Source organism: Streptomyces sp. NPDC005803, assembly GCF_040630435.1.
GTDB lineage: Bacteria > Actinomycetota > Actinomycetes > Streptomycetales > Streptomycetaceae > Streptomyces.
The window spans coordinates 113,142-170,812 of the sequence record NZ_JBEXXO010000010.1 but is presented as its reverse complement, the minus strand read 5'-3'; the positions used below and the strand labels follow the sequence as shown (position 1 = coordinate 170,812).

43 protein-coding genes and 2 pseudogenes (1 of these 45 only partly in view) are annotated in these 57,671 nt (G+C 70.8%); 21 read left to right on the top strand and 24 right to left on the bottom strand.

From position 1 onward, the window contains the following. Positions 1 to 403 carry the 5' portion of a PAS domain-containing protein gene (locus tag ABZ454_RS16670; RefSeq protein WP_359538601.1) on the bottom strand. It extends 752 nt beyond the left edge of the window, so the window shows 403 of its 1,155 coding nt (coding positions 1–403); the start codon lies at positions 401 to 403; its stop codon lies off the left edge, out of view. Between the two features lie 82 nt (positions 404 to 485). Between ABZ454_RS16670 and ABZ454_RS16665 the strand changes: the two genes are divergently transcribed. From ABZ454_RS16665 to ABZ454_RS16655, 3 genes are all read left to right on the top strand, one after another. Next, complete coding sequence (locus ABZ454_RS16665; RefSeq protein WP_359538598.1) at positions 486 to 1,193, top strand: ANTAR domain-containing protein; 708 nt, start codon at positions 486 to 488, stop codon at positions 1,191 to 1,193. A 232-nt stretch (positions 1,194 to 1,425) separates the two neighbouring features. Next, complete coding sequence (locus tag ABZ454_RS16660) at positions 1,426 to 2,313, top strand: glucose 1-dehydrogenase (RefSeq protein WP_359538597.1); 888 nt, start codon at positions 1,426 to 1,428, stop codon at positions 2,311 to 2,313. Between the two features lie 73 nt (positions 2,314 to 2,386). Continuing rightward, the gene (locus ABZ454_RS16655) at positions 2,387 to 3,868 is read left to right on the top strand and encodes an aminotransferase class I/II-fold pyridoxal phosphate-dependent enzyme (RefSeq protein ID WP_359538596.1); all 1,482 of its coding nucleotides are present in this window, start codon (positions 2,387 to 2,389) and stop codon (positions 3,866 to 3,868) included. A 112-nt stretch (positions 3,869 to 3,980) separates the two neighbouring features. On the opposite strand, the gene ABZ454_RS16650 is transcribed toward ABZ454_RS16655, so the two are convergent. After that, a complete protein-coding gene (locus ABZ454_RS16650) occupies positions 3,981 to 4,943 on the bottom strand; it encodes an iron-containing redox enzyme family protein (protein ID WP_359538595.1) in 963 nt (320 codons plus the stop codon). A gap of 305 nt (positions 4,944 to 5,248) precedes the next feature. Here ABZ454_RS16650 and ABZ454_RS16645 point away from each other — a divergent pair, with 305 nt between their 5' ends. Beyond that, positions 5,249 to 6,430, top strand: coding sequence for a PP2C family protein-serine/threonine phosphatase (locus ABZ454_RS16645; protein ID WP_359538591.1), 1,182 nt, complete (start codon positions 5,249 to 5,251; stop codon positions 6,428 to 6,430). Between the two features lie 78 nt (positions 6,431 to 6,508). Here ABZ454_RS16645 and ABZ454_RS16640 read toward each other — a convergent pair whose 3' ends face one another. Both ABZ454_RS16640 and ABZ454_RS16635 read right to left on the bottom strand, forming a co-directional pair. Then, the gene (locus tag ABZ454_RS16640; protein ID WP_356320398.1) at positions 6,509 to 6,664 is read right to left on the bottom strand and encodes a DUF6131 family protein; all 156 of its coding nucleotides are present in this window, start codon (positions 6,662 to 6,664) and stop codon (positions 6,509 to 6,511) included. Between the two features lie 143 nt (positions 6,665 to 6,807). Then, the gene (locus tag ABZ454_RS16635) at positions 6,808 to 7,773 is read right to left on the bottom strand and encodes an LLM class F420-dependent oxidoreductase (RefSeq protein ID WP_359538589.1); all 966 of its coding nucleotides are present in this window, start codon (positions 7,771 to 7,773) and stop codon (positions 6,808 to 6,810) included. A gap of 534 nt (positions 7,774 to 8,307) precedes the next feature. Here ABZ454_RS16635 and ABZ454_RS16630 point away from each other — a divergent pair. Further along, positions 8,308 to 8,679, top strand: a complete 372-nt coding sequence (locus tag ABZ454_RS16630) for a VOC family protein (RefSeq protein ID WP_356320394.1) — start codon at positions 8,308 to 8,310, stop codon at positions 8,677 to 8,679. 96 nt (positions 8,680 to 8,775) lie between these two features. Next, the gene (locus ABZ454_RS16625; RefSeq protein ID WP_359538587.1) at positions 8,776 to 9,336 is read left to right on the top strand and encodes a type 1 glutamine amidotransferase domain-containing protein; all 561 of its coding nucleotides are present in this window, start codon (positions 8,776 to 8,778) and stop codon (positions 9,334 to 9,336) included. 98 nt (positions 9,337 to 9,434) lie between these two features. On the opposite strand, the gene ABZ454_RS16620 is transcribed toward ABZ454_RS16625, so the two are convergent. The 5 genes from ABZ454_RS16620 to ABZ454_RS16600 all read right to left on the bottom strand — a co-directional run bounded on the left by ABZ454_RS16620 (position 9,435) and on the right by ABZ454_RS16600 (position 15,070). Next, positions 9,435 to 10,268: a class II glutamine amidotransferase gene (locus ABZ454_RS16620; protein ID WP_359538584.1), complete on the bottom strand. Its 834-nt coding sequence runs from the start codon at positions 10,266 to 10,268 to the stop codon at positions 9,435 to 9,437. Positions 10,269 to 10,476: 208 nt separating this feature from the next. Then, the gene (locus tag ABZ454_RS16615; RefSeq protein ID WP_359538582.1) at positions 10,477 to 11,832 is read right to left on the bottom strand and encodes a GH1 family beta-glucosidase; all 1,356 of its coding nucleotides are present in this window, start codon (positions 11,830 to 11,832) and stop codon (positions 10,477 to 10,479) included. 43 nt (positions 11,833 to 11,875) lie between these two features. Further along, positions 11,876 to 12,715, bottom strand: a complete 840-nt coding sequence (locus tag ABZ454_RS16610; RefSeq protein WP_359538745.1) for a carbohydrate ABC transporter permease — start codon at positions 12,713 to 12,715, stop codon at positions 11,876 to 11,878. Positions 12,716 to 12,743: 28 nt separating this feature from the next. Beyond that, positions 12,744 to 13,739 (bottom strand): sugar ABC transporter permease, encoded by a 996-nt coding sequence (locus ABZ454_RS16605; protein ID WP_359538579.1) that lies wholly within the window; start codon positions 13,737 to 13,739, stop codon positions 12,744 to 12,746. A 14-nt stretch (positions 13,740 to 13,753) separates the two neighbouring features. Continuing rightward, positions 13,754 to 15,070 (bottom strand): sugar ABC transporter substrate-binding protein, encoded by a 1,317-nt coding sequence (locus ABZ454_RS16600; RefSeq protein WP_356320384.1) that lies wholly within the window; start codon positions 15,068 to 15,070, stop codon positions 13,754 to 13,756. A gap of 171 nt (positions 15,071 to 15,241) precedes the next feature. Here ABZ454_RS16600 and ABZ454_RS16595 point away from each other — a divergent pair, with 171 nt between their 5' ends. After that, a complete protein-coding gene (locus tag ABZ454_RS16595; protein WP_359538576.1) occupies positions 15,242 to 16,567 on the top strand; it encodes an ROK family transcriptional regulator in 1,326 nt (441 codons plus the stop codon). A gap of 195 nt (positions 16,568 to 16,762) precedes the next feature. Here the strand turns inward: ABZ454_RS16595 and ABZ454_RS16590 are convergent, their stop codons facing one another. The 4 genes from ABZ454_RS16590 to ABZ454_RS16575 form a co-directional block, all read right to left on the bottom strand. Then, positions 16,763 to 17,833: a DUF1996 domain-containing protein gene (locus ABZ454_RS16590; RefSeq protein WP_356320380.1), complete on the bottom strand. Its 1,071-nt coding sequence runs from the start codon at positions 17,831 to 17,833 to the stop codon at positions 16,763 to 16,765. 101 nt (positions 17,834 to 17,934) lie between these two features. After that, on the bottom strand, positions 17,935 to 20,049 hold the full coding sequence (locus tag ABZ454_RS16585; RefSeq protein WP_359538742.1) for a discoidin domain-containing protein: 2,115 nt from the start codon (positions 20,047 to 20,049) through the stop codon (positions 17,935 to 17,937). A gap of 266 nt (positions 20,050 to 20,315) precedes the next feature. Continuing rightward, positions 20,316 to 22,448: a discoidin domain-containing protein gene (locus ABZ454_RS16580; RefSeq protein WP_359538739.1), complete on the bottom strand. Its 2,133-nt coding sequence runs from the start codon at positions 22,446 to 22,448 to the stop codon at positions 20,316 to 20,318. Between the two features lie 404 nt (positions 22,449 to 22,852). After that, positions 22,853 to 23,482, bottom strand: a complete 630-nt coding sequence (locus ABZ454_RS16575) for a DUF6328 family protein (RefSeq protein WP_359538574.1) — start codon at positions 23,480 to 23,482, stop codon at positions 22,853 to 22,855. A gap of 297 nt (positions 23,483 to 23,779) precedes the next feature. On the opposite strand from ABZ454_RS16575, the gene ABZ454_RS16570 reads away from it, so the two are divergent. Beyond that, positions 23,780 to 24,613 carry a class I SAM-dependent methyltransferase gene (locus ABZ454_RS16570; RefSeq protein ID WP_359538572.1) on the top strand — a complete coding sequence of 278 codons (834 nt, stop codon included), beginning with the start codon at positions 23,780 to 23,782 and terminating at the stop codon, positions 24,611 to 24,613. Positions 24,614 to 24,780: 167 nt separating this feature from the next. On the opposite strand, the gene ABZ454_RS16565 is transcribed toward ABZ454_RS16570, so the two are convergent. Further along, positions 24,781 to 24,972 (bottom strand): TspO/MBR family protein, encoded by a 192-nt coding sequence (locus ABZ454_RS16565; RefSeq protein WP_359538737.1) that lies wholly within the window; start codon positions 24,970 to 24,972, stop codon positions 24,781 to 24,783. Positions 24,973 to 25,067: 95 nt separating this feature from the next. Between ABZ454_RS16565 and ABZ454_RS16560 the strand changes: the two genes are divergently transcribed. The 10 genes from ABZ454_RS16560 (at position 25,068) to ABZ454_RS16515 (ending at position 37,632) form a co-directional block, all read left to right on the top strand. Continuing rightward, on the top strand, positions 25,068 to 26,072 hold the full coding sequence (locus tag ABZ454_RS16560) for a YdcF family protein (RefSeq protein WP_359538571.1): 1,005 nt from the start codon (positions 25,068 to 25,070) through the stop codon (positions 26,070 to 26,072). Positions 26,073 to 26,450: 378 nt separating this feature from the next. Then, positions 26,451 to 28,217, top strand: coding sequence for a diacylglycerol kinase family protein (locus ABZ454_RS16555; protein ID WP_359538569.1), 1,767 nt, complete (start codon positions 26,451 to 26,453; stop codon positions 28,215 to 28,217). After that, on the top strand, positions 28,218 to 29,171 hold the full coding sequence (locus ABZ454_RS16550) for a YihY/virulence factor BrkB family protein (protein ID WP_359538567.1): 954 nt from the start codon (positions 28,218 to 28,220) through the stop codon (positions 29,169 to 29,171). Position 29,172: 1 nt separating this feature from the next. Then, positions 29,173 to 29,943: a phosphatase PAP2 family protein gene (locus tag ABZ454_RS16545; RefSeq protein ID WP_359538564.1), complete on the top strand. Its 771-nt coding sequence runs from the start codon at positions 29,173 to 29,175 to the stop codon at positions 29,941 to 29,943. A gap of 132 nt (positions 29,944 to 30,075) precedes the next feature. Continuing rightward, a complete protein-coding gene (locus ABZ454_RS16540; protein WP_359538561.1) occupies positions 30,076 to 30,660 on the top strand; it encodes a DoxX family protein in 585 nt (194 codons plus the stop codon). A gap of 183 nt (positions 30,661 to 30,843) precedes the next feature. After that, positions 30,844 to 31,356: a hypothetical protein gene (locus ABZ454_RS16535; protein WP_359538558.1), complete on the top strand. Its 513-nt coding sequence runs from the start codon at positions 30,844 to 30,846 to the stop codon at positions 31,354 to 31,356. 332 nt (positions 31,357 to 31,688) lie between these two features. Then, the gene (locus ABZ454_RS16530; RefSeq protein ID WP_359538555.1) at positions 31,689 to 31,823 is read left to right on the top strand and encodes a hypothetical protein; all 135 of its coding nucleotides are present in this window, start codon (positions 31,689 to 31,691) and stop codon (positions 31,821 to 31,823) included. A gap of 148 nt (positions 31,824 to 31,971) precedes the next feature. Beyond that, on the top strand, positions 31,972 to 34,857 hold the full coding sequence (locus ABZ454_RS16525) for a BTAD domain-containing putative transcriptional regulator (RefSeq protein ID WP_359538552.1): 2,886 nt from the start codon (positions 31,972 to 31,974) through the stop codon (positions 34,855 to 34,857). Between the two features lie 346 nt (positions 34,858 to 35,203). After that, a complete protein-coding gene (locus ABZ454_RS16520; RefSeq protein ID WP_359538549.1) occupies positions 35,204 to 36,181 on the top strand; it encodes an alpha/beta hydrolase in 978 nt (325 codons plus the stop codon). Between the two features lie 470 nt (positions 36,182 to 36,651). Continuing rightward, a complete protein-coding gene (locus tag ABZ454_RS16515) occupies positions 36,652 to 37,632 on the top strand; it encodes a helix-turn-helix domain-containing protein (RefSeq protein ID WP_359538546.1) in 981 nt (326 codons plus the stop codon). A gap of 88 nt (positions 37,633 to 37,720) precedes the next feature. Here the strand turns inward: ABZ454_RS16515 and ABZ454_RS16510 are convergent, their stop codons facing one another. The 7 genes and pseudogenes from ABZ454_RS16510 to ABZ454_RS16480 all read right to left on the bottom strand — a co-directional run. Further along, on the bottom strand, positions 37,721 to 38,458 hold the full coding sequence (locus ABZ454_RS16510; RefSeq protein WP_359538543.1) for a YoaK family protein: 738 nt from the start codon (positions 38,456 to 38,458) through the stop codon (positions 37,721 to 37,723). Further along, complete coding sequence (locus tag ABZ454_RS16505) at positions 38,439 to 38,963, bottom strand: DoxX family protein (RefSeq protein ID WP_356320357.1); 525 nt, start codon at positions 38,961 to 38,963, stop codon at positions 38,439 to 38,441. Before ABZ454_RS16505 ends, ABZ454_RS16510 begins: the two co-directional genes overlap by 20 nt. Positions 38,964 to 39,011: 48 nt before the next feature. Then, entirely contained in the window at positions 39,012 to 39,674 is a 663-nt protein-coding gene (locus ABZ454_RS16500; RefSeq protein WP_356320462.1) for a hydrolase, read from the bottom strand. 125 nt (positions 39,675 to 39,799) lie between these two features. Then, positions 39,800 to 41,680 (bottom strand): amidohydrolase, encoded by a 1,881-nt coding sequence (locus ABZ454_RS16495; protein ID WP_359538540.1) that lies wholly within the window; start codon positions 41,678 to 41,680, stop codon positions 39,800 to 39,802. Positions 41,681 to 42,101: 421 nt separating this feature from the next. Continuing rightward, the gene (locus ABZ454_RS16490) at positions 42,102 to 43,241 is read right to left on the bottom strand and encodes an MFS transporter (protein WP_359538537.1); all 1,140 of its coding nucleotides are present in this window, start codon (positions 43,239 to 43,241) and stop codon (positions 42,102 to 42,104) included. Between the two features lie 339 nt (positions 43,242 to 43,580). Continuing rightward, a complete protein-coding gene (locus tag ABZ454_RS16485) occupies positions 43,581 to 44,546 on the bottom strand; it encodes a hypothetical protein (RefSeq protein WP_359538534.1) in 966 nt (321 codons plus the stop codon). 412 nt (positions 44,547 to 44,958) lie between these two features. Next, positions 44,959 to 45,146: pseudogene (locus ABZ454_RS16480) on the bottom strand (IS630 family transposase); the annotation flags it as partial. A 475-nt stretch (positions 45,147 to 45,621) separates the two neighbouring features. On the opposite strand from ABZ454_RS16480, the gene ABZ454_RS16475 reads away from it, so the two are divergent. Genes ABZ454_RS16475 through ABZ454_RS16465 form a run of 3 tightly spaced genes read left to right on the top strand, consistent with a single transcriptional unit; the run spans position 45,622 to position 51,793 of the window. Further along, positions 45,622 to 48,654, top strand: a complete 3,033-nt coding sequence (locus ABZ454_RS16475) for a LodA/GoxA family CTQ-dependent oxidase (RefSeq protein ID WP_359538533.1) — start codon at positions 45,622 to 45,624, stop codon at positions 48,652 to 48,654. After that, positions 48,651 to 49,820 (top strand): FAD-dependent monooxygenase, encoded by a 1,170-nt coding sequence (locus ABZ454_RS16470; RefSeq protein WP_359538530.1) that lies wholly within the window; start codon positions 48,651 to 48,653, stop codon positions 49,818 to 49,820. The genes ABZ454_RS16475 and ABZ454_RS16470 overlap by 4 nt, the downstream gene beginning before the upstream one ends. 32 nt (positions 49,821 to 49,852) lie before the next feature. Continuing rightward, on the top strand, positions 49,853 to 51,793 hold the full coding sequence (locus ABZ454_RS16465; RefSeq protein WP_359538528.1) for a hypothetical protein: 1,941 nt from the start codon (positions 49,853 to 49,855) through the stop codon (positions 51,791 to 51,793). Between the two features lie 222 nt (positions 51,794 to 52,015). Here the strand turns inward: ABZ454_RS16465 and ABZ454_RS16460 are convergent. The 3 genes and pseudogenes from ABZ454_RS16460 to ABZ454_RS16450 form a co-directional block, all read right to left on the bottom strand. Continuing rightward, positions 52,016 to 52,208, bottom strand: a pseudogene (locus ABZ454_RS16460) (LysE family translocator); the annotation flags it as partial. Positions 52,209 to 52,565: 357 nt separating this feature from the next. Further along, complete coding sequence (locus ABZ454_RS16455) at positions 52,566 to 56,186, bottom strand: S8 family serine peptidase (protein ID WP_359538526.1); 3,621 nt, start codon at positions 56,184 to 56,186, stop codon at positions 52,566 to 52,568. 317 nt (positions 56,187 to 56,503) lie between these two features. Beyond that, positions 56,504 to 57,487 (bottom strand): helix-turn-helix domain-containing protein, encoded by a 984-nt coding sequence (locus tag ABZ454_RS16450; protein ID WP_359538524.1) that lies wholly within the window; start codon positions 57,485 to 57,487, stop codon positions 56,504 to 56,506. Positions 57,488 to 57,671: the final 184 nt, after the last annotated feature.

Here is a 57,671-nt window from a genome sequence, read left to right as displayed (position 1 = left end):
CACTCTGGCTGCGCAGGACGGGCCTGTCGCCGGGGCGAAGGAACGCACTCAGCGGCCGGCCCGCCGCGTACCCCGCTGTCAGACCGGTCAGATCGGCAGCGGCCGTGTTGACCCGGCGGACCACCGTCTCACCGTCCACGAGCGCCACGGGCACCGGAAGGTTTTCGAAGATAGCCTTGAAGAGACGCTGCTCGGCCCGGGCACCGGAAGGAACGTCGTCCCCCGGCGCGTGGGCCGCTCCGTATGCGGGGCGCATGAACTCCACCGCACGCTCCAGTTCGACCAGAGCGGCATCCAGCAGGAGGGCGGGATCGGACCCCCGGTCCGCGTGAGCCGCTCTCAGCTCCTCCACCCGGAGGGCGAAGTCCTCGAATCCACGGCCGGAGACCTGCGACTGGCTCATGAGGCGAACGTATCGGATCCGACGGGTTCGGCTCCTGATGCCCGCCCCAGGGAAGGCGTGCCGCGTGAAGCAGGGCTCGGAAGTGTCTCGTGCGGCCGGCCTGAGCGCCGAATCCGCGTCCACGGCGCGGCGGATCACCCAGCTGGGTGTGCGGGCGAGGGACTGCGCACCGGCGTGCTGCGCGACCACCGTGTCCCTGCGCCTCACCGACGGCCGGTCCAGGACCGCCGGAACCCACCCTGACATCGACGCGCTGGCGAGCTTCGAGCAGGACACCGGCGAGGGCCCCGGTATCGACGCGCTGACCTCTCCCACCGCTGTCTCGTCCGGCGACCTGGTATCCGAAACCCGGTGGCCGCGCTTCCGGTACCACGCGCTGGGAATGGGCTTGCGTACCTTTCGCGCTCTTCCCGTCCGCGGGGACGGCATGGTGGTGGTGGTCGGCCTGGGCGGCTACCGGGCGGGTTCGCTGCCTCCCTCGGCCGAACCACCCGTACGGGCGCTCGCCGAGGAGTTTCTGGACGGACTCGTACGTGATCATGACCTCGCGACCCTGACGGTCGAGGTCGGCCAACTGCGGGGGGCCCTCGCGACGAGGGCCCTGGTGGACCGGGCCACCGGCATGGTGATGCGTGCCCTGGACTGCGACGCGGACCAGGCTTTCGAGGTACTGCGCGGCATCTCCCAGGGGACGAACCGGAAGCTGCGCCGGATCGCCCAGGAGATCGTGGAGACCGACAGCCGGCTCCTGGCGCGCCGCCTGCGCGGCCACCGGCCCACGTCCCGTTGAACCCAGGGCGGCGACCCGCCTTGCCCATGGGGTCCCGGAGTCTCCGGCACCGGCCTTTCCCTGAGGGGGCGCGCCCCTTCAGGGGATAACCGCCGGGGCGTGTACCGCCGAGGCCACCACGCCCGCGGAACGTTTGGCTTCCGCTCCGGGGGAACCCTCCAAACCGTCGCCCGGCCGCTGATCCGGCCGCCCCCTGAACCCTCAGCCGGCCATCCAAGGAAGAAGTCGGACCATGACCGAGAGCGAGCGTTCCCAGGACCCCACCGAGCGTTACCCTCAGCCGGATCTTCCGCAGCAGGAGCAGGAGCACCCGGGCCGGACCGGTTCCATGGACCCCCCGCCCGACCACGGCGAGGACTCCTACCGCGGCCACGGGCTCCTCACGGACCGCAAGGCGGTCGTCACCGGGGGCGACTCCGGCATCGGACGGGCGGTCGCCCTCGCCTTCGCCCGCGAGGGAGCCGACGTCATGGTCACCCATCTCGACGCGGAGGAGGGCGAGGCGCGGACGACCTCGGAGCTGATCGAGAAGGCAGGCCGTCGGGCCGTGGCCGTGCCGTGCGACATCCGGGACGAGAAGCAGTGCCGCACGCTGATCGAAGGCGCGGTGAGGCAGTTCGGGCGGATCGACGTCCTCGTCAACAACGCCGGTTACCAGATGGCGCAGCCGGACGGCATCGCGGCCATCTCGACCGAGCAGTTCGACCGGGTGGTGCGCACCAACCTGTACGGGATGTTCTGGCTCTGCAAGATGGCCCTCCCCCATATCCCGGCCGGAGGTTCCATCATCAACACCACGTCCGTACAGGCCTACCGACCGAGTCCGCCGCTGCTCGACTACGCCATGACGAAGGGCGCCATCGTCACGTTCACGCAGGGCCTGGCGCAGATGCTGGCAGCCGGTGGAATCCGGGTGAACGCCGTGGCGCCCGGTCCCGTGTGGACCCCCCTGATCCCCGCCACCCTGCCGGACACCAAGGAATTCGGGAAGCAGAGCCCCCTGGGGCGTCCGGCGCAGCCTGCGGAAATGGCGCCGGCCTACGTCTTCCTGGCATCCGAGAACGCCGGCTACATCACCGGCGAAATCCTCAACGCGACCGGCGGAACGCCCCTCCCGTGACAGGCCGGAAGGCCTGTGCACGCCGGCGAGGCCCGGCTGATTGCCCGGTGCCGGTCCCGGGAAGGCGTCACGCATGCAGATGAACCATGAGGAAGCACCCGTTCTCGATGCCCTGGCCGCCTACCGGAAGGGGGACTCGCTCGGCTTCTCGCCTCCGGGACACAAGCAGGCACGGGGTGCGGCGCCGGAAGTCAGGGCCGTGCTCGGGGACGCCGTGTTCCTCGGAGACCTGCTGGCCAGCGGCGGCCTCGACGACCGGAGGATGAAGTCGCGTGTGCTGCAGCGCGCGGAGAACCTGATGGCAGACGCCGTGCACGCCGACTTCACCTTCTTCTCCACCTGCGGCAGTTCCCTCTCCGTCAAGGCCGCCATGCTGAGCGTCGCCGCACACGGGGAGAAGATCCTGGTGGGACGGGACGCGCACAAGTCCGTGATCTCGGGCCTCATCCTGTCCGGTGTCAGGCCGGTGTGGATCGAACCGCAGTGGGACAGGGAGCGCCATCTCGCCCACCCGCCGTCGGCTCACGACTACGAGAAGGCCTTCGCGGAGCACCCGGATGCCAAGGGTGCGCTCGTGACCAGCCCCACGCCGTACGGCACGTCCGCCGACCTGCGGGCCATCGCCGACGTGTGCCACGAACGCTCCCGTCCCCTGGTGGTCGACGAGGCCTGGGGGGCGCACCTCCCCTTCCACCCCGACCTCCCGACGTGGGCCATGGACGCCGGCGCCGACGTCTGCGTCACCAGCATCCACAAGATGGGCAGCGGGCTGGAACAGGGCTCCGTCTTCCACCTGCGGGGAGACCTGATCGACCACGACACCCTGGCGTCCCGCGCCGATCTGCTGGGCACGACGAGCCCCTCCGTCCTGCTGTACGCGGGCATCGACGGCTGGCGGCGGCAGATGATGCTGGACGGCCACGCACTGATGTCCCATGCGCTCAGCCTGGCGGCCACGGTGCGCCAGGAGATCGAGGACATCGACGGCATGCACGTCAACGACCACGCCGACTTCTGCGGGACGGGGGCCGGGTCCGAGTTCGATCCCCTGCCCGTCATCATCGACATCCGCGAACTCGGTGTCTCCGGATACCGCGCGGCCGACTGGCTGCGCGAACACCATCATGTCGACACCCACCTGATGGACCACCGCCGCATCAGCGCCCAGATCACTCACGCCGACGATGTCGAGACGACGGAGCGGCTGCTGACGGCCCTGCGCGATCTCGCCCGCCGGGCCCCCTCGCTCCCCCGGGGCCCCGAGGTCGCGATCCCCGAGCCGTCGGAACTGCGCATGGCGCAGGTACGTCTGCCGCGCGACGCGTACTTCGCGGCCACGGAGGACATTCCCGTCGAGGAGGCGGTCGGGCGCATCTCCGCGGAGATGATGACCCCCTATCCCCCGGGCATCCCGGCGGTGCTGCCCGGTGAGCGGTTGACGGAGCCCGTGCTGCGCTACCTCACGTCGGGCCTCGCCGCGGGAATGAATCTGCCCGATCCGGCGGACCCCGAGCTGAAGACCGTCCGGGTCTGCGTGGAGGACGGGGAGGGCTGAAGGGGTGCCGGGCGCCTGCCCGCCTGCGTGGGCATCACGCGGACGCCCGCACGGCGGCCGGCCGCCTGGCCCGGGCAGGGGGCGCCCCGCCTGCCCGGGCCGGGCCGCCGGGTCAGCTCCGCCAGTCCGCCATCATCCGTTCCCCGAGGCGGTCCTCCAGGAACCCGGTCGTGTTGATGCCGAACACCACGTCCGCCTCCAGGTCCGGCTCGTCGTCCAGCAGGCCCCGGATGACGTCGTGGCGCACCACCTGCTCGTGCACGGCGTCGGCCTCCACGTGTTCGGTGTAGAAGTACTCGGCCGCGGGCCCCGCCCCGGCGCGCTTCATCGCCTCGGCCAGACGCCGTGAGGCCGGCGACGAGGTGATCTCCACGGCGGCGAAGTGCCCGACCAGAGCGCCGCGCAGGCGGCGGTGCAGACCGAAGAGCGACATCAGGTTGACCAGCGCCAGCATCTCGGCGTGCCCGTCGTCCAGGTAGTGGCCGTACGCCGTCTCCAGCCCCAGGTCGGTCATGAGATCGGCGAACAGCTGGGCATGCACCTGATCGTGCCGTCCGGCACCGAACTCGTCGTACTCGACCGCCGCCATGCCGGCCTTGGCGCGGCCGCTGAGACGGGGCAGCACCCAGGCGTGCGGATCTGCTTCCTTGAGGTGGTACAGCGATCGCTGCACCCCGTAGGACCGGAGCGCGCTCAGATCGCCCCGCTCCTGGAGGAAGTACGACACTCCCGTCCCCTGGACCGGTTCCACCAGGAGGCCGTCCAGCACGTCGTCCAGGCCCGCCGTGTGCGCTACGTCGTCCCTCAGCGCCGACTCGAAGCGCCGCTCCAGAGCCGCACGGACCTCCAGCAGCGCCGGGTCCCACTCGCTCGCCGGATCCACACCCGCGAAACCGCGGTAGTGCAGCTCGTAGCAGGTGTACAACGCCAGGTGGAGGTCATCTCCGTAAGGATCGGCGGCGGCCGCCGCCCGCACGGGAGGCAGAGGCCCGTCTCCGCGCAGATGGGCGAGGACACCCGCGGAGAGCTCGCCCCGGCTCCGCGGAAGCCTGGGGCCGTCCTTCGCACCGCTCATGAGTTCCCTCCTCGGTAGTCCGTGAGGAGCGCCGCCCTGCCCGTTCCGCAGGGCCCTGTTCCTTCACGGCTGTCCCGTACCCGGGAGTGATCGCGCCACGCCCCCGCCGGCCTGTGCGCAGGACCGTGAGTCCGCGATCACAGGTCTGCCAGGCCCACCGCTCGGCCGCCCCGGCCCGCTCCACGCTACCGAGCAGGCGGGCCCCCCGCCCGGCGGAGGGCGGCCCCGCCCGCCGCGCGTCAGGCGGGCGCCGGGGCGAGACTGCTCACTGGGACAGGCGGACGAGGAGACGAGAGGGCGGCGGGATGACGGCGTGGACGACCGGCGACGGCCTGTTGGGTGACTTCCTCGCCGACCCCGACAACGCGACCCTCGACATGACCACGGCGGTGGAGCGCTGCTCCAAGGCCCTCGGACTGAAACAGTCGGTGGTCTACCTGGCCGACATCCAGCAACGCCTGCTGCTGCCCCTGACCGGGCACGGCCAGCCCCTCGACATCGACGCCTCGCTCGCCGGCTGGGCCTATCGCACCCAGTCGCTGCGGGTGGAGGAAGAGGACGTGAGCTGCCTGACGGCGTGGCTGCCTCTGCTGGACGGGGCGGAACGCCTGGGTGTGGTCGCTGTGCTGGCCCCGACCCTGGACGCCGTGCTGCTGCGCCGCGCCCGGGCCCTCGCCTCCCTGCTGGCGATGATGATCACCTCGAAGCGGGCCTACAAGGAATCCTTCGTACGCCGGACCCGCACGGACACGATGCAGTTGCCCGCCGAGCTGCTCCGGGCCTTCCTGCCTCCCCGCACGATCGGTACGGCGCACGTCGTGTCGACGGCTGTTCTCGAACCGGCCTACGAGATCGCCGGAGACGGATTCGACCACGCCCTGACCCCTACGACTCTGCACGCGTCGATCCTCGACTCCATGGGGCACGACCTGGCGTCCGGCCTCGCCACCTCGGTCACCCTGGCCGCCTGCCGCAACGCGCGCCGCACGGGGGCGGATCTCCCCCATCTCGCCGAGAGCGTCGACGCGGCCCTGACCCGGTGGCTGCCCGAGCAGTTCTGCACCGGCGTCCTGGCGCAACTGGACCTGGCTTCCGGCGTCCTGCGCTGGATCAACTGCGGCCATCCGGCCCCCCTGCTCATCCGGGCACAGGCCTTGGTACCCCGGGCGCTGGAGAAGGAGGCGGACCCGCCCCTCGGCTTCCCGTCCGCCTTCACTTCCGACCCCCGCGAGGTGCACCAGATCGCCCTGGAGCCGGGGGACCGTGTGCTGATGTACACGGACGGCACCACGGAATCCCGCATGCGCAACGGGACCGAATTCGGTCTCGAGCGTTTCGTCGATTACGTCGTGCGCGCCGCCGCCAGCGGAGAACTGGCACCGGAGACACTGCGCCGGCTCATCCATTCCCTCCTGGAATCGGAAAGCACAGGGCTCCGCGACGACGCGACCATTCTGCTGTTCGAATGGAAACGCCCGCAGCCGTGAAGGGGGTGTCTCGTATTTCTTCGCGGGTTTCTCGTACCTCTCCTCCTCCCGGGTGGGGGCTGCGTCCTCGCGCTGCGACTACCAGTAGTGCCGACGGCCGCCAACGGCGTGACCTGCGGCTCCGAGAATCCAGAGAATGGCCCCGATGACGAGCAGGACGATCCCGATGGTCCACAGGATCGAAATGCTCGTGACGAATCCGATGACGAGCAAAATGACGCCTATAACGATCATGACGCCCTCCGTTCGGCTCTGCCGCACACATTCATGCTAGTTGCCATCCGAGCCGGAGGCGTGGCGGAGACGTCATCATTTTCCCGCCCTGCCCCGCGCGCACGCCCCTCCCCCGGACCGGGCGCGGCCGCGACACGGGGCCGTCACAGTTCGCGCAGCGCCGGCAGGAGCTCCCGCTGCGCCCACTCCAGATACGGCTCCTGGTGGTCGCCGCCGATCTGGACGAGGGCGACCTCGGTGAATCCGGCCTCCGTGTAGGCCCGTACGGCCTCGACGACGGCCCCCACGTCGTCCCCGCAAGGAATGGAGTCGGCGACGTCCTGCGGCCGGACGAACTGCGTGGCGGAGGCGAAGCCCGCCGGTCCCGGCAGCTCCGCATTGACCTTCCAGCCTCCCGCGAACCACCGGAACTGGTCGTGGGCCCGCGTGATCGCCGCCTTGCGGTCGGTGTCGTAGCAGATGGGCAGCTGGCCGACCTTCGGTTTCCCGCCGCCGCCGTGACGGTCGAAGGCGGTGATCAGGCCGGCTTCTGGTTCCGTGGCGATCAGCAGGTCGGCGAGCTGTCCGGCGAGCTTGCAGGAGACGTCGCCGGACGCGGCCAGGCCGATCGGGACGGGCACCTCGGGCAGGTCCCACAACCGCGCGTTCTCGACGTCGAAATGAGCGCCGTGGTGATTGACGCTCTCGCCGGAGAACAGCGCCCGGATGATCTCGACGGCCTCCTCCAGCATCTCCAGCCGGACATGCGCCGCGGGCCAGCCGCCGCCCACCACGTGCTCGTTGAGGTTCTCGCCGGATCCGAGCCCGAGACGGAAGCGCCCCCGCGACAGCAGTTGCATCGTGGCGGCCTTCTGGGCCACGACGACCGGGTGGTAGCGGGTGGTCGGGCACGTCACGTACGTCATCAGCGGGATGCGGTCCGTCGCCTGGGCCGCGGCGCCCAGGACACTCCAGGCGTACGGCGCGTGTCCCTGCGACTCCAGCCAGGGGAAGTAGTGGTCGGAGGTGACGGAGAAGTCGAATCCCGCACGCTCCGCGCCCACCACCTGGTCGACGAGAGCGGTCGGGCCGGCCTGCTCGGTCATCATGGTGAAACCGATCTGAACCATGTCGCTCACTTCCTCGTTCCGGTCGCGCCCGCGATCCGCCGCACCGTGGCAGCCCGGGCGATACCTCGTCCGCATCGGGGACGTTCTCCCCGATGGCCTCCCCCTGTCATGGGGCCGTGGGCGCGCCCCTTCGCTCCTCGGCGGCGGCAGCGACGTCCGGTCTCGAAGACACCGGAGGAGGCGCGGCCCCGCCGGTGTGCCCAGGGTCTTCGTGGCGATGGTCGGTCACAGGGCTCTCGCCTCCTCGGTGGTGTGGCGCGCGGACACCGGGTACCCGGTGGGCGGACGGTGATGCCGTCTTCTCCGTGGCCTGCTTCGCCGCTCACGGACAGGCCCCCGTCCTCGGTCGACACCGTGGCGCCGGGCCCCCCGCCGCGGTCCCTCCGAGCCGGCTTCTCCCTCGTTTCCACTATGCACGGGGATGGCCCGGCCCCCCACCGGGGCATCCGACGGGGGCCCCTGGACGGTCCGGCGTTTCGACGGACGTATATGTGGAACCCGGGGCATGAACGGCGGATACGAATCGAGGAGAACATGGCTGTCGCTACCTACTGCCTCGTCGCCCTGGACTGCCCCGACCCCGAGGCGCTCGCCCGCTTCTACCAGGGGGTCCTGGGTGGCGAGGTCAAGCGCTATGCGGACAACTGGTACGACCTGTACGCGCCCGGGGGAGCTCGGATCGCCTTCCAGCGGGCTCCGGACCACCAGCCGCCGGAGTGGCCCCGCGGAGACCGGAACTCCCAGCAGGAGCACCTCGATTTCGAGGTGACGGACATGGAGCAGGCACACCGGGAGGTCCTGGCGCTCGGTGCGACGCCGCTGGACGTGGACGACCGGGACGGGGAGCGCGGCTTCCGCGTCTTCGCGGATCCGGCCGGACACCCGTTCTGCCTGTGCCGTCAGTGAGGACGGCTTCGGCCCCACCCCGGGTGTGGGGCCCCGCAAGGGCTGCTGCCGTGGAGAAGACCCGGACGCGGCAAGAACAGGGAAGGGCGGAAGCTCATGACTGACAACGACGTGAGCAGGCGCAAGGTACTGGCCATCGTCACCAACTACGGCGTCGAACAGGACGAACTCATCGTTCCCGTCGATCATCTGCACGGTTGGGGGGCGCAGGTCGATGTCGCCGCGGTGTCGACGGACGAGATCCAGACGCTCGTCGGGGACAAGGACCCCGGCAAGTCACTGCGTCCCGACCTCACGCTGAGCGACGTCGATCCGACGGGATACGACCTGCTTCTCGTACCGGGCGGCACGTTGAACGCCGACACGCTCCGCCAGCAGGAGCCGGCCACCCGCATCGTGCGTGCCTTCACGGATTCCGGCCGCCCGGTCGCGGCGATCTGCCACGGCCCCTGGGCCCTGGTGGAGGCGGGAGTGGTCGCCGGCAAGCGGCTCACGTCGTACGCCTCGTTGCGGACCGACATCCGCAACGCGGGCGGCGACTGGACCGACGAGCCCGTCGTCACCGACGACGCGGGCGGCTGGAGGCTCATCACCTCGCGCAACCCCGGTGACCTGGACGCCTTCGTCCGCGAGATCGACGAGGCGATCGCCGCCTGAAGCAGCTGCGGGAGGTCCGGTCGGGGTGCCGGGCGATCCGGGGGGCGGGCGCGGGCCTGTCCCCCCGGATCGTCACGTGGACGCGCGCCCCGGGTGGTTCACACCGGCTCGGGCGCGAAGGGGAGGAAGTCGTAGTGGCCGGGCTGGACGACGGCGTAACTGCTCTCCGGTACCTCGTTCCACACACCGGGCAGGTCCCCCAGGGGCTCCGACACCACCAGGCGGGTCTCGTCGGAGACTCCCCTCATGAAATCCAGATCGGGGTGCAGCGCCCGTATCGTGTCGACACGGTTGCTGCAGAACAGCGATCTCGACGCGTGTCCGCTGGAGTAGCGGAAAGTCCACATCCGTTCGCCGTCGGCCACCGCTATGGTCATCTGCAGCGGCAGCTCCACGCCCTCCTCGCGGCCCAGCCGCTCCACCAGTCCGGCCATCTTCGCCACGGCCCCCGGAACGTCCTGGTCGAGGCCGAAGGTGATGGCCAGGTAGAACATCACCTCGGAGTCCGTCGACCCCTCCAGGGACGCGTACAGGGCCGGGTCGACGGCCAGGGAGAGATCCCGCCGCAGACGCTGGAACTCCGCCACTGCCCCGTTGTGCATCCACATCCACCGGCCGTGCCGGAACGGGTGGCAGTTGGTCTGCTGCACTGCCGTCCCGGTGGAGGCCCGGACGTGCGCGAAGAACAGGGGGGAGCGTACGTGGGCCGCGATCTCCCGCAGATTCCGGTTGTTCCAGGCGGGACCGGTGTCGCGGATGATCGCGGGCGTATCCCCGTCGGAGCCGTACCAGCCGACGCCGAAGCCGTCGCCGTTGGTCGTCTCGACGCCCATGTGCGAGTGCAGGCTCTGGTCGATGATCGAGTGCTTCGGCTTGTAGAGGAGCTCGCTGAGTACGACGCTCGTGCCCGCGTAGGCGAGCCATCGGCACATGAGACTCCACCCCTCTGGGAGGAGGCAGCCGCGAAGCAGGTGCCTCGGTCCCCGACCGTCCGGGTTCTTCGCCCCTTCCACGCTACCGAGTCCGCAGGCCGGCCGCCCGGTCGCCGGCAGTGAGCCGATATCCCTTCCGTGGCGCCGCCCGCGCTCCGCGCCCTGGCCCGCGTGCCACGGAATCGTCCAGGGGCGGAGCGCGTCGGCGTCAGCGCGTCCCGGCCCGGTGGCGGCGGATGATCTCCGCGTATCGGTAGCCGCTCGTCTTGACCGTGCGCGTCTGCGTCGCGTAGTCGACGTGGACGAGGCCGAACCGCTTGTCGTAGCCGTACGCCCACTCGAAGTTGTCGAGGAGGGACCAGGCGTAGTACCCGGCGAGCGGAACCCCCTTGCGGACGGCACGGGCGCAGGCCGCGAGGTGTTGTTCCAGGTAGCGGGTGCGGTCCGGGTCGTCGATCCCCCCGTCGGGGCCGGCGGTGTCGGGGAACGCCGAGCCGTTCTCGGTGACGTACAGCTTTTGCGCGCCGTAGTCCTCGGTCAGGCGCAGCAGCAGGGCCTCCAGACCGCCCGCGTCGATCTGCCAGTCCATGCCGGTGCGGGGCACGTCGGGGAGGCGGACCTCGGTGGCGTGCGGGACGGGGCCGGCCGGGTCGTCGGTGACGGTGACCGGGAAGTAGTAGTTGAGTCCGTGCCAGTCGAGGGGGGCCGCGATCGTCTCCAGGTCGCCGGGGCGTTCGGGCAGTTCCACGCCGTAGAGCTCGCGCATGTCGGCGGGGAAGCCGCGGCCGTAGACCGGGTCGAGCCACCAGCAATTGGTGTGGCCGTCCATGCGGGCAGCCGCCGCGACGTCCTCGGGGCGGGTGGTCGCGGCCTCGACGGTGGAGTGGTTGGTGACCAGGCCGATCTCCGCGCCGGGGGCCGCCGCGCGCAGCGCCTGCGTGGCCAGTCCATGGCCGAGCAGGAGGTGGTAGGAGGCGCGGACCGCGGCGGTCAGGTCGGTGAGACCCGGGGCCATGCGGCCCTCCAGGTGACCGATCCACCCGGAGCAGAGCGGCTCGTTCAGGGTGGCCCACCGGGTGACGCGGTCGCCGAGCCGTCCGGCGACGACGGAGGCGTAGGCGGCCAGGCGCTCGGCGGTGTCGCGCTCGGTCCAGCCGCCGGTGTCCTGCAGGGCCTGGGGAAGGTCCCAGTGGTAGAGGGTGACGGAGGGCGTGATGCCCGCGTCGAGGAGGGCGTCGACGAGGCGGTCGTAGAAGTCCAGGCCCGCGGCGTTCACCTCCCCGTCCCCCCGCGGCGTGATCCTGGGCCAGGCAAGGGACATGCGGTAGCCGTCGGTGCCGAGGGTGCGCATGAGGGCGATGTCCTCGGGCCAGCGGTTGTAGTGGTCGCAGGCTTCGTCGCCGTGGTCGTCGTTGTCGATTTTGCCGGGGGTGTGGGAGAAGGTGTCCCAGATGCTCGGGCCTCGGCCGTCCTGGGCGACGGCGCCCTCGATCTGGTAGGCGGACGTGGCGGTCCCCCAGGTGAAGTCAGGGGGAAAGGCGGCGAGGTCTAGCGGTTCGGACATGGAAACCTCTCGGAGAATCGATGAGACGCGGGGAGGGCGGCTGCTACTTGACCGCGCCCGCGGTCAGCCCGGTGACCAGGTAGCGCTGGAGGAGCAGGAAGCCCGCGACGACGGGCACGCTCACCACGAGTGAGGCGGCCATGACCTGGTTCCAGTACACGTCGTTCTGGGTGGCGTAGCCCTGGAGGCCGACGGCGAGGGTGCGGGTGGTGTCGTTGGTCATCACGGAGGCGAAGAGGACCTCGCCCCACGCGGTCATGAACGCGTAGACCCCGACGGCGACGATGCCGGGGATGGCGGCCGGCACGATGACCCGGAAGAGCGCTCCGAGCGGCCCGCAGCCGTCCACCTTGGCCGCCTCGTCCAGATCGCGCGGCACCGAGTCGAAGTAGCCGATCAGCATCCAGATCGAGAACGGCAGGGAGAACGTCATGTAGGTGAGGATCAGGCCCGCCCGTGAGCCGAAGAGGGCGATCCCCGTGGCGTTGCCGATGTTGACGTAGATCAGGAACAACGGCAGCAGGAAGAGGATGCCGGGGAACATCTGCGTCGACAGGACCGTCACGGTGAAGACCCGTTTGCCGCGGAAGGAGTAGCGGCTGACGGCATAGGCGGCGAACACGGCGACGACGACGGAGCACACGGTCGCCGCGCCCGCCACGACCAGCGAGTTCACGAAGTAGTCGGCGAGCGGGACCGTACGCCAGATGTCCGCGTACGGCGTGAGGGTCAGGGACGACGGGAGCCAGCGGAACTTCCCCGACACGTCCTCCAGCGGTTTGAGCGAGCTGGAGACCATCACGTACACGGGCAGGAGCACGAACGTGGTCAGGAGCGTGAGGAAGACCGCCCGGCTCCACAGGAAGGACCGGGGCGCGGCCATGGGCGAGCGGGGTGCCGGCTGAACGTGTCTAGGCATCTGTGGCCTTCTTTCCCCGGGACGTCATCAGCAGGTAGCCGCCCGTGACGACGAGCAGGAACAGGAGCAGCAGGACCGACATCGCCGAACCCGTGCCGAAGTTCCAGGTCTGGAACGAGGACTGGTAGATGTGCAGGGAGATGAGGTCGGCCGACTGCGGCGCCGCCTTCCCGAACAGGACGAACGGCGTGTTGAAGTCGTTGAAGGTCCACAGGAACAGCACCAGGACCAGGACCTGGTTGACCGGGCGCAGGGACGGCAGGGTGATGCGGCGGATCTGCTGCCACACGCCGGCGCCGTCGAGGGCGGCGGCTTCGTAGATCTCCCGTGGGATGTTCTGCAGTCCGGCCATCATGATGAGGAAGGCGAAGGGCCACCCCTTCCAGACGGAGACGACGAGCAGCGTCACGAAGGCGTTGTCGCCGATCAGCCAGAAGGCGGGGCTGTCACCGATGCCGAGCTGGTCGTGCAGGACGTGGTTGACGAGCCCGTTGTCCCGCTGGAACATGAACGCCCAGGTGATGACGGCGGCGTAGACCGGCAGTGCGTACGGGATGAGGAAGACGGTGCGCAGGAAGCCGCGGCCGCGGAACGTCTCCTGCATGAAGATCGCAGCCGCGGTGCCGATCAGCCAGCACAGCCCGACGGACAGCAGGGTGAACGCACACGTCGTGACGAAGGACTTCAGCAACGCCTCGCCCGCGGGGGCGTCGAAGTCCACGGAGAGCGTGTAGTTGTCCAGCCCCGCCCAGGGGGCGGTGCTCCAGTCGCGGATGTAGAACTGGGTGAGCTCCTTGAAGCTGATGGTGATCCCGATGATCATCGGGATCAGGTGGACGAGGAGCTCCAGGACCAGGGCGGGAAGCAGCAGCAGGTACGGCAGGCCGACGGCTCGCAGCCGCCCGGGGCGGCGCGGACCGCGCGCCGCCCCGGGGTCGTGGCGCTGTGTGGTCCGCCCGCCGGGCTTGTCGATGGCGGTGGTGGTCATGAGGGTGTCCGCACTCACTTCTTGGGCATCTGCTGCTGGGCCTTCTCGAGCTTGCTCTTGACCAGGCCGGTGGTCACCGGCCGGCCGGCGGCCGCTTCGGCGAACAGCTCCTTCACGGCGGTGCCGACGACGGTCTCGAACTGCGACTCCTCGGGGACCTGCGGCAGCGCCGAGGCGCTGGTGGCGAGCGTGTCGCGCAGGACGGCCAGCGCGGGGGCGCTGAACGCGGGGTCCTGCTGCGCGGACTTGACCGGCGGAATGGATCCGTAAGCCGTGTTGAGGGTCTTCTGCTCCTCGTCACCGGTCATGAACTTCACGAACTTCATGGCCCCGTCGATGTTCTTCGTGTTCCTGAAGACGGCCATGTTGATGCCGGCCACCATGGAGTTCGTGGCCTTGCCGGCACCGGGGGCGCCGGACTGGACCGGCGCCGGAGCGACGCCCCACTCGTCCTCGCTCATGCCCTGCGCCTTGAACGTGGCCGCAGCGGTCTGCCACAGGACCATCGCGGTCTTGTCCTTGGCGAAGTCGCTCAGGGACTGGTTCTGCGCGTACTCGGCGTTGCCCGGGGCGACGATCTTCTGGGTGGCCATCAGGTCGACGTACTGCTTGACGGCGGCGACGGCGCCGTCGGAGGTGAAGTCGGCCTTGCCGTCGGGGGTGAAGAAGTCCGCGCCGTGCTGCTTGCCGAGGACGAAGACCTGGTGGATGTTGTTGGAGAGGTTGGAGCCCTCGACGCCGATGGCGGACTTGCCGCCCTTCGTGAGCTTCTTGCCGGTGGCGACCAGCTCGTCCCAGGTGGCCGGGGGCTTCGCTATGCCCGCTTCGGCGAACAGCTTCTTGTTGTAGTAGAGCGCGTAGGCCATGGAGTACAGGGGGACGGCGGCCGGGTCCTGTGACGGGACGCCGGTGGAGCCGAGCGCCGATTCCACGAAGCGGTCCTTGCCGCCGATCTTCTCGAAGTTCTTCGCGTCCCACGGGAGCAGGGCCCCGCCGGCCTGCAGTGAGGCGCTCCAGGTGTTGCCGATGTTGAGGACGTCGGGGCCCTGGCCGGACGTCGTCGCGGTCAGGATGCGGTTCAGGAGGTCCGCCCACGGCACGACCTCCAGCTTCACCTTGATGCCGGTCCGCTTCTCGAACTTGTCGAGCTCGGGCTGGAGGACCTTCTTGTCCACCTCGATGTTGGCGCCCTGGTTGGAGGCCCAGTAAGTGAGCGTCTTGGGCTGCTCGTTCGAGCCGGAGCCACTGGCGCCGCCTCCACCGCAGGCGGTCGCCGCGAGAACGAGGGAGAGGGTGACGGCGCCGACGGCCGCGGCTCTGGTTTTACGCATGGCTCCTGGAGGCCCTTTCCGGGGGTGTCGGGGGCGAGAGGGGGCGAAGACACTTCAGCCGCTAGATGCCTCTCGACTTAATTTATGGTGTGATTTAAACCCTGGGAGAAGTTCGCGTCAAGGGGATCGCCCCGGTATGTTGCGGGGAGGACCAAAGGGAAGAGGTGCACGGTGAAGGTGCGCGGCGGCCGTACAGTGCGTGACCTGCGGCGGGAGAACCGCACCGCGGTGTTGCAACGGTTGTATTTCGACGGGCCCCTGAGCCGCTTCTCGCTCGGCCCTGCCATCGGCCTGAGTTCGGGATCGGTCAGCAACGTGGTGGCGGAACTCGTCGCCGAGGGACTGGTGGAGGAGGCCGGCAGCGTCGACTCCGCGGGCGGCCGCCCCCGCACGCTCCTGCGCATCAGCCCGGACAGCGCCTACATGATCGGTGTCGACGTGGGGGAGACGCGCGTGCGGGTCGAACTCTTCGACCTGGCCCTCACCGAACTGGCCCGCGTGGAGAAACCGCTCAGCACCGCCGGCCCGCGCAGGGTGGACCGCTACGACGTCGCCGTCGTCGTCGCCCACATACGCGACGGCATCGAGCAGGTCGTCCGCGAGGCCCGCGTCGACACGCAGCGGTTGCTCGGCGTGGGCGTGGGCGTGCCCGGCATCGTGGAACGGACACCAGAAGGCGGCGCGGTGGTCCACGGGCAGACGATCGGCTGGGACGCGGTGCCGCTGGAGCGGCTGCTGCGTGACTCCGTGCCGCTGCCCCGGACCGTGCCGTACTACATCGACAACGGGGCCAAGACCCTCGGTCAGGCCGAGATGTGGTTCGGTGCCGGCCGGGGGGCGAGCAACGCGGTCGTGGTGCTCTTCGGCTCCGGCGTCGGCGCGTGCGTCGTCGATGACGACCTGCGTCCCGGGCGGGCCGTCGAGTGGGGTCACCTGACGGTACGGGTCCGGGGGCGTCGCTGCCGCTGTGGTTCCCAGGGCTGCCTGGAGGCGTACGCGGGAGCCGAGGCGCTCCTGCAGCGCTGGGCGGAGGCGGGTGGCCGGCCACCCCTCGAAGCCGGCGAGGAGACGGCTCTCACCGCGATGCTCGCGGCCGCCTATCCCGTCGCGGGCCTGGACGGCGGCGCGGGCCCGGAGCCGGACGCCACCGCCCTGGCCGTACTGGAGGAAACCGCCGAGTACCTGGGCGCGGGCTTCGCCGACCTGATCAATCTCTTCCAGCCCGAGCGGATCCTCGTCGGAGGATGGGCCGGCCTCCAGCTCGGCGACCGGTTCCTCAGCACCGTGCGGACGCACGCCGCCGCGTACGCCCTCACCTACCCGGCCTCGCGTGTGCACATCGAACTCGGCACCCTCGGACCGGACGCCGTCACGGTCGGCGCGGCGATCCTGCCCCTCGCCGAGTTCTTCGCCCACGGCGGACGCCGGGAGCCGGTGGAGGCCGAAGAGCCCGCGCCCGCCTGGGCGACGGCACTGCGGGAACGGGCCGCGCACTAGTGCCGGCTCGCGGCCGTTCCTCGGCGCGCCCGCCGGTGGTGAGGAACGCGAGGCGGAGCTCCGCGGCTCGCGCCACCGGCGCCGGTCCGGCCACTCCCCCGCCCGCGGGCGCGGCGCGGGGTAGGCCGGACACACGGCGCCCGGCCACCCCCGCGTACGGGAGCCGGCCGGGCGCCGCCTCGAGGGCGGGGCGGGTCAGGGCAGTCGGTACTCCGCGTTCAGGACCGCGCCGCGGTCCGGGTTGTTCTGGTCGTAACCGCGCGGGTCGCACTGAAGGCCACCCACGATGCAGTGGTCGACCATCGCCTTCAGCGTGCGCTCCTCCCACGCGTTGAAGAAGTCGTAGTGGAAGGAGTAGCCGCGCCCGCTGGCCAGGCGGACCTGGCTCATGTCGCCGTTGACCGGCCACGCCATCTTGAACTCGATCATGGGCAGGGCGACCGGGTGGGAAGCCGGGCACATGTTGTCGTTGGTGCCGGGCTTGACGACCGGGTACGCCATGTGACTCTTGTGGTCGGGCGTGTCCAGGTGCAGGCCGTCCCAGCAACTGGGCGCCTGCATGCGCAGGTTGAGCTGTACGTCGGGCCGGCTCGGACAGCTTGCCGGAATGTCGGTGTTGAAGAAGCTGTCACCGCATTCCCAGCCCTCGACGAAGCCCTTGTGCGCGCGGAACTCCTGGGCGGTCTGCATGGGGTCGCCGACGACGAACCGCAGCCCCTTGGGGAAGGGGCGCACGCTGGTGTAGTCGGTCACGCCGGCCTTGTAGTAGATGACCTGCGGGCCCACCGGCAGGATCTTCTGTTCCCCCTTGTACAGGGAGGGCATCCAGTACGCGGAGGCGTCCGCCGGCGCCTTGCAGGTGGTGGCGCCCCCGTAGAGGGAGCCGGTGGTGCTGGCCGCGTTCGTGGACGTGTTGCCCATGAAGGTGTGGTCGTGGGAGCGGCCCGGCTGCCCGGGGAAGACGATCGGGTCGTCCGGGGCCGTGTGCGTGACGGAGCAGTTGGCCTGGAACTCGTGGAAGTAGCGCGCGGGCGGTGTGGCGCTGGAGGGCGTCACGCCGGTCACCTGGGGAACGGCGGGGATGTAGCCGTCGCCGTCGGCGTCGTCCCCGGACGCCTGGGTGGACACGGCCATGGTGTGGCCGGTGTGTTCCGCGGCCTCGGCGGACGGAGCGGCGCTGTTGGCGATGGTGCCGAAGCCCAGGACGCCGGCGATGAGGGCGGTGCCGAGGAGAAGTGCGGGGAGGCGTTTCGGACTCGGTCTCATGGTGATCTCCTGCCCGTGGGGGTGAGGGGGGTTCGGGATGTTCGTCCTGCCGGGGTGGCGGGGCCGGCAGCGGCCCCGCCACCGTCATGGGGTGGTGCGAGTCAGCTGTAGACGCCGAACTCGTGGAGGGAGTAGCCCCATCCGGTCCCGCGGGCGGTCAGCTTCAGGCGGACGTGGCGGGCGGTGGCGGAGACGTCGACGGTGTCGATGTCCCCGTTGCCCGTGGTGGTGGAGTAGACCGGGCGCCAGGTGGTGCCGTCGTCGGAGACCTGTACCTCGTACGACTTGGCGTAGGCCGGGTCCCAGACGAGCTGCAGTGTGCGGATGGCCTTGGCCGCGCCGAGGTCCACCTGGATCCACTGGGGGTCGCTCCAGTCGCTGGCCCAGCGGGTGCTCGCGTCGCCGTCCGTGGCCAGCGCGGGCGAGCACGGGCAGTCGCCGTACTGGGCTTGGAAGGAGGAGGCGGTGGTGGGCCTGTTGAGGGCGACGTTGGTGCCGGAGACGGGCGGGGCGACGACCTTGACCGACTTGGTCTCGATCCCGGCGTTGCCGTGCCCGTCCTCGGCCTGGACGTAGACCTTCCAGACGCCGAGCTTCTCGGGGGCGGTGACGGCGAACGTGTCGGCGCCGGTGGAGCGCCACTGAGCCTCGACGAGGCGCTTGTCGCCGTTGGCGTAGTTCCCGCTCAGGAAGATCCTGGGTGTGATCCGGTCTCCGTCGGGGTCCCGGATGTCGGCGCGGACCGTGAACTCCCGGCCGGCCGGGGCCGCGGAGGCCGGGGTGACGGCCATGCCGCTGATGACGGGCGGGGTGTTGTCGCCGGCCGTGGAACCCGTGTAGGCCTTCTTGACCGCGTAGTACGACAGCCGCTTCAGGCCGTCGGGCACGAGGTTGAACCAGACGCCCCCGAAGTCGTGCTCGACGCCGTAGTGGAACATGGTCGCGCCCAGCGCGACGCCCTGGTGGCCGGTGACGCAGTTCCAGGCCTTGGTGTACCCATCGGCCTTCTGTACGTCGGTGGGCTCGTCCGGGACGCCGTTGGCGTCGTCGGGGACCTCCCACTCACCGGCCGGTCCCGTCTCGGTGATGATGTAGGGCTTGGTGTAACCGCCGTCGACCCAGTCCTGGCGCACCTTGCAGAGGTTGCCGTAGGAGTTCATCGAGTACAGGTCGAGGTCGGGGGCGTTGCGCTTGTAGTAGGGCCAGGCGCCCGTCCACGCGTCGGTCGAGGTGACGGGGTGGTCCGGGTCGATGGTGTGGATCTTCTTGGCGACGTCGTTCACGAAGGAGGTGTAGGCATTGCGCTGCGCCTCCAGTTCGGTCCCGCTGTAGCAGTTCTGCAGGCCGAGAACGGACTCGTTGCCGACGTTCCACATGAGGGTCGCCGGGTGGCTCTTGTAGGTGTCCACCCACTTGGCGAACTCGGTGAGCGAGTTGTTCTTGTAGGCCGTGTCCGTGACGTAGTCGACACATCCGCCGGCGCCCGGGCCGCCGCCGGGCTGGAGCCAGAAGCCGTTGATCACCCGTATGCCCTGGGCGGCCGCCGCGTCCAGGAGCGGTTTGCTCGAGCCGTCGGTGCCCCAGGTGCGGATGGTGTTGACGCCCATGGACTTCACGTCGGGCAGGTACGTGGGCGCGTCGGCGACGGACGGTCCCCAGGTGAGGCCCTTGACCGTGTACGGCTGTCCGCCGACGGTCAGCTGCCAGGCACCCTGGGAACCGGTCACCTTCACCGCGCCGCCGGTGGGCTGGGTGGTACCGCCGTCGCTGCCGTAGACCTGGAATTCCCAGAGGGAATAGCCGTAACCGCCGGCGCGGGCGACGCCCTGCATCCTGACGTAGCGGCCCGACCCGGAGAGTGCCAGGTCGTCCGTGCCGCCGTCGCTGCCGGTGACGGTCTTCAAGGTGCGCCAGTCGGTGCCGTTGTCGGAAGCCTGGATCTCGTAGTTCTTGCCGTAGGCGGCCTCCCAGGTCAGCACGGCCCGGCTCAGGTTCTTCACGGCGCCGAGGTCGACCTGGAACCATTCGCCGTCCCGCCGCTCGCTCGACCAGCGGGTGCCGGTCAGATCGCCGTCGACGGCGGCCCGTGCGGCGTACGCCTCGCCTTCCTGCGAGGAGGCCGTGGCCGGCTTGCCCTGGGAGAGGAGCGTCTCCGCCGCCTGCGCCTGTGGGGACAGGCTCAGGGTCAGCGAGGACGCCAGGAGGGCGCCGAGCACAGCGAGGGATGTCCCGCTGCGCCGGCGGAAGGGGGTGAGCGTGGAGGGGGGTCTGGACACGTGTGCTCCTGGCTGGGTCGTGACGCCCGGCGCGCAGCGGCGAGCCCTGAGGGCCCGGCCCGGTGGCACCCGGCGCTCCTTGTGGAGGGGGGATGCACGGTGCTGGTGGTGCGGTCCCTTCCGGGCCGGGCCGCGGGGACATGGGATGCCCGGCCCGGGAGGGGATCAGGGGCCTCGGCGCCCGGTGGCGTGAGGCAGGTGGCGGCTCAGGGGTAGGAGACCACCGTGGACGGGACGGTGGAGGTGCCGGCGGGCACCGTCGAGGCTCCGGTGTCGTTGATGACGTGCTCGTAGTGGCCGTTGCCGCCCAGCGACACGACCAGGAGGCTGTGGAACTTCACACCCGGCTTCACCGGCGCTTCGAAGCCGTGGTCCTGACGGATCGTCGGGTCGACGTCGTAGTTGCAGTAGCTGCCCAGACCCCACGCCTCGTGGGTGGTGACGGAGTCGTCGACCCGGTACGCGGCGTAGCCCTTGGTGGCGCCGTTCTGGACGGCGGCCTGGTCGGGTGCGTCGTACGCCTTCTCGTTCTGGTAGAAGACCGTCCGCCCGCGTTCGCCGTACCACTCGACGTCGTACTTGTTGAAGTGCTCGACGAACAGGCCGGTGGCCAGGACGTCGTCCCCGTTGACGCGGATTCCGTAGTCGGCCCGGTTCGTCTCCCAGCCGACACCTTCACCGTGGTCGGCCCGCCACACCCACGTGTGGTCGACGATCGCGTCGTCACTGTTGACGACCATGCTCGTGGTCGCCTTGCCGGGGCCCGCGCCGCCGACGCGGATGTACACGTCCTGGACGGTGGTGGGATTGGCCGCGTGATCGGCCGAGGCGCCCTGGGGGCCGACTTCTAGCAGGGTCGGAGAGTTGACGGGACCCGCGTCGATCAGGAAGCCCGCCAGCTTCACGCCGTCGACGTCCGCCACCTTCATGGCCGTCACGCCGTTGTCCGGAATGATGGTCGCCAGGCCGAGGCCGAGCACGATCGTGTTCGCCCGGTCGACGTCGATCGTCCGGTCGACGTGGTAGATGCCCGGGGTGAACAACAGGTTCAGCCCCTGGGCGAGAGCCTTGTTGATGGTGGCCGCCGTCGCGCCCGGCTTGACGACGTAGAACTCGCTCAGCGGGACCGACGCACCCTGCGGGGTGCCGTTCGCCCAGCTGGTCCCGCGGGCGTTGTCCCGCTTGGCAGGGACGAACACCTTGTACTCGCCGCCGTCCAGATAGAGGAACGGCTTCTCACGTGAGACGGGCGTGGTGTCGAGAGTGGTGTAGCGGGGCTCGGGGAAGGTGTTGGCCGGGGCCCCCTCCACACCGGAGAACGTCATGTTCCACACACCGTTGGTCCAGCCGCCGATCGTGCTGTCCCGCGTGTACCACTGCTGCTGCGAGTACGGTCCGACGGTGCCGTCGACCTTGCTGTCGGCGATGTAGCCGCCACTGGCCCAGCCGTACCCGGCGGGTGCCAGGTTGAGGTCGCCCTTGACGTGCATCCGCCGGAAGGACGCGGCTTGGGACACCGCCCAGCGGTCGGTACCGCTCACCGGCTCGACCGCGAGGTTCTCCGCCGCCCGCCAGAAGTTCTGCGTCGCGTTGCCGTTGAACCAGCCGGCGTCCACGGTCACGTCACCGTTGATCGTGGTGTCGTCGGGCTTGAGGCCCAGACCGGCGATCTGGGTGTAGAACCCGATCTGCGCGTTGAGGTGGTCGTACGTGCCGGGCTTGAGGAGGAAGGCGTGGCGGCCGGAGCCGAACTGCGCCGACTCCTGCTGGTGGAAGACCTCGTCCAGCTTGCCCTGGATGTCCGGCGTCGTGGGGTCGATGATGTGCACGTTCGGGCCGAGGTCGCCCCCGCCCGGCAGCGCCGGCCCGCCGTCGTCGCCGCCGCCGTACACCTGGAACTCCCAGAGCGAGTACCCGTACCCCGTCGCCCTCTTCACGCCCTGCATCCGCACGTACCGTGCCGTGCCGGAGACGGCGACGGTCTCGTCCCCACCGGCACCGGTCGTGGTGGAGTAGGCCGTCGTCCAGCTCGCACCGTCCGTCGACAGTTCGATCTTGTAGGACTTGGCGTAAGCCGCCTCCCACCGCAGCACCACCTTGCTGAGCGCGACGGCGCCGCCGAGGTCCACCTGCAGCCACTGCCCGTCGGACGCGGCGCTCGACCAGCGGGTCCCCAGGCTGCCGTCGACGGCGTCGGCCGCAGGCGTCCCGTCATGCTCCTGGCTGGAGGCGGTGACCGGCCTCCCCTGAGACAGGAGCGCCGGATCCGCCTGCGCCGGGGAGTACGGGACGACCGCCAGCAACGTGGCGGTCAGGCCCGTGACGAGAGCACCCGCCAGGCTGCGCCGCGCGCGGGTGCGGGGGGCCGACGAGCGTGGCGGTGGAGCGGCCGTAGGTATGCCAACTGGAGGCACGGTAAGTCTCCTTGGAACGAAAACACGGGTCTGAGAGAGCGCTCTCCCGAACCATGCCCGCCCGTCGCATCCCGGTCAATAACTCCGGCCCCACTTTTCTTCCGACTTGACTTAACTCCACGGCTAAGTGCGCGTCACCTGGACCAGGGCTCCGACGACGCGCCGGGGCGGGGCGCCGGTCGCGGATCGCGGCGCCGCACGGCCCGGACCGGACCGGCACGTACCACCGCCGAGGCGGGGAACCACGCCGACCGGCACCCGGACCGTCTCATGCCCTCAGCCGCTCCCGCGGGGCCCGGATCACCGCTTTCCGGCCAACCCTCGCCGCATCAGCCGCGGCGGCCCGAGCGCATCTTGAGGACCAACGGGAGTACGAACCAGGCCCCGGCGAACCACGCCATGACGGTGCCGACGAGTATCTCCGCCAGAAGATCGGTGAGGACGGTGTGCAGCAGGAGAAGGAGCGTGCAGCCGATGGTCAGGGCGAGCAGGACCATGCCGCACACCATGAACCGGCCCGCGACGACCACCACTTCGTCCTTCATCCGGGACCCGGACAGGAACCGGTGCAGCGCGACGGGCGCTATGAGCGCTCCGATCGCGGAGGCGCCGAGGACGACGGTGATGACGTAGACGCGGTGGTCGAAGTCGCCCAGCCGCTCGAATCTCTGGGTGAACGCGACGCTGAGCAGGAACCCGAAGAGGATCTGGATGCCCGTCTGGGCGACCCTCGTCTCCTGCAGGATCTCGTTCCACCGGCGGTTGACCCGCTCCCTGGGATCTTCCGCCGAGATCTCCCTGGCGTCTTCCGCCGAGATCTCCCTCGGGCTCACCCCGTTCTCACCGGCCGTCCGGGACGTCGTCCCCCGGCTCACACCTTCCGCGTCGGACACGGCCGCGCCGGGCTCGACAAACCTGCCGCTCTCCGTGTCCGAGGGCGCGGGGTCCAATGGCTTCATGACGTCTCCTCCCATGGGGCCTCATGTGCCCTTGTTGAACACGCTTACGCCCGGCGCCCGCACGGCGCGGGGCACACCTGAGGCCCGATCGGCTCAGGCACGGCGCGCCTCGGCCGGGCAGGCGGCCGTCCGTGCAGGATGCGGGGGGACGGCGTCCTCGGGACGGACCGCGCACCCCCAACCTCGTGGAGAGGCCCGGCCCATGCACCCCTTCGACGATCCGCTGTTCCCCTCCCCCGCCGCGCGCGGAGGGGTACGCGTCCACGACGACGCGCTCGGCTTCGCACGGACCGCGGCGTGACCGCCGCTCCGCGCGGGGGCGCGCCGGACGGGGGGCGCTACGGCGAATCCGTCTTCCGTCCCGGACAGTCCGGCGAGGGCGAGCGCATCGACTACGGGGCCCTCGCCTACGACGACTTCAGCCTGGCCCGCCTGCGGTCACTCGGGGCCGGGCCGGGGTGGCGCTGTCTCGACGTGGGCGCCGGCACGGGGACGGTCTCCCGTCGGCTGCTGGGTGAGGCCGGGGTGGAGAGCGTGCTCGCCGTCGACCGCGACGTACGGTTCCTCCGCGACCGGCCGGTGCCAGGGCTCGAACTGCTGGAGGCCGACATCTCCACCCCCGGCTTCGCCCCCGGCGGGTTCCACCTCGTCCACGCGCGCTTCGTCCTGATGCACCTGGCCGGGCACGAGAGCCTGATCACCGCCCTGGCCGAACTCGTCGCTCCGGGAGGCGTGCTGGTCCTCAGTGACGCGGTGGACCTGACGAGTGGCCGTACGCCCAGCACGCCGTACACCACCGCCATGGAGGCGATGTGGCAGGGGCTGCGGGCCTCGATCGGCACCGATGTCTCCTGGGTGCCGTCGTACCCGCACCTGCTGCGCGCGGCAGGGCTCGAACCCGTCGCCGCGGAAATGCACGTGCCTCCGCTCCAGCCGGGCAGTCCCATCAGTCGCTTCTGGGCGGACACCTGGGAACGCAGCAGGCCGGCGATGCTCGCGACCGGCCGGGTGGACGACGCGGCCATCGACGCGGCCGTCCGGTATCTGGACTCCGACACGTGCTCCTCGTTGTCGGCCGGCATGCTCACCGCCTGGGGGTGGAAGCCGGAGCAGGGTGTGGTCGCCTCCTGACCGACGTGTCCACGGGCTACGGACCCCGCACACCTTTCCGATCCGGGGTCACACCCTGCCCGGGCCGGGTCACACCCTGCCCGATCCGGGGTCACACCCTGCCTGATCCGGCGTCACACCCTGCCGCCCCACTCGGAGAACCTGACGCTCGCCGGCCGTGCCGGCGGTCAGCACCTGTTCCGGCGCGTGAGGTCCGCGTTCCGCAAGGTGGCGAACCCGCACCAGGCGGCATAGGGAACCAGCGCCGGAGCGGCCGTTCGGTCAGCCTTGGCCGCGCGGGCGATGAGCTCGGCGTTGCTCACGTCGAGCAGGGCAATCCCCACCAGCCCGGCCTTCGTGCTGCGCAGACGGAAGAACAGGACGTGAGGCCGTCGGATCCGCGTGCGCTCCAGCCCCGCCGGTGGGCGATCCGCCCTGGTCGGGGCGGACGCGGGCCTCCGCCTAGCATGTGGGCATGTTGGCCTACCTCCCGGCGTTCCTGATCTTCCTCGCCTTCTGTGTCGGCACGCTCCGCGAGCGCCGGCGTTTCAGCAACGCCGTCCTCCTGGGGCTGTCGTGCACGTTCGCCGTGGCCGCCTGGCTCACAGAACTCGCCCGGTCACAGCCGGCCACGGGGAGGGAGATCGGCGTGGTGCTGTTCCTTCTCGTGGCGGTGGGCATCGTCACCCTGTCCTGGTTCCTGATCTCCAACGGCGTGACGATGGTGCGCAAGGAGGGCAGAAGCCCGGCCAACCTCCTGTCCCTGCTGGCAGGGCTCGCTCTGATGGCCCTTCTCGCACTGATGACCACCGCGTTGATCCTGGAGAACGACACCCTGGTGGTGGTCACGGGAACGGTCCTGGCCTTGGCCGGTTACCTCGCCTTCCTGTTCGTCTGCTTCATCGTCTACGCGTTCCTCTACGGACGACTCCACATCCACCGCAAGGCCGACTACGTGGTGGTCCTCGGTGCCGGCCTCATCAACGGCTCCACGGTGTCGCCGCTGCTGGCCGGCCGTCTTGAGCGGGCCCGAGCCGTGCACACGAGGCTGACGGCGCGCGGCAGGCAGCCCGTCCTGCTCGCCTCCGGCGGCCAGGGCCCGGACGAAGCGCTGCCGGAGTCGCACGCGATGGCCGACTACCTGGTCGAGCGCGGGTTCCCGGCCGCCCTGATCGAACGTGAGGACCGCTCGACGACGACGGAGGAGAACCTGAGGTTCAGCAAATCGATCATGGAGAAGGCGAAGCCCGACTACCGGTGCGTCGTCGTCACGAACAACTACCACGTCTTCCGCGCCGCGGTGACCGCCCGCCGGACGGGAGTGAGGGGCCAGGTGGTCGGGTCGCCCACTGCCGCCTACTTCTGGCCCAGTGCGATGATCCGCGAGTTCGTCGCGATCTTCGTGACGTACTGGCGCACCAACCTCGCCATCTGCCTGCTGCTCGTCCTGGGCGGGGTGTGCATCTGGCTGCTGGGCTGAGGGCTGACCCGGGTTCGACGAGCGCCTCGCCGCCGGCGCCCCGGCCCCTGCCTTCCGTCCCTCCCACGGAGGGCTCCCGCGTGTCTCCGTACGGGCATCTCCTGCCGCCCTCCCGCCTCCGGCCCTGCCCCCGGTCACCGCGATGCGCTCCTGGCGCCTTCGACCGAGTCCGTGCAGCCCACCAAGCCGGCCATGCCCAAGACCATGCTCCCGCGCACGGGCATCAGCGCTCCGGACGTGTCCCGGCTTCCCGCGCCGAACGGGCACCCAGCCGAACCGGGCATGTCTGACCGGCTGATTCGGGGGCAGACGGGCGTTCACCGGGTGGCCGATGCCCCGACCGCCCTCCTCCGTGCGGTGCCGAACACAGGAGTCCCCATGCCCACCGCTCTGCCGGACAGACCCGCGCTCCGGCCCACCGAGCCCCGACTCGTCGCCCGGCCCGGCCGGTCACCCGCCCTCACCAGTGGGAGCGCCCGGGCCGCAGCCCAGATCAGCGTGCTCACCGTCTGCCAGGCCGCCCTGCTGGTGGGCTTCGGGCTCCTGATCACCGGCCCCGCCCGCGGGACATGGCCCCTGAGCGCCGAGGACCAGCTCGACGAGAGGTTCGAGGACCTGCGGACCCAGGCCCTCACCCGCGCGTCGCTCATCGCGTCGGAGGCCGGGGACACCGCCACCATCATCGCCGTCACCGTGGTGGTGTGCGCGGGCCTGCTTCTGGTACCCCGGCTGCCGAGGTGGCGGGAGGCGGTCTTCCTCTCCGTCGCCGTCTCGCTCCAGGCACTGGTGTTCCTGGTCATCAGCACGTCCGTGGACCGCGACCGGCCCGAGGTCGACCGGCTGGACGCCTCGCCGCCGACGACGAGTTACACCTCCGGCCACACGGGCGCCGCCACCGCCCTCTACGCGGGACTCGCCGTTCTGGTGCTCTCCCGGGTCCGGGGCCCGTGGCGCAAGGCGCTCGGAGGCCTGCTGCTGCTCCTGCCGCTGCTGGTGGGGGTCGCGCGCCTCTACCGGGGGATGCACCACCCCACCGACGTCCTCGGCGGGCTGGTGAACGGCGGGCTGTCGCTGCTGATCGTCGGCCGCACCCTCCTGACCGAGGACGCCAGCCCCACTCCCCCGCCGGCGAACGCGATGGAGGTCGCGCTGCGGACCGCCGAGGAACGAGCGGAGCAGGTCGCGGGCCGCACCGTCGTCGTCGTCAATCCGACGGTGACCGACGAAGCGGCACGCGAGACCTTGCGGCTCGTCCTGGAGCAGCACGGTCATCACGAGGCCGAGTTCGTCTTCACGACCGCGGAGGACCCGGGCGGCGGCCAGGCGGCCGACGCGGTCCGCGGTGGCGCGTCGCTCGTGGTGGTCTGCGGCGGCGACGGAACCGTGCGGGCGGCGGCGGACGCGCTGGCCGGCACGGGCGTCCCCCTGGCCGTGGTGCCGTGCGGCACCGGCAACCTGCTGGCGCGGAATCTGGGACTGCCGCTGACACCCGCGGACGCGCTGGGCGCCGCGCTCTCCGGCCGCGTTCGCCGGATCGACCTCGGGCGGATCGAGGGCGACCGGTTCCCGGCCACGCACTTCACCGCGATGTCGGGCGCCGGACTGGACGCCGCGATGCTGGAGAACACCGGATCGCAGGCGAAGGCGGCGTTCGGCTGGCCCGCCTACGTGGTGGCCGGCGTCAGGAGCCTGCGGGCGCCCCGCATCACCGTGGCGATCCGCCTGGACGACGGACCGGTGCTGCACCGGACGGCCCGGATGCTGCTCCTCGCCAACATCGGCAGTGTGCAGGGCGGGGCGGCGCTCGTACCGGCGGCCGAACCGGACGACGGGCTGCTCGACCTGGCCGTGTTCGACCCGCACGGCCCCAGCGGCTGGCTGCGCACCGCCGGGATACTGCTGCGCGGCCGCTCGAAGCCGCCCCGCCCGGCTGCGCGGGGCACCTTCCCGCTCACCGGCGACGAGGCCACCGGTACGGACACCGGCACCCCGGTGGAGTACTTCACGTTCCGCCGTGCCGAACTCCGCTTCAGCACGGTGCAGTCACGCGAGGTGGACGGGGACCCGGTCCGTCCGGGCCGGCTCCTCGTCGCCGAGGTCAGGCCCGGGGCTCTGTCCGTGCTGCTGCCGTCAGGGGGCAAGTAGATGGGCACCGCGACCCGGGTTCCGGTGACCCGCGACATGGGGGGCGACGAACTCTCCGCCGATGAGGCCCTGGCAGCGCTGCGCCGCTACGGCCGCTGGCCGCTGGTCCGCGACTCCTTCGTGCGTTTCCGGTACGCCGACGGGTTCAGCCACTCCCGCGCGCTCGCACTCCAGACCGTTCTCGCCGTGATCCCGCTCGTCATCGCCTTCGTCGGGCTGTCCGCCTCGCTGCACACGGAGAACGTCGGGAGGCTGGCGGAACTGACGATCCACCGCCTCGCCGCCGGTCCGAGCGCCGAGGTGGTGGACGACGCACTCGCCCGGAGCCGGCAGCGCGCCGGGGAGGGGTCCCAGCTGACCCTCTGGTTCGGGCTGGCCTTCTCCATGGTCAACGTCACGACGGCGATGTGCCAGATCGAGCGCGGCGCCAACCGGATCTACGGGGTGGAACGCGACCGCCCCTTCCACCAGAAGTACCTCCGGGGCCTTCTCATGGCGCTGGCCTCCGGCATCCCCCTGGGGATCGGTTTCATCCTGATGGTGGTCGGCGGCGACCTCGCCGCCGCCGCCGTGACGGTCTACGGTCTCGGGGACGGGGCGAGCCACGCCTGGGATCTGCTGCGCTGGCCCTGCGGGCTGCTGCTCGCGCTCATCTCCGCCAGCGCGATATTCCGGCGCTCCCCGCGCCGCAGTCAACCGGGTTACACCTGGCTGGCGTTCGGCGCGGCCCTCTACCTCGTGCTGTGGACGGCACTCACCTGGCTGCTCAGTCTCTACCTCTCGGTCAGCGGGTCCTTCGACACGGTCTACGGCCCGCTGAGCGCCTTCATGTCGCTGCTGCTCTGGGCCTATCTGACCTCGATCGCCCTCTTCCTCGGGCTGTCGTTCGCCGCGCAACTGGAGGCCGCCCGCGCCTTGCGGCCAGGTCCCGTACACCCTGATCCGGGAGCATGAATTGGTGGTACGAGCCACCGCCCAGCGGCTCCGTGAGCGCCGCGCCCGGGCGGCCGACCGCAGATTCGGGGTGCGCCTGCTCGGCGCCGCCGCCGTCACCGCGCTCTCCGCGGTGCCCTTCGCCCTGGTGCTGGTCCTCGTCGAGGGCAGGTGGCGTCCGCTGCGCACCGTGGACGAGGGTGCGGCGCGGCGGCTGCACGCCACGGCGCTCGAACACCCTGCGTGGACGAGCACCCTCCGCTTCCTTTCCGACTGGGTCTGGGATCCGGCGACGATGCGCTGCGCGGTCGCGCTCCTGACCCTCTGGCTGCTCCACCGCCGCGCCTGGCGGCTGGCCGCCTGGTCCGCTGTGACGGCGGTGGCCGGCGGGCTGACGGGGCTGCTGGTCAAAACGGTGGTCGAGCGCGTCAGGCCCTCGCTCGCCGATCCGGTGGCCCACGCGCCGGGCTTCTCCTTCCCCTCGGGGCACGCGATGACGGCGACCACGTCCCTCGCCGTGCTGCTGCTCGCCCTGCTGCCGCTGGTGCCCCGCGGCGGGCGGCCCCTGTGCTGGTGCGTGGCGGCGCTGTCGGTAGTGGGCGTGGGCTTCACCCGTGTCGCGCTCGGCGTCCACTGGTTCAGTGACGTGGTCGGCGGCTGGTTCCTCGGCCTCGCCGTGGTGGCGTCGACCGCCTGGGCCTTCGAGGTCTGGCGCACCGACTCCGGCCGTCGCCACAGCCAGATGACGGAGGGGCTGGAACCCGAACTGACCGAGGCCGCCCCGGAGGGGTGAGGCGGCCCGCCCACCGCGTGGAGCGGGTGACGCGTGCGCGCGGACGAGTGCACTCCCGGCGCGGCCTGCTCCTTGACGACCGTCGACCGCCCGCGGCGTGTGACGGCTGCTTCCAGGGGCACACGTGGATCCATGGCTGTCCTGAGAAGAATCACCCGCCCCCTGTTGGCCACCCCGTTCGTCGTCGAGGGAGTGCGTGCGCTGCGCAGCCCTCGCCGCTTCGCCACCGGAACCGAGTCATGGGCACGGCGCCTCGGGGCCCCGGCCGACGTTCCCCAGCGCGTGGTCAAGATCGACGCCGCCGTGCAGATCGGCGCGGGCGGACTGCTCGCGCTGGGGCGGTTCCCTCGTACCGCCTCACTGGTCCTGGCCGCGAGCCTCGTGCCGGCGACCCTCGCCGAGCACGCGTGGTGGAAGGAGGAGGACCCGGAGCTGCGCAAGGACCACCTGCTCCATGTCGCCGAGCGCGTGGGCCTGTTCGGCGCGCTGCTGCTGTCCGCCGCCGACACCCACGGCAAGCCGTCGGCGGCCTACCGTGCCCGCACCGCGACGACGAGAGGACGGAAGAAGGCCCGCCGTGCGGCGGCGAGGGCGGGCGGACAGGTGCACGCGGCGATCGGCACGGTCGGCTCCGACGCTTCGGCGGCCGCGAGCGGGACGGGCCGGGCCGTGCACTCCGCCGCCGGTTCCGCGCGGGCGAAGCTGCCGCACCCGTAGCCCGCGGTGCGGCCTCCCCTGCCCGGGATGTGACGCGTGCACTGATCTCCGGGTCATGCGTCTGATCAGCGCGTACCCGGGCAAGAGATGCCTGCCCGGGGGTACGTCGCCCAGCGCCACCGTCCCCGGGGCGACCCGAGCGGGTCCGTGAACCACAACGACGCCGTCGAAAGGCCACCACTGATGTCTCCTGCGACCGAGCAATGGGAAGACGTGCTCAGCACCCGTTTCGCCCTCGGCGGGCGGAACGGCGCCGTGCGGGCGGTGGCGGCCTTCTCGGCCGAAGCAGGGTTCTTCGCCGTTGCCGGCCGCGAGGGCGAGGACGGCCGGCAGTACTTCGGCGGCGTCGCCGGGCAGGGAGACCGGCATTCGGCATCCGACGCGGCCGATGCTCCGGACCAGGCTGAGATGGCGGCACTGTGGACGGCCGGCCAGGAGACCGGCCGCCCGCGGACGCTCCGGCTCGCGGGGGCGGTGTGGCACCGGGAGAGCCTGGACCGGATCACGGACGCGGTGACGGGGACCGAGCTCGACCTGGCGCTCCTGCGCGACAAGAACCGCAGCATGTGGGTGGTGCGTACCTGCCAGGGCATCTGCGTCTTCGTGCTCGTCGACGGGGACGACGAGGGGCACGCGGCCGAAGCGCGCTCCCTCGCCCTCGACTTCGACTCATTCCTGGTCGGCCAGGGTTACTGATCCACCGGCCGGAGGTCCGCAGGACGGGCCGCCCACCCGCCGTGGTGAGCCAGTACCGCCGCTCCTCCTCGCTCCGGGTGCCGTAGCCGACGACACGGAGCCGACAGCGGATAGGCGTACCGACCTGTGGCGGCGGGGGGCTCGGAATGGCGCCCCGCCTCCGTGATGAAGCTCCGTCCCCTTCCCGCACCGGCCCCGGCACGCGTCCATGCGGGCGTCCGGCGACGTGGGGGGCACAGACTCCCTCCACCCGGGCCATCGGCGTGCTGCGCGTCGAGCTCGAACCATCGATCAGGCACGACTGGCGGGATACCCACGGGGCCTCTGCCGGATTGACCGGGTTCCCGAGAGCCAGTTTCACCGGCCGGCAGCTCGCGCTGGACGTGCTCGGTGGCCTGGGAAACGGACCGGACATGACCAAGGTGCGGTACGAACTGGACGTGACGAAGGTGGAGACGTTCTACTGACCGCCTGGTCGCCCACCGTCACGGCCACGCCGGCGGCAGCACGGGCCGGTCGATCGTGGCTGCCCCCGGATCTCGGTCCGCTGAGCGACGGCTGATCCGATGGAGGGCTGTACCGCATCCGTCGGCGCTTGAAGCGGTTCCCGAGTCTGTGGCGGCACGAAGCGATGCGGAGCTGGATGTGGTGATGCGGTTCGAGGTGCTGGGCCCTTTGCGCGCCTGGGACGGGGACAGGGAACTTGACCTCGGATTTCCTCAGCAGCGTGCCCTGCTGAGCCTGCTGCTGGCTCAAGCGGGACGGCCCGTGGGCACGAGCGCGATCGTCGACGCGCTCTGGGGAGAGGACCCGCCGGACAGCGCGGTCAACGTGGTGCGCCGCTACATCGGTGGGCTACGGCGCCTGTTGGAGCCCGGACTTGCGCCCCGGGCGCCCGGACGGCGACTGACCCGTCGTGCGGGTGGCTACGTGCTCCAGGTGGAGCGGCTGGAATTCGACCTGCTGGAGTTCCGGGGTCTCACCGAAGGCGGCACACGCGCTGTGGCCACGGGGAGGACCGCGGAGGCGGTGAGTCACTTCATGGAGGCGCTGCGGCTGTGGCGGGGAGAGGTGGCCATGGGGATTCCCGCCTCGGTGCGGGCGCACGCCGTGTTCAGCTCCATCGAGCGCGAACTCGTGCACACGGCGCGGTTGGCCGCTGACGCGGCACTGCTGTGCGAGCGGGCGGACGAGGTCCTGCCCTGGCTGCGCCGGGCCGTTGCCCTGGATCCGTTGAACGAGCCGTTGCACGCCAGACTCGTCGCGACGCTGGCGGCCGCCGGTTTCCAGGCGGAGGCGCTGGTGGCCTTCGGGGAGATCAGGCACCGCCTGCTCGAGGAACTGGGGATCTCCCCGGGCCCCGAGCTGAGCAGCGCCCACATGCGGGTTCTCCGTCAGCAAGCACCATCCGGTGAGGAGCCCGGGTCGCAGCCGTCACAGGCGCCGAGTGGGCCGGCGGAAGCCCTCGTGCGTCCGGCGCAGCTGCCCGCCGATCTGGGAGCCTTCGCGGGCAGGCGGGCAGAGCTCAGCCGCCTGGGGGAGATCACCCACACGGTGTCGGCCGGGCCGGGGGCGCCCGTCGCGGTCCTGATCAGCGGCATGGCCGGTGTCGGGAAGACCACACTGGCCGTGAAATGGGCCGGCCGGGTCGCGGACCAGTTCCCTGACGGCCAGTTCTACGTGGACCTGCGGGGCTTCGATCCTGCCGGAAGCCCGATGACGCCCATGGAAGCGCTGCGTCACATGCTGGAGGGGCTGGGTGTGCCGCCGGAGCGCATACCGAGGGGCATCGACGCACGAGCGGGCCTGTTCCGCAGCCTGCTGAACGGTCAGCGGGTTCTCGTTGTCCTGGACAACGCTTGGGAGACCGATCAGGTCCGCCCCCTCCTGGCCTCGTCGGCGGGTTGTCTCACGCTCATCACCAGCCGGAAGGCACTTCCCGGGCTGACCACGGCCGGGGTCCTTCCGCTGCCGTTGGATCTGCCCTCCGTCGCTGACGCTCACGCGTCACTGGTGCTGCGTGCCGGCGCTGAGCGGCTGGCCGCCGACCCGCAGGCCGCCGACGAGATCATCGCGCAGTGCGGACGCCTGCCGCTGGCCCTGGCCATCGTGGCGGCCCGGGCGCAGAGGCATCAGCATTTCCCGCTGGCGGCCATCGCTGAAGAACTGCGGGACACGCACAGCAGCCTGGACGCGCTTTCCAGCAGCGATCCCACGACCGATGCCCGTGCGGCCTTCACCTGCTCCTATCAGCTCTTGCCGCCCGACGGCGCCCGGTTGTTCCGGCTCCTGTCCCTGCACCCCGGTCCCAGCATCGAGGCAGGGGCCGCCGCCGCTCTGACCGCCCTCCCCGTCGGCAGGGCCCGCCTGCTGCTCGCCGAACTCGCCGACGCGCATCTCCTCAATGAGGTCATGCCAGGCCGCTACGCCCTGCACCATCTGCTGCGTACCTTCGGCGTCGAAATGACCGCCGCACACGATACTCCGGCCGAACACCAGGACGCACGGTTCCGGATGCTCGATCACTATCTCCATACCGCCTATGCCGCGGACCAGGTACTCGGGTCGCGAACGAACTACCTCGACCTGCCTCCGGCGCGCGCTGAATCCGTTGCGGGGCATTTCTCCGACCACACCACAGCCCTGGCTTGGTTCACCGCCGAGCGCGACACACTGCCAGCGGTGATCGCCTATGCCCGGGAGGCGGGTTTCTTCACCCAGGCCTGGCAACTTCCCTGCTGTTTGCAGGAGTTTCTGTACAGTCAAGGGCGCTGGGAGCTTCTGGTAGCAATTCAGCGCACCGCCGTCGAGGCCGCACGCCTGGACGGCAGCCTGCGCGGGCAGATCACCACGCTTCGCAAACTGGCCCGCGCCCTGTCCGACCTGAAACAGTTCGACGAATCCCGTGAGTATCTCGACCTGGCCTTCATCGCCACCCGGGAGCTGGATGATCCGGCCGAGCAGGCGTTCACCCATGGAACGATGAGCTCCGCTCTGCTGGAACAGGGAAGCTACGACGACGCACTCAGTCACTCCGAGGCGGCGACACAGCTGTTCCGGCAGGCCGGCCTCCCTTATCCGGAAGCACTTGAACTCAGTAACACTGCCTGGATCCACGCTTGCCTCAAGAACTATGCGGAGGCAATCATGTGGTCCCGACGCGCTATCGAGTTGACACAGGAGATCGGTCAACCCATACCGGAAGCCGGCGCTTGGGACACGATGGCATTGGCACACCTGGAACTGGGCGATGCTCATCAAGCCATCAGCTGCTGCCATCGGGCGCTGCAGGCGCTTCCCCCGGGGGAACGATTCCGCCAGGCAATCGTCTGGGAGCGCCTGGGCGATGCGTACGAGGGCGCCGGCGATCTTCCCGCCGCCCGCTCCGCGTGGCAGCAGTCGGCAACCTTGCATGAACAGCTCGAACGCCCGGAGGCGGCGGATCGCCTCAAGGCCAAGCTGGACGGATCCACGAAGAGTGGACCGGACGACTTGGCGTAGGCACCCACAAGCAGGCCTCCACCGATGCGTAAAGAGCCTCCCGACCTTGCGGCCAGGGGGCCGCCCGGACCACTCGTCCTCATGTCCGGCCCAGGCCGCTACCCGCGCCGATTCCAGCGAGAGAGGGGGAGGCTCCGCTCGGTTCCCGCGAGAGAGGGGAAGGATCCGCTCGGTTCCTGCGTATCCGCAGGGAGAGATGTCGGCGCACCAGAAAGCTACATGCGTGCACTCCTGGACCATGTCTCCTCGGCTTTGCGGCCTAGCGTGTGCGCGGCAACTCCCGCGCCCCGCCAGGGCTGACCGATCGCCGGAGTTGCCGCCCCCCACGCAACGAGGAGCACATCAGATGTCCGACGTCGCCGGCTGTACCGTCGCTCCGGTTCTCGAGGCCGTGGCAGCCCTGTTCGCCAGGGCGACGGCGAACTCACCGTTCCTCTTCGAACTTCCGCCCTCTGAAGGGCGCTTGGCGATCGAGGAGGCTCAGTCGGGTGATGACGTCCGCAAGCTTCCGGTGGACGAGGAGTGGGTCACTGTGACCGGCGGCCCCACCGGGGGCGTCCGAGCGCGGATCGTTCGTCCCGCCGGCGCGGAGGGTGCGCTGCCGGTCATCCTCTACCTCCACGGCACCGGCTGGGTGTTCGGCAGCGCCCACACCCACGACCGCCTGGTCCGCGAACTCGCCGTCGGCGCGGACGCCGCCGTGGTCTTCCCCGAGTACGACCTCTCGCCGGAGGCCCGCTACCCGGTCGCCATCGAGCAGAACTACGCGGTCGCCGAGTGGATCGTCGAGCAGGGCGCGGCCAGGGGCCTCGACGCCACGCGCCTGGCAGTGGCCGGTGACTCGGTCGGCGGCAACATGACCGCCGCCCTGACCCTGATGGCGAAGGAGCGCGGCGACGTCCCCCTGGTCCAGCAGGTGCTGTTCTACCCGGTCACCGACGCGCATTTCGACACCGGCTCCTACCACCAGTTCGCCGAGGGCTACTTCCTGCGCCGCGACGGCATGCAGTGGTTCTGGGACCAGTACACGACCGACGAGGCCGAGCGCGCCCAGATCACCGCCTCCCCGCTGCGCGCCACCAGCGAGCAGCTCACCGGCCTGCCTCCGGCGCTGGTCATCACCGGCGAGGCCGACGTCCTGCGCGACGAGGGCGAGGCCTACGCCAACAAGCTCCGCGAGGCCGGCGTCCCCGTCACGGCGGTGCGCTTCCAGGGGATCATCCACGACTTCGTGATGCTCAACGCCTTACGCCCCAGCCACGCCGCCCAGGCCGCCATCACCCTCGCCACCGGAATCCTGCGCGCCGCCCTGCACACCCCGTGACCCGCCTGCTCCGTCACCGCGACCAGCTCCGGGCCGGAGGTGCAGGCTCCACCGTCGATGCATGATGCCGACCTGCCCCGTGGGTCAGCTCCGGGCCGGCCCAGGATGGTGGTGAGGTGCGCTGCCGCCGGCGGACGCCGGCAAGTTCTCCGGTTCGCGCAGCCGGGCCGCGGGTTCCCGTGCTCCTGGACGTCTCCCCCGGCACCCGACCGTCCACCGCCCAAGGAGCCGATCCGGCTGCCCCCGGGGGTCTTCCCGTCACTGCTGCCGATGCCCTCCCACCGGTCCCGGGCCCGAGGCAGCGAAGCCCACCGTCACTCATTTTTCACTCTATTTGCATACCTGCCGACCTACGCTCCCGGCGAAGTGGATGGCCCGTCCGTGCGGGCCGGCCGCGGAAACCCCGAAGCAGGGGCCCACGCTGGACCGTGCCGCCGCTTCACACAACGACTGTTCGGAGGCGACGACAGATGACGTTCAGTGCCAGCACTTTCGAGGCCCTCGGCGACGGGACCGGTTCGCAACAGCCGCCTCAGCGGCACGCCAAGGTGTGCCGGATGCCCCTGGGCCTCGACATCGTCCTCGCGGACGCGGCGCCCGCGCAGTTGCTCCGGGAGAGACGGCTCCCACCGGAAGGAGGCGCGCTGCATGACGGCCCGGGCGGTCCCCCTCGCGGCCACCGGCTCATCGCCCGTGACAGCGGCGACTATCTCTTCGTAGGTGTCCGAGGCGGCCGTGAGGCACCCTCCGTGCAGACTGCCGCTGATGTTCTCCTCGGCCCGGGAGACGTCTGCTTCTACGACGCACACCATCCCCCGACGCTGGACTTCCCCGAGCACGTCCGCACGAAGGTGTTCCTCGTCCCGCGTGAACTGCTCAGGCTCGAGGAGTCCGACGTGCACCGGCTCGCGCGGGTTCCTGTCACGCGCGACTCCTGGCTGGGCACACTGGTGTCGCCGCTCCTGTCCGACCTGGCGGTCGCCGCCTCGGCGGCCCGGCCGCCGCTCGGTGCGAAGCTCGCCTGGCATGCCGTGAACCTGCTGACCACCCTCGCGACGGAGCAGTTGGACAGGGACACGACGGGAACGCCCGATGCCCAGTCACCGTTGGTGCCGGGCATCCTGGAGTACATCGATCTGCATCTGGCCGACACGGATCTTTCTCCGGAGGTGATTGCCAGGGCCCACCACATCTCCGTGCGGTACCTGCACAAGCTCTTCGAGAGCGAAGGCAGGACGGTCGGCCAGTGGATCCGGCGCCGTCGGCTGGAGGAATGCAGACGTGACCTGACGCTCCGGGCTCGGGGGAACCGGACCATCGCGGCGGTGGCCGGACGCTGGGGCTTCACCAGCGCCACCCACTTCAGCCGGGTTTTCCGGGCGGCCTACGGTGTGTCCCCCCGCGAATGGCGTGATTCCGCGCTCCGCGTCGCGCCGGTCGGCCACGGCTGATGCGCGGCCGCGGACGGTCGAGCACGCGTCGCGCCCGCGAGAGAACGGGGCGTGCGCGGCGCAACGAGCAGGGCGCGCGGTCCCGCGTTCATGACTGCGGCTTGGTCCAGTCGGCGTTCGACCCCGACAGGCGGTACGCGGTCAGCGACGTCGCGGCGAGCAGCACCACCACCAGCCCCAGGATGAGGGTGAGCCTGCCGCCCAGCAGGAGCTCGGCACCGACCAGGGCTCCGAGGAATATGGCCAGCACGGAGAGGATCCGCCGCCCCGGGCGGGGTGCCGAGCCACCGGCCGGGGTGGAGTCCGCCGCCAGGCCCGTCAAGGTCAGGGTCAGTACGGTCGTGGTCAGGTCCGGGACACCCAGGCGCCTGGCGGCTGCGTTCTGCAGGCCCATCGCGAGGCCGAGGAGCACGATGAGGGTGTAGCGGACTCCCGTCTCCACCTGGCCGTGCGCGGCCGCCGACGTGAGGGTGGCCGCAGTGACGAGCACCGCCTCCAGTGCCACCGTGGTGGCCAGCAACCGCCCACGATGTGCCGCGAACCGGTTGGCGAACCGGCCTCCCACCAGCGCGCCGGCGAGGAACGCGGCCATCGACACGATGGAGGCGAGTGCGGACAGGCCGTCGGCGCCTGCCAGTGCGAACCCCAGGAAGACCACGTTGCCGGTCATGTTGGCGACGAAGACGTGCCCGAGGCCCAGATAGCTGACGGCGTCGACCAGGCCGGTCGCCACCGTCAGCACCAGCAGGAGCGGTGGCAGCGGGCCGTGTCTGTCCCCCTTGGGCGGGACCAGCGTGTGGGCGGCGTCAGTCAGCAGCTTGTGCACAGGGGGTTGTTCCTTCCGAAACTGAGGGACGATGCAGCCCGGCGCGGGTGAGCAGTCCGCTGGCCGGGCCGAGGACGATGACCGAGACGGACACCCACAGGGGCCAGGAGGGCAGCCCGAGCGCATGGTCGAGCGACCAGCGGCCGGGGCCGGTGAGTGCCAGCACCGTCGAGATGGCGACGAGGACCAGCGGGTACTCGTAGCCGTCGTTCTGGACCCACAGGCCCTTGTGCCGTTTGACGGTGCCGGCCACCGTCATCACGCCCATGGCGGCCATGGCGGCCATCGGCGTGAGCAGGCCGGCCGCCAGGAACAGGCCGGCACCGATCTGGCTGGTCCCCGCGGCGAGCGCGGTGACTGTGCCGCCTCGGAAGCCGTCGCGGCGGAACTCCTCGGTTCCACCCGCCAAGCCGTTGCCGCCGAGCCGGAAGCTGACTTTCTGCACTCCGTGGCCGGCGATGAGGAGGCCCGCCACCAGCCGGAGGACCAACAGTCCGATGTCCATCGTGTTCCTGCCTGTTCCTGGCGTGTCGTCGATGCTCAGGTGAAGAGGTCAGCCGGCTGCGTGGGCGCCGATGACGGCCTGCGCGTAGACGAGGCCCAGGCCGTAGGCACCGCCGTGCTCCTTCACCACTTCGGTCACGGGGACGTACGTCTCCGACCGCGCCCAGTCGCGCTGGAGCTCGAGGAGCACCTGCACCCAGGTGACGGGAACGGCGCCGCCCCGCACCATGCGCTGGATGGCGTGCTCGTGCGCCTGCGGGCTGACGCCGCCGGACGCGTCCGTGACGACGTAGACCTCGTACCCCTGGGAGATGGCGGACAGTGCGGGCAGTACGACGCAGACCTCGGTCCACAGCCCGGCGATGACGAGCTTCTTGCGGCCGGTGGCCTTGACGGCCTCGACGAAGGTGACGTCCTCCCAGGCGTTCATCGTGGTGCGGTCGATGATCTTCTGGCCGGGGAAGACATCGGCCAGTTGCGGCATGATCGGACCCGAGAAGGACTCGGCGGCCACCGTGCTGAGAACCACCGGGACGTCGAACACCCTGGCCGACTTCGCCAGGCCCAACGTCGAGTTGATGATGGCGGTCCGGTCGCCGCTTCCGGTACCGAAGAACATCTGCGGCTGGTGGTCCACGAACAGCACAGCGCAGTTTTCGGGGGTCAGCAGGTCGGGGCTGGGGGCCGCGGTGACCTCGGAGATGTTGACCATGAGAGTGCCTTCCATGCGTGAAATGGACGCGGACGTGCGTCCGCTGTCGTGCGCGGCCGTCCGTCGGACGGCGCGAGGGTGGTATCCCGGGAGAGGCGGCTCGTGACCGGGCCTCCCCCGGGAGATCAGAGCGAGAAGCAGGGGTCGAAGACCGTGCTCTCGGCAGGCGGAGCCATGCCGCGCCGGACGCGCCACTGTCGGTGCTCCTCGGACTCCGCCGCGGCCTGGCCGAGCAGTTCGGCCTGGCGGGCGCCCGACGAACCGCCGGCGGGCGTGGCCTGATAGCCGCCGAAGCGCGCGACCGGGCTCCACTCGGGGCTGACCGGCGGCAGTTCCTCGTCCAGGCCCTCGTACTCGGCGGCGGCATAGACGATCCGGCCGCCGACGACGGTCAGCAGGGACTCGATGTGCGCGATGTCCGGCTCGGGCACCGCGAAGTAGTCCTCGGACAGGACCGCGAGGTCGCCGAAGTGGCCCGGGCGCAATACGCCCTTGACGTCCTCCTCGCCGGTCAGCGCGGCTCCGGCTTCGGTGAACATGGAGAGCGCAGTCTGCCGGTCGACTCGGTTGTGCGGCGGGCGGACGATCAGGTCGCTGACCGTGCGGCCGGTGATCAGCCAGTGCAGGGCGACCCACGGGTTGTAGGACGAGACCCGGGTGGCGTCGGTGCCGGCGCCGACGGTCAGGCCACGCTCCAGCATGGCCCGGATCGGAGGGGCGTCCGCTGCGGCGCCGGGGCCGTAGCGGCGTACGAATGCCTCCCCCTGGAAGGACAGCCGGTTCTGCACGGACAGGGCGCCGCCGAGGGCGGCGATGCGGTCGAGACTGTCCGCGGAGACGGTCTCCGCGTGGTCGAACAGCCACCGGTTTCCGGCGGGGAAGAGTCCTTGCGCAGCCAGCTTCTCGAACACCGCGAGATCGCGTCGGATGGTGTCGTCGTAGGTGGCGTGCAGCCGGAATCCCCAGCCGTTCTCCATCAGCAGGCGTACGGCCTTCTCGAATTCCGACTCATAGCCGTGAGCGAGTTCCGGGCGCGGCTGGGCGAAGTTCTCGAAATCCGCTGCCGCCCAGGTGAGGTTCTCCCCCGCCCCGTTGAGGCGCAGCCATTCGTCCCCGTCTTCGGGCCGGGCCATTTCGATCCAGCGGGCGAGATCGGCGACCTCCTGACCGGCGGTCTGCGGAAAGAGATGATAGGCGATGCGGAGCGACAGCTGACCGGCCTCGGCGAGTTCGGCGACCGTGCTGTAGTTGTCGGGGAAGTTCTGGAATCCGCCCGCTGCGTCGATGGCCGACGTGAGCCCGAACCTGTTCAACTCCCGCAGGAAATGGCGGGTGGAGATCTTCTTGTCCTCGTCCTGGAGTACCGGGGCGCTTGCCAGGGTCGAGTAGAGGATCAGAGCGCTCGGGGAGGCGAGCAGCATGCCCGTGGGCTCGCCGTCCCTGCCCCTGACGATCTGGCCGCCCTTCGGATGGGGCGTGTCCTTGGTGTAGCCGGCGGCCTTGAGTGCGGCGCGGTTGAGCACCGCCGCCTGGTAGAGGTGCAGCACGAACACCGGGGTGTCCGGCGCGGCGGCATTCAACTCGGTGACGGTCGGGAGCCGCCGTTCGACGAACTGATCGGCCGACCAGCCCCCCACCACCCGGACCCACTGGCCCTTCGGCGTACGGGCCGCCTGTTCCCGCAGCATCGCCAGGCCTTGGCGTAGCGTGCGTACGCCGTCCCAGCGCAGTTCCAGCACGTAGTTGAGCCCGCCCCGAATGACGTGCAGGTGGGCGTCGTTGAGGCCCGGTATGACCCGGCGGCCGAGAGCGTCGACCACCTTCGTGGCCGCGCCGACCTGGCCGGCCACATCCTTGTCGTCACCGACGACCGTGATGACGCCGTCGCGGACGGCGATCGCCTCCGCCTGCGGGCGGCGAGGGTCTCCCGTGTGGATCTTCGCGTTGCGGACGACCAGATCCGCGGCATGGTCCGTGGCGCTGGGTATCAGCCCAACGACCGGCATCGTGGACACCTTTCGACAACCTCCTGCGGACGAGAACTTCGAGGGGAACGGAAGCGACAGCGACGGGCGAACTGACCGGCGAGCACCGGAGCGCTCTTCCTCGCTCACGCGGGCTCACTCCGGCCGGTTATCCGTTCAGGCACACCGGCCCGGACCGGGTGATCCGCAACTGCTGCGCCGCCAGGCTATTTCGAACCGGAGAACATGAATGACCCGACAGTGCACCGCATGATCACCGACAGCGCACTGAGTGCGTTCCCCTGTGAAGTAAGCACCTGCGCGCCCCGGTCGGTCTCCGGCCCCTTTCAGGTGTGGGGCGTGATGCCCGATGGAGCCGCAGATCTCCGGGGCCGCCCGAAATTGCTTGTCGGAATACCGAGGTGTCACGTGCGACCCGGGAAAAGGCGTTGCGGAGGGGCGGTCACACCTGCGCCCCGGACTCACCCATCAGCTCGGTACGGCGGCGACACCACAGGGCATGGCTGCCGACCGCGAGGACGCCGAGCACCACCGTGGCGACACAGGTTGCCGCGAAGACCGGTCCATAGCCGTGTCGGGTCAGCCCCGCGGTGAGACCGGTCGCGGCGGAACTCCCGAGGAAGACCGAACAGACGAACACCGATACGGCTGTCGCCCGGGCGGCCGGCGCGACGTCGGTGGCCCACCCCTGGAGCGACGAGTGCAGGAAGGCGTTGGAGGTGCCGATGAGCACCGCGGTGAACGTCAGGGCCACCACACCCTGGGAGAGGCTCGCCAGGAGAAAGGCGACGAAGAGAGTGGTGCTGCCCAGGGCGATCATCACGGTCCGCCCGACGCGCGCCACTGTCCTTCTGGCCAGCCAGGCGCCGCCGATGATCCCCGCGCCGTACGTGGCGCCGAGGACCCCGGCCAGTTCGGTGGACACACCGTCCCGCTCCAGCGCGGGGACGATGTAGGTGAGGATGCCGAGCAGGATCGCCCCCTCGAGCATCCCGAGCCCGTAAGTCCACAGGGGCCAGGCGGTGAAAGCACTACGGACGTCGTGGTGCGGGCCGCCGCCGGCGGGAAACCGGACACGTCGCAGCAGCACCAGGAAGACCGCGGCCCCCACCGCGGTGACAGCGAAGACGACACGCCAGTCCGCCCAGACGGCCAGGGCTCCGGCCGCCAGGGTCGCCACCGTCGTTCCCAGAGCGGTGTAGGTCTGCAGACCGGATATCTCGCGGGCCCTGGCCGGGCCGGCGAAGGTGTCGCCGACCATGGTCAGCATGCTCGGGAACAGGGACCCGACGAAGAAGCCCGTCACCGCTCGGGCCATCAGAAGTTCGTTGAATCCCGGGGCGCCGACACTGGCGAGGCTGCCGAGCAGGGTGCCCGCCAGTGCCAGCCGCAGGGCCCGCAGGCGGCCGAGACGATCGCTGAGCACACCCCAGATCGGCTGCCCCAACGCGTACAGCAGGACATAGACCGTCACCAGTTGCACTGCGCGGTAGAGCGACACCCCCTCGTCCTTGACGATCAGTACGAGCATGGGCGCGGTCGCGAACCGGTCGTAGAAGGAGAGGAAGCCCGTGGCCCGCATGAGGGGTGCCGGGACGGCGGCTGCCGAAGGCCGTGGCGACGCCGCTGAGCGAGTGGGCGGCTTGAGGGCTGCGCCGGCGTCCGGACGAACGGCGCACCGGTCCCCCGGTCCGGCGTGCGGCGGGTTGACGTCGGACATGGTTCACGCAGCCTCTCGGGGCGGAAGGGGCGGGGGGACCGTCACGGTCGTACACGCTGCCGCCGACGGCGGGGGTCTTCCGCTCGGATCACGCCGGGGTACCCGCGAGGCGGCATGGTCCGAACGGAAGGCCCAAGTGCCGTGGCGGCGGACGCCGGGAGTGCGGCGGGCAACCGGTGAGGAGGCTGCCCGCCGCCGGTCCTATGCGCCGGGGGCGATCCGGGCGGCCAGGAGGTTGGGGTCGTCATTGGTGAAGTAGGCGCCGCTGGCGATGTAGGCGGTGTTGCCTCGTATTGCGAGAGAGGTGGGGTTCTCCAGCCCGTCGGCGCCGGTCAGCACCACGGTGTGGCTACCGTCCGGCCTGACCAGGGCCACTTCGTTGTCCGCGTTGATCGCGGCCAGCAGCGAGTTGCCGCCGCCCGTGAACGCGAAGTCGTCGATGTTGACGAGACCGCTGGCCCGCGTCTCCACAGGGCCGGCTGTTCCCTGACGGGTGATCGGGATGCGCAGCACGGTGCCCCGGTCCAGGTTGGACACCCAGGCGGCACCGTTGTGGATCTTGATGCCGTTGGCGCCCAGGAACCCTGCGGGGGCCAGCTCGGGGGTCGCGGCCCATGCGGTGGGCCTGCCCCCGGATGCCGGGATGCGCCAGACGGTGCCCAGCACCGAGTCCGCCGCGTAGAGCAGTCCGCTCCTCTCGTCGAGGGCCAGCCCGTTGGGCAGGCCCTCGGCCGGCAGCGCGGCAATGCGTTGCGGTGTGCCGCCCGGGCGTAGCCGCCACAGGCCGGTGAGGTCGTTGCTGCCGGTCGCGTAAAGGAAGTACAGCGTCCCGTCGTGAGCGCGGACGATCCCACCGAGGAACGGCGACGACAGCGCGGGGGTGGTGGCGCCCGCCGGAGGCTCCGGCAGAGTGGCGAGGATGTGCACCCGGCCGTTGGCGCTGATACGGGCGACCTGACGGCTGTAAGCGAAGGTGACGTCCGCGCCGCCGCCGGGTTCCGACGTGATGTTCTCCGGCCGCTGTCCGGCGGCCATGTCCAGATGTGCCACGAAGCGACTTCCCGCGACCGACGCGGCGGCGGGCGCTGAGCCGGCGGTGGTCACGGTGAGCATCGTCGCGGCGGTCACGGCCAGAAGGCCGGTTCGCGTCCACATGGTGATTCTCATGAGGGGGCTTTCACTTTCCGGTAGGAGGCGGATATCGCCTCGGGACAGTCGCGGGGGCGCCTTCCGACGCACTCACTGGGCGAATCGGCGAGGACGGACGTCGGCGTCCGTCCTCACACCGTCGCCGCGCATGGCCCCGTTCGCCGTGCGGCGGGAAGAACACCGAACTGTCATGCCATGGCACGCGGCGTCTGCCTGCCGTCCCCGGACTTAGGGAGTGCGGTGCGTCCGGGACTTCACGAGACCCTCCGCCCAGTGCTCCTGCTGATCAATTCGTTGCGCGGCCCCGTCAGTACGGTAGCGACGGCCGGACGCGGCACTTGCCGTTCGCTGCACCCGAGGCGGTCCCTCAGTGCACTGCTCGTCCCTCGAGGGTGCGACCGTAGGGCCCTCACTCACCGCTGGTGCCGGATCAGGCAACGTTTGCCCTGTCGACGACGGCGCGTAGGGGCCGGTCGTCGGCATGGCGGTTTCGCCAGATGATGTAGCGGCGGATCATGCTGCCCTGTTCCTTGTGGGTGGCGTGAGCGGTGCCGTCGAGGGTGAAGTAGCGCAGGCGCGCAGCCTCCGCTCTCATCGAGCAGAGGCCGCATTGCTTGTCGCGCCCGCTGGAACCCCGACGACATCCGCCCGGGCCGGTCACCCCGCGGTGGCCGGGCGGGCCGGCGGGCGCCGAGATGGGCGCAGTCACCAGCCCGCTCCCGGCCGGTGCGGCACTGGAGCACCAGCGGCAGGCCCACCTCGCCTGGCAGCGCCAGCGCTGGTACGGGGGCGGGCGCCGCGGGTCTGTGACGCGCCGGCCCGTCCGGCGGCCCGGAAGGGCCTCTCGGGAACGCCTCCTCCGAGGAGCCGACCAGGCCATCGACAACGTGCCACCGGACGCCGGGGAGATACGAGCGCCGCTGGCCGATCGGAGTGAGCCGGCCTGCCTGGGCTGCGGCGTGTGGTCCGTTTGGGGGCACCTCGGCGTGCTGTTCCACGGAGGTTTGTGCACGCTGGATCGGGGCCGAGTGATTGCAAGCGGCGTCCACCGAGCCACTGGATCGACAGACCGCTGCACTGACGGGAGCACAGCATGATCGGGACCTCCGGATCCTTCGACGAGAACTCCGCAGGGCCACCACAGCTCCCGGACTGCGCCGAGGACGCGGCCGCCGCGCTGAAGCAGATGTTCGTGGACATGAGCCAGGGCAGCCGGATGTCCCGCGGCCAGGACCCCGTCAGACGGCCGGTGTTTCTCAAGCCGCACGGTGTGGCCCGAGGAGTGCTCACCGTCGACCCCGACCTGCCGCCGGAACTGCGCCTCGGGTTCCTGCGGAGTGCCCATGAACAGACCGGCGGGCTTACCGCCTGGGTCCGCTTCTCCAGCGACACCGTGCCCAGCAGTCCCGACCTGAAGACCACCATCGGCATCGGCATCAAGCTGTTCGGAGTGCCCGGCCCGAAGCTACTGGAGGGCGAGACCGAGGCCGGCACCCAGGACCTGCTGCTGCAGAACCACGACGTCTTCTTCGTCGACACCGCCCAGGACATGTGCGAGTTCACCAAGGCCGGCGTCGTCGACGGCAGCTACGAGCCGTATCTGGAGGCCCACCCGGTCACCAGGCAGATCCTCGACGATATGGCCGAGTTCGAGGCGAGTCTCCTGACGGCCACCTACTGGGGTGTGCTGCCCTACGCCTTCGGGTCCGAGCGCTTCGTCAAGTACAAGCTGGTGCCCGCCGGTTGCGAGCCGGGTGCCCCGGAGGCGGTGCCGGCCGGCGAGGATCCCACCTACCTGGGCGCCGACCTGCGGCACCGGCTCGGGGCCGGAACGGCGGCCTTCGACCTCATGCTCCAGTTCCGCACCGACCCGCAGCGCATGCCGCTGGACCAGGCCACCGTGCGCTGGGAGGAGGCCGAGAGCGAGCCGGTGAAGGTGGCCCGGCTGACCCTTCAGAAGCAGGACATCACCGCCCGGGGCCAGGCCGGCTACGGCGAGAACCTCGCCTACAATCCGTGGCACAGCCTCGCGGAACACCGCCCGGTGGGCAGCATCGCCGAGGTGCGCAGGACGGTGTACCAGGCCTCGGCCGAGCAGCGCCGCGACGTGAACGGCATCCCCGCGGTCGAACCCGGCCCCGCCCGCCCGTATCTGACCCCACCCGCCGGGCGCGACACCCGGATCGTCCGGGCCGCCATTCACCCGGCGATCGGCGTGGCCCGGGTCGGCGACAGCACGGACGAGTACGTTCTGGCCCCCGAGGTCGACCAGCCGGCCGCGCTCCCCACCGGGAGCTACAAGGACGCCGCCGGCGCCCTGAAGCGCCAGGCCGTCCGATTCCGCGTCTACGGCTACAACGCCGCCGACGAGCCGGTCGCCGAACTGACCGCCGACAACGCGGACCTGCGCTGGACCGCCCACGTCGCCAACACGAAGGGCGCCTGGTACCAGTTTCAGCTGGCCCTCGACATCCCGGAGGCGGACAAGACCGAGGACAGCAACCTGCGCAACCCCGATGTCCCGGCCGCCAAGCGCGATCGCCTGGTCATCGACCCCGGACCGCGTTCGGTGCGCGGCCGCGACCGCTCCGGCAAGCCCGAATACCGCTTCGACACCGGCATGTTCGTGGAGCGGCCGGTCTACCTCGGGGAGCTGCGCACCGACGAGAGCGGCCGGCTGATCTTCCTGGGCGGCCACGGCGTCTCGGCCTCGGTCACCGACAAACCCGCCGATACCTTTGCCAACAACGACGGCTGGTACGACGACGTCTCCGACGGCCCTGTCACCGCCGAGGTCCGCATCGACGGGCGGCCAATCCCGGTCGAACCGGCTTGGGTGGTCACCGCGCCCCCCAACTACGCGCCCGAGCTCACCTCGGTGCGCACGATGTACGACCTGGTGCGCGACGTCTTCGTCACCGCCGGCGTCCTGCCCGAACCGCAGCAGGTGTCCTTCACCCGCGACGTGCTGCCTGTGCTGCGCCGCCTGTGCGACCTGCAGTGGGTGAACCGGGGCGTGGCCGTCCAGCTGGGGCACGGCGGGCGCGAGGACCTCCTCGCCCCCGACCGGCTCGCCGCGCTGGCGGACCCCTCACCCGTCCAGCGGGAGCTGCGCCGACAGGTGTGGCTGACGATCCGTGACTACGACCGGGACGGCTTCTCGCCCGTCCCGTGGCCGGGGGTTTACGGCGACGCGATGAACGTGCCGGCGGAGTCCGTCCGCCAGCACGTGACGCTCTCCCCGCTCCAGTACCGCCTCATGCAGCGCTGGGCCCGCGGGAACTTCGTCGCCGACTTCGACCCGCAGGCCGTGCCACCGACCTCCCTCGACAAGGTCCCGTTCGCTCAGCGGCCCGAGACCCTCGACCGGGCGGCGTTGTCGTTCTGCCTCGCCGACGCCTTCCACCCCGGCTGCGAGCTCACCTGGCCGATGCGCCACACCACCCTGTACAGCCGCCCCTTCCGGGTACGCCACCGCGATCCGCACCTGCCCCCGCCGCTGCCCTATGGCCCGAAGCTCACCCCGCAGATCGCGCTCGCGTACGACGGCCCGCTGTACGCCCAGGGGCCGGGCGACCTGACGCGGTGGATGGCCGTGCCCTGGCAGACCGACACCGCAAGCTGCCGGTCCGGCTACGAGTACCTCTCCGGCTTCGGCACCTACGACCCGTACCTCCCGACCTTCTGGCCGGCCCGGGTGCCCAACCATGTTATGGCCGAGGAGGAGTACGCCGTCATCATGGACGCCTCCCGCCCCATCGCGGAGCGCCTGGCCGCCTTCGAGAACCGGCGGGCGTGGCTGCGCTGGCTCCCCCCGCGCTACCTCGACTCCATCAACGCCATGGTGACGGACTTCGGCAAACTCGGGCTCGTCGAGCGGCGCCCCGGCCCCACCGACGATCCCCGCCTCCCGGCGGAGGTACTGGTCGAGTCCGAGGTGAGCTTCCCGCTGGAGCCGGCCCCGCCGGCGCGGCGCAACCTGGTGGCCGTGCATGTGCCCGTCGGCGCCGACCCCCTCCTCGGCGAGGCCGCCATGGCCACCGCCGTCACCATGGCGGAGCTTCCCGACGAGGAGGTGTCGGCGGGCTACATCGACAAGGTCAAGCGGTTCCGGCGGGACCGGTGACCGCTCATGTGCACCCGCCCGGGCCCGTCGAGGCCGCCGTGGCGGGCGCCGGCCCGGCGGGCGCCGTGGCGGCCTTCGTCCTGGCGAGTACCGGCCACCGCGTCCTGCTGCTCGACGACGCCAGGCCCTCCTCGCCGCACGCCGGCCACTGCGCGTTCAAGATCGGCGAGTCCCTGCCGCCTGCCGCCCGCCCGCTGCTGCGCGACCTCGGGCTGCTGGACGACTTCCTGGCCGACGAGCATCCCAAGTCCACTGGCACGTACGCCGCTTGGGGCTCCGCGGCGCTCCAGGGCCAGAGCCACCTGTTCGACCCGTACGGGCACGGCTGGCACCTCGACCGGCTCCGCTTCGACGCCTTCTTGCGGGACGCGGCCGTGGCGGCCGGCGCCGAAGTGCGCCGGGCCACCGTGCTGAAGCGGCTCGGCAGCCGCCTCATCGTCCGCGAGCGGGGCAGCGGTGCCGTGACGGAGCTGCACAGCCGCTGGACGGTCGACGCCACCGGCAGGCGCTGTGTCATCGGCCGCCGGCACGGGCGCCGCCGCCAGCAGGACGGGCTCGTCGCCGCCTACGCCGTGTTCCGCGAGCACCGCCCCGCGGACCGGGAGCACCCGGAGGACTGCGAGGCGCGCACCCTCGTCGAGGCGGCGCCGCACGGCTGGTGGTATACGACCCGGGTCCCGGCCGGACGCCTGGTCGCCCATCTGACCGATCCCGACCTGGCCGACCCGGCCCTCCGCACCCCCCAGGGCTTCTGGCGCGGCGTCACCGGGACCAGCCACGTCCGGCTCCGCCTGGAGGGCTACGACTCGGCCGCAACTCCCCTGCCACGTTGGGCGCCTGCCCACGGCCTGCGGCTGACACCCGCCGCCGGCCCAGGCTGGGTGGCCGCCGGGGACGCCGCCCTCGCCTTCGACCCGCTCTCCTCACAAGGCATCCTCACCGCGCTGCACGCCGGTGCCCGTGCCGGCCAGACCGTGGCCGCGTGCCTGGCCGACGCGGGCCGGACGGCCGAAGCGCTCGCCGACTACACAGCCTTCCTGGACGGCGTCGCGGCCGCCTACCACCGGAACCATGCGCACGCGTACGACCAGGAGCGGCGCTGGCCCTTGAACCCCTTCTGGCAGCGCCGCCGAACGGGCGGGACGACTCTGCCCGGCATAGCCTGAAAGAGTCCGACCAGTCGTCCATGGGGGCAGCCATGACAGCTCCAGCTCCGACGCATGCCACATGGGAGGCCACGGAGGTCACCCAGTCGGTGCAAGACCTCCAGCACCGCGTCGCCCTGATCACCGGCAAGGTCACCGTGATTCGCGTCTACATACGCGGCACCAGCGGCCCCGCCACCGGTGTGCGCGGCACCGTGACGCTAGTCCGGTCGACGACGGACCCCGGCGTCAAGGTGACGTCGGTCAACACCATCGCCCTCGACCCGGCCGCCACGCAGGACCTCGCCGCGCGCCGCGCCGACGCGAACCTGAGCCTCAACTTCCTCGTGCCGCCCTCGCTGACGGCCGAAGGGCCACTCAGCGTGAGCTCGGTGACCCTCAGCGACGCCCTGACCGGTGCCGCCCTCCCGCTCGCCGCGACGGGCACCGGCCCGACCGTGCTCTTCCGCACCAGCCCGCCGCTGCGGATCCGCGTGTTCGGGCTGCGCTACACCCTGGGGAGCCCGCCGGTCACCTTCTCCCCCGAGGACCGGGACTTCACCGCCCTGGTCAGCTGGCTCAAGCGCGCCTACCCGGTGGCCGAGGTCATCAACTCACACACCGTCATCGACGCCGCCGCCGCACCGCCCTTCAAGTGCGAGGACACCAACGCCCAGCTCGCCGCCATCCGCGCGCTGGACATCAGTGCGGGCGGTGACCGGCGCACCCACTACCTCGGCCAGGTTGCCGACGGCGGGTTCTTCCTGCGGGGCTGCTCCTCCGGCCTCCCCGCGTCGCCCGACCCCTCCACGGTCGCCTCGTCACCGTGTGGTTCGGCCTCGTTCGGCTGGGACTTCGACGGCACCTACGGCGACTGGTACGGGAGCCACGAACTCGGCCACACCTTCGGCCGCCGGCACCCCGGATTCTGCGGTGAGAGCGCGGACGACCGGCAGAACTACCCCTTCCCGGACGGGCAGCTCGCCGACGGACCGGACACCTTCGTCGGATTCGACGTGGGCGACCCCGCGCTGAACCTGCCGATGAAGGCCAGGCCGGGGATGCAGTGGCACGACGTGATGACCTACTGCGACCGCCAGTGGGTGAGCAGCTACACCTACGAGGGCATCCGCCGGCGCCTGGTGGCCGAGGACTCGCTCGTGGCCGGTGCCCCGCCGTCCGAGGGCACCCCCGCAGCCGCCGCCCCGACCCCCGCGCCGCTCACCGTTTTCCCTGTCGCCGGGCCCCCCGAGCCTGCTGGCGGCCGCCCCGACGAACGGTTCCCGAATCTGTCGGTCACCCGCGTGGCTCCCGAGACGGAGGAGCGCGCCTTCCGGGCGGCCGGAGCGGCTCCGGAGGGCGAGCAACTCGTCAGTGTCGTCGGCATGGTGAACCTCACCCAGCGCGAGGGCGGCATCCGCTTCGTCAACCCGGTGACGTCACTGGCTGCCCAGCCCGCCCAGCTCGTCGGCGCCGCTCCGGACGGTGAGACCGCCGGCCCGGACGGCGGCACCCCGGTGGTCCTGCGGATCCTTCAGGCGGACGGCACAGCGCCGCGCGAGATCCCGGTCGCGGTCAAACCGGCCTCCGAACTGGGCCCGAACGACGACCGCACCGGCCTGGTCGACACCGTCGTCCCGGTCGGTCCCAGCCCGGAGGCGATCGAGCTCGTCGTCGGCGGGCAGGTCGTGGACACCTTCCGTCCCGGAAGCGCACCGCCGGCCCTGCGCGCCGCCCGCCACGCAAGCGCCGGAGACCGGGCGTTCGGGCTGGCGCTGGACTTCGACAACGGACCGGAGGCCGGCCAGACCTTCGCCGCGCAGGTCAGCACCGACGGCGGCAGTACGTGGCAGACGATCGGGGTGGGCCTGAAGGAGCCTCTGATCCAGGTCGACCGCAGTCAGTTCCGCCCGGGCCAGCAGGTCCAGCTGAGGATCATCACGACCAACGGGTTCACGAGCTCCGCGGCCGACATCCAAACCATCCAGGTGTGACCTGGTCACGTCCCCATTTCGCGTTTCCTCCCCGTCGCCGCGTCTGCTCTCCGAAGCGGACGCGGCGACGCGCGCGGCTACGAAGCCGTGCTCATCGCTTGCCGATCCGATCGAGGACCGCCGCGAAGTGTCGCTTGCCGTGTTCCGTCGCGCACAGACTTGGTGTCCAGAAGGACTACGTTCGTGAGGCGGCCCGCCTGGACCCGCCTGGCGGACGACGTCCAGCGCTGACAGTCCGAGCGCCGCGGCGACCGCGTGTACGAGCATCGCGCAGGCCACGCCTGGTGCGGCCATCACGCCCGTGGACGGCCCACCACGCCCCCCATCGCCACGATGGGCATCATGTCGGACCCGGAATGATGCACAGTGCGAAGGCGGCAACCAAGAAGGCCGCGTACAGGGATGTGCCCACCATGGCCGCCATGCTGATCACGGGGAAGAAGCACGTCGACCTCATTCCACGGACTGAGACGACTGTTGCCCCACCCGTCGCCGACGTTCGACGCCGACAGGGCGAACGTTGCCTGCTGCGGCACTGGTCATGAGCTCGGCCACGGCGCGGTCGAGATCGATGTGCGACGTCTCGTCACGTGGGGGAACAAGCGCGAAGGCACGACTTCCGGGGTACCTCGGGCGAACGTGGAAGTGCCCTGCGGCCGGGTCGTTGTGGCCCGGCCGCAGGGCCTCTGCTCCCAGCGGAGTGGGTCGACGGGACGACGAGGGGACGCGTCAGCTCGTCATCGCGGTGCCGGCCCCCTCCCCCGTCGGTGGCTCACCGGGCGATGCCCGCGGCCCGTACCACCGTCTGCGTCACGGTGTTGCCGTGGCTGTCCTCGGCGTGCACCCGCAGCGTCAGGTACTGCGCCGACTTCGGCGCGGCCAGTACGGTGCTGACCTTGCCGTTGCCTCGGCCCGTGATGCGGGCCGTGGTCCAGTGCGCGCCTCCGTCGTAGGACAGTTCCACCTTCCGGGTGTGCAGCGCCGCGCGTGGGCCGCCCTCCACGTGGACCGGTGAGACGAGCAGGGTCGCGGCGGGAGCCGCTTTGCCGTCGTCGGAGGTGGGAAGGGTGTAGTCGAGCTGGATGAGCGGGAGTTGTTCCGACTCGTCCGCGTCGCGGGGTGCGGCCGAGGTGAACGTCCACTCGGTGCGGGTGGCGGTCGAGTACGGGAACTCGGCCGTGGCGTCGCGCGTGGCCGCGTGCACCAGCCTGTAGGCGCCCTTCGCCGTGGGCACGGTCGCCGCCACGCTGTTCGCACCGGTGGCGAGCAGGGTGCCGCCGCGGTACAGCTCGATCCTGTCCGTGCTCCCGGCGCTGCCGAACGCGATCCAGTTGGCGTGGTTGCCGCCGGAGTCGCCCCAGGCCGGGACCGTGAGGTCGATCCGGTCGCCGGTACGGGTGGGCGGCTGGACGCTGCCGTTGATCCGCGGCCGGGCCACCGTGCCGAACCAGTGCACGTCCGTGGTGCGGCCCGCCGGGTACCGGACCGGGTCGGAGGTGCTGGACACGACCGGGTGCAGCTCTGCCTCCTCGGACCAGGAGAACGTGCCATCGGCGCTGACGTAGTCGGTGCGGTGGGTACCGGCCGTGCTCAGCCGGGTGGTGGCGACGTTGTACGTCGTCCACGGGTGGATGTCGTAGCGGTTCTCGTACAGCTCCCGGCCGTTGGGGTTGCGGTAGTGCGTTTCGACGCGGGCGAGCTGTCGGTCCTTCGGTGCGTAGGTGAGGTCGGAGGGGATACGTCCCTCCCAGGTGCGGACCAGGTCGTACAGGTAGTCGGTGTCGGGGCGGGAGGCGGCGCGCAGGGGCACGCTGCCCGACGGGCTCGCGTCGACCCGTGAGATCAGCTTCTCGCCCTCGGTGCGGGACAGGCCGACGATCTCGGCGGTCGACCGGATGACGGGCTGGCGCAGCCGTCCGTCGAGGTCGTGCACGAACAGCAGGAGCTGCACGCCGGCCGCCTGCGCGGCCCTGATCTGGTCGTCCGCCGTGTCCTCGTCGTCGGAGTCCCAGCGGACGACGGCGGCCTTCCCCGCGGCGTCGACGCCTTCGTAGTCCTCCGCCAGGCCCTCGCCGGGGTGGATCACGTCCAGGTCGTGGTCGCCCTCCTTGAGCTTCGCCGAGCCGGGCAGGATCCACAGGTCGTCGAACTCCTGCGAGCCCGTCGTCACCGAAAGCAACGGCTCCTGGTTCCGCCAGCGGGCCGTCAGGGACTGCTCGCCGTCGGTGCCGGGCGCCACCGGTGCCGTCCAGATGCTGTCGTAGCCGTCGCCGATCTCGACGCTGTCGGTCATCGAGCTCCCGTCGCCGAACGCGCGGTGGTAGTCGAGGCGCCGGGCGAAGTTCTCCGTCTTCCGAGGAGTGACCGCGGTGATCTGCCGCAGTCTCGTGCCGTCGAGCACCAGGTCGGTGTCGCCGGTGATGTCCACCTGCGGGAGGACCAGGCGCGCGTATCCGGCCGACGACTCGCCGTGCGTGCCCTCGACCCGGAAGTCGGCGTAGACGGTGTACCGGCCGGGCGGCAGGAGGTCGTCGGACGCGCCGCCGCCGTAGAGGCTGCTGCCCGCGTACTCGTCGCCTTCGCGGAAGAAGGTGAGGTTGCCGTCGGTCGGCTCGCCCGAGCGGCCGGTGATCTCGGTGCGTACGTGGAAGAGCTGCTGACGGGTACTGACGCCGAGCAGGGTGCGGGTGCGGACGGTGCCGTCGACGGAAGCGTTCAGGCGGCCGGTCCACCGCCGCAGTTCGCCCACCTTGTCGACGTCGGTGGTGACGGCGACATGCGCGGTGCCGTGGGCGGGGACCTCCAGTCGGTCCTGCGAGACGGTGAAGACGCCGGCCGGGACGCCGGGCGCGTCCACGGCCAGGTCCACGGTGACGGACGCGTCGCCGGTGTTGGTCCAGGTGGCCGTGGTCTCGACGGTGCTCTCGTCCGCGCCGGGCGCATGGATGCCGGCGTCCGCCTTGCCGGTGGCTGTCAGGGTCTCCCTCGCGGCCGCGGCGGCGTCGACCCGGCCGTTCCCGCCGTCGTCGACGGTGATGCCGGGAGTGGGACGCACCGTGCTGACCAGGGCGTCCTTGATGCGGTCGCCGGTCCAGTCAGGATGCGCGGCGACCACGAGCGCCGCCACACCGGCTACGTGCGGGGTGGCCATGGAGGTGCCGCTCGCGCTCATGTACGAGCCGGTTCCGTTCGCCGCGTACTGGGACCTGGCGGCCACGATGCCGACACCGGGCGCGGTGATCTCCGGTTTCAGGGCGTCGTCGCCGTACCGGGGACCGCGACTGGAGAAGTCGGCGAGGGCGTCCGCGGAGTCGACGGCGCCGACGGTCAGTGCGGCGTCGGCGGTGCCGGGCGACCTGACCGTCTGCGCGTCGGGGCCGTTGTTGCCGGCCGCGATGGTGAAGAGCGCGCCGGTCTCCTCGCTCAGTTGGTTCACGGCACGGGCGAGCAGGGTGTCGCCGTCGGTGTTCTCGCTGCTGCCGAGGCTCATACTGATGACCCTGGCGTGCACGTCCCGCGCGGCCCACTCCATGCCGGCCAGGATCCAGGAGTCGTACCCGGAGCCCGCGTCGCTCAGGACCTTGCCGACGTGCAGGTCGACGCCCGGCGCGACGCCCTTCTCCTTGCCGTCGGACGCGGCGCCGCTGCCCGCGATGGTGGAGGCGACGTGCGTCCCGTGGCCGTTGCGGTCGGTGACGTCCTCGCCGGGCACGAAGCTGTCGCTGTCCTCGACCGCGTCCTTCAGGTCGGGGTGCCCCGGGTCGTAGCCGGTGTCGAGGACGGCCACGTCCACGCCCTCGCCCGTGTTGCCCCCGGACCAGACCTCGGGGGCGCCGATCTGACCGACCGAGTCGCTGAGTGTGGCCTGGGCCTTGCCGTCCAGCCACACCTTGGCGACGCCGCCCACGAAGGCCGGCTCCGCGTCCCCGGAGGCCCTCGACACGGCGGCGTCCTTGCCGGCGCCGATCACGGTCCCGGTCCCGGTTCCCGTCAGAGCGGCCCACAGCGCGCCGCTGTCCTCGCGGTCTGCTGCCAGCGCGACGCCGTTGACGCTGGTGAGCGGGCGTACGCCGGTGACATCACCCGGAAGGGCGTCGCCCCGTCGGCGCAGGGTCGCCTCGGCCGCCTCCTTGCCGCCGTAGGTCACGATGAGCGGCAAGCGGTCGAGGTGGGCGTCGTCGTAGCCGTCCGCCACGAGCCGGGTCACGTTGAACAACTGCCGGTCCAGGACTCCGCCCGCCAGGAAGGGGCGAGCGGAGTCGGGGTAGACGTAGGTGTCGCCGCCCACGGTCATCACCCGTGCGCCGGTGGGCTGACCGTCGGCGCCCTCCACGGTGAGGGTGCCGGGGACGTCGCCGACGGCGGGAGCGACGGTGACCTTGTCCCCGGTCACCAGGGTGACGACGGCCCCGGCGGTTCCCGCAGAGGTGTTGGCAACGATGTCAGACTGCGCGGAGGGTATCGCGCCGAGGACTGAGGAAGTGTCTGCGGAGGCGGTCCCGTGCGGGGTCGCCGCGGTGACCAGGAGGGCGGCAGCGAGCACGAGCAGGCGCCGCCGTCTTCCGGAAGGATGGTGTGTCAACGGATTCCCTTGACTCGAATGGTCCTGCAGGCCGACGGGAATGTAAGTCCTGGACCGCGATCTTGGGAAGCCCCCGTGTCGACGGGGGTGTGCCGGCAACACACACGAAACACCTGTGCGTTGGTTGGTCAGAGCCAGCCGCGCCGGGTGGCTTCCATGGCGAGCTGGAAGCGCGTCTGCGCGCCGAAACGACGCATGAGTTTGGTGATGTGGCGCTGCACGGTGCGTTCGCTCCAGACCAGGGCTCTGCCCGCCGCCTTGTCGGTGGCTCCCGACGCCAGCAGCGTCAGCACCTTCTCCTCGTCCTGTGACAGACCCTCAGGACCGCCCTCGTCCGTGAGCGACGCCGCGGGCCGTATCTGCACACTTCGCTCCCACATCGCCTCGAACAGCGCCACCAGCGCGTCGAGCAGGGGCGAGGGGTGGATGACGTAGGAGGCGGTCACCGTGTCGTCACCGGGACGCAGCAGCGGGAGCATGGCGATCCGGTCGTCGGATATCGCCAGCTTGGTCGGCAGGCCGGTGGCGATCCGGGCCTGTTCCCCGAGGCGTATCCCCGTCGTCACGTCCTCCAGCCACCCCGGCAGTTCGAGGACCGAACTGTCATAGAGCACGCGGTACTTGACACCTCGTTCCAGCAGTTCGAGTTCGATCCCGTTGGGCTGGGAGTGGCCGGCGGCCGCGGCATACGGCGGGCAGTCGAAGCCCCGCACCTGGGTACGGCTGGCCCGCTGCATCTGCACCCAGTTCCGGTTGACCTCGTCCCTTCCCGAGATGACCTCGACGAGCTCCCCGGGATGCGCGAAGCGGCTGCCCGCCCGGTAGATGGCCATCAGGGACGAGAGCTGGGAGCGCACGCCGTTCAACGCCCTCTCCCGTTCACGCAGTACGGCCTCCAGACCACTGTCGGGCGGGACCGCGGCGTACGCGACCGGCCGTCCGGGCACCGGGGAGGCCAGCCCGAGGTCGACCAGTGACCGCAGTGAACGGCTGGTCGCCTGTGCGGTGAGATGGCAGTCACCGGCGAGTTCCGCGGTGGTGGCTTGCGTTCTCCGTATCAGGGCGTCGTATACGGCTTCGTCGCGCTCGTCCAGGCCGATCGCTTCCAGCATGGAGTGTCACCTCGTCCCATGTCGTGTACGCCTGTCGTCTTCATGCCAGTTGACGGGAAGTCGCCGCCAGTTGATCTTGTCAGGGACTCGCAGCGGATGTCAGCGTTCGACCAGCTACGAGATCGGCTCGACAACGCGACGTGGACACACGTCGCAGAAGGAGTGCCCCATGCCGCTCCCGGCC

What these genes read in the sequence shown, in the direction of transcription:
- ABZ454_RS16605 (WP_359538579.1), bottom strand. Translation starts at nt 13,739, where the DNA reads ATGACCACCACCGCCATCGACAAGCCCGGCGGGCGGACCACACAGCGC.
- ABZ454_RS16625 (WP_359538587.1), top strand. Translation starts at nt 8,776, where the DNA reads ATGACTGACAACGACGTGAGCAGGCGCAAGGTACTGGCCATCGTCACC.
- ABZ454_RS16540 (WP_359538561.1), top strand. Translation starts at nt 30,076, where the DNA reads ATGGCTGTCCTGAGAAGAATCACCCGCCCCCTGTTGGCCACCCCGTTC.
- ABZ454_RS16635 (WP_359538589.1), bottom strand. Translation starts at nt 7,773, where the DNA reads ATGGTTCAGATCGGTTTCACCATGATGACCGAGCAGGCCGGCCCGACC.
- ABZ454_RS16495 (WP_359538540.1), bottom strand. Translation starts at nt 41,680, where the DNA reads ATGCCGGTCGTTGGGCTGATACCCAGCGCCACGGACCATGCCGCGGAT.
- ABZ454_RS16550 (WP_359538567.1), top strand. Translation starts at nt 28,218, where the DNA reads ATGGGCACCGCGACCCGGGTTCCGGTGACCCGCGACATGGGGGGCGAC.
- ABZ454_RS16620 (WP_359538584.1), bottom strand. Translation starts at nt 10,268, where the DNA reads ATGTGCCGATGGCTCGCCTACGCGGGCACGAGCGTCGTACTCAGCGAG.
- ABZ454_RS16630 (WP_356320394.1), top strand. Translation starts at nt 8,308, where the DNA reads ATGGCTGTCGCTACCTACTGCCTCGTCGCCCTGGACTGCCCCGACCCC.
- ABZ454_RS16600 (WP_356320384.1), bottom strand. Translation starts at nt 15,070, where the DNA reads ATGCGTAAAACCAGAGCCGCGGCCGTCGGCGCCGTCACCCTCTCCCTC.
- ABZ454_RS16505 (WP_356320357.1), bottom strand. Translation starts at nt 38,963, where the DNA reads ATGGACATCGGACTGTTGGTCCTCCGGCTGGTGGCGGGCCTCCTCATC.
- ABZ454_RS16615 (WP_359538582.1), bottom strand. Translation starts at nt 11,832, where the DNA reads ATGTCCGAACCGCTAGACCTCGCCGCCTTTCCCCCTGACTTCACCTGG.
- ABZ454_RS16475 (WP_359538533.1), top strand. Translation starts at nt 45,622, where the DNA reads ATGATCGGGACCTCCGGATCCTTCGACGAGAACTCCGCAGGGCCACCA.
- ABZ454_RS16555 (WP_359538569.1), top strand. Translation starts at nt 26,451, where the DNA reads ATGCCCACCGCTCTGCCGGACAGACCCGCGCTCCGGCCCACCGAGCCC.
- ABZ454_RS16590 (WP_356320380.1), bottom strand. Translation starts at nt 17,833, where the DNA reads ATGAGACCGAGTCCGAAACGCCTCCCCGCACTTCTCCTCGGCACCGCC.
- ABZ454_RS16610 (WP_359538745.1), bottom strand. Translation starts at nt 12,715, where the DNA reads ATGGCCGCGCCCCGGTCCTTCCTGTGGAGCCGGGCGGTCTTCCTCACG.
- ABZ454_RS16490 (WP_359538537.1), bottom strand. Translation starts at nt 43,241, where the DNA reads ATGCGGGCCACGGGCTTCCTCTCCTTCTACGACCGGTTCGCGACCGCG.
- ABZ454_RS16560 (WP_359538571.1), top strand. Translation starts at nt 25,068, where the DNA reads ATGTTGGCCTACCTCCCGGCGTTCCTGATCTTCCTCGCCTTCTGTGTC.
- ABZ454_RS16660 (WP_359538597.1), top strand. Translation starts at nt 1,426, where the DNA reads ATGACCGAGAGCGAGCGTTCCCAGGACCCCACCGAGCGTTACCCTCAG.
- ABZ454_RS16450 (WP_359538524.1), bottom strand. Translation starts at nt 57,487, where the DNA reads ATGCTGGAAGCGATCGGCCTGGACGAGCGCGACGAAGCCGTATACGAC.
- ABZ454_RS16655 (WP_359538596.1), top strand. Translation starts at nt 2,387, where the DNA reads ATGCAGATGAACCATGAGGAAGCACCCGTTCTCGATGCCCTGGCCGCC.
- ABZ454_RS16520 (WP_359538549.1), top strand. Translation starts at nt 35,204, where the DNA reads ATGTCCGACGTCGCCGGCTGTACCGTCGCTCCGGTTCTCGAGGCCGTG.
- ABZ454_RS16465 (WP_359538528.1), top strand. Translation starts at nt 49,853, where the DNA reads ATGACAGCTCCAGCTCCGACGCATGCCACATGGGAGGCCACGGAGGTC.
- ABZ454_RS16515 (WP_359538546.1), top strand. Translation starts at nt 36,652, where the DNA reads ATGACGTTCAGTGCCAGCACTTTCGAGGCCCTCGGCGACGGGACCGGT.
- ABZ454_RS16535 (WP_359538558.1), top strand. Translation starts at nt 30,844, where the DNA reads ATGTCTCCTGCGACCGAGCAATGGGAAGACGTGCTCAGCACCCGTTTC.
- ABZ454_RS16650 (WP_359538595.1), bottom strand. Translation starts at nt 4,943, where the DNA reads ATGAGCGGTGCGAAGGACGGCCCCAGGCTTCCGCGGAGCCGGGGCGAG.
- ABZ454_RS16500 (WP_356320462.1), bottom strand. Translation starts at nt 39,674, where the DNA reads ATGGTCAACATCTCCGAGGTCACCGCGGCCCCCAGCCCCGACCTGCTG.
- ABZ454_RS16485 (WP_359538534.1), bottom strand. Translation starts at nt 44,546, where the DNA reads ATGAGAATCACCATGTGGACGCGAACCGGCCTTCTGGCCGTGACCGCC.
- ABZ454_RS16645 (WP_359538591.1), top strand. Translation starts at nt 5,249, where the DNA reads ATGACGGCGTGGACGACCGGCGACGGCCTGTTGGGTGACTTCCTCGCC.
- ABZ454_RS16640 (WP_356320398.1), bottom strand. Translation starts at nt 6,664, where the DNA reads ATGATCGTTATAGGCGTCATTTTGCTCGTCATCGGATTCGTCACGAGC.
- ABZ454_RS16575 (WP_359538574.1), bottom strand. Translation starts at nt 23,482, where the DNA reads ATGAAGCCATTGGACCCCGCGCCCTCGGACACGGAGAGCGGCAGGTTT.